This window comes from Rappaport israeli (assembly GCF_001888055.1).
GTDB lineage: Bacteria > Pseudomonadota > Gammaproteobacteria > Cardiobacteriales > Cardiobacteriaceae > Rappaport > Rappaport israeli.
In genome coordinates this window covers 1-57,671 of record NZ_LXHZ01000018.1, presented here as the reverse complement: position 1 = coordinate 57,671, position 57,671 = coordinate 1, and the positions used below count along the sequence as shown (strand labels likewise).

Here is a 57,671-nt window from a genome sequence, read left to right as displayed (position 1 = left end):
GCCCAATGCCCAATGCGCACCCGCACCAAGCGCAACGTTGGAAACCCCACTGCTGCCGTCATCCGTCGCACCTGACGATTGCGCCCCTCCGTAATCACCACCTCCAGCCAAGTCGTTGGCACAGACAAACGAAACCGCACAGGTGGAACCCTCTCCCACAAATTCGGCGCATCAAGTAAACGCACTTTTGCAGGTCGCGTTTGCCCATCTTTTAGCCTCACCCCATCGCGCAACCAAGCCAACGCCCTCTCATCGGGTATCCCCTCTACTTGCACCCAATAATATTTTTCTAATTTAAATCTTGGTTCGGCAATCCTTGCTTGCAAGCGCCCATCATCGGTAAGCAATAACAAGCCCTCACTATCGCGGTCCAAGCGCCCTGCTGGATACACCCCAGCCACATCAATAAAATCCTTTAGCGTTTCTCGCCCCTGAGCATCGCTAAACTGCGATAACACCCCATAAGGCTTATTAAACATAATCAACTTCTTTCCATCAGAAGGTCGCCAAATTTCAGCGCCATTTGCCATAAAACCACCTCAAAAACAAAACTCAATCTTAGCCCAAGTGTAAAAAGTTTTATAGCGCCCAATCCCAAAAAACGCAGATACATATAGGAATTCTTCTACTTGCACGCATTAGCATTAACAACCCCCACTAAAATCCCTACAATAGCCCCCACATTCACATCTAAAACCCATCATGCACACGCTTAACTTCACACATCTCCTACTAATTTTAAATAGCCTTTTTCTGATTGCCCTACTGCTAAAACGTCCGCAAAGCCCAAAAACCCTTGAAACTCAACTCCAACAAAATCACAGCCAACACCTCACCCACCTCCAACAACTCGCCCACCACCAACAGCAACAACTCCATCAACTACGCGAACACACCCAAACCGCCCTGCACACCCAACAAACTCATCTCAACACCCAAATCCGCAACGAACTCAGCCTACAACTCAACCACCAACGCCAACATTTAAGCCATGAACTCAAGCATCTTACCAGCACCACCGAAACCCACCTCCAACACATCAGCGCCCAAGTTGAACAACGCCTTAATCAAGGATTTCACAACACTCAAAGCATTTTTCAAGATGTCATCAGTCGCCTAAGTCGTATCGATGAAGCGCAAAAACGCATTCACCAACTCAGTAGCGACGTTACCTCCCTGCACGATCTTCTAAGCGACAAACGCAGTCGCGGCGCTTTTGGTGAAATCCAGCTTAAAAACCTCATCGACAACGTCCTCCCACCACAAAATATCCGCTACCAAGCCACCCTTTCCAACGGCAAACGCCTGATTGCCTTATTCTCCTACCTCAACCCAGCGGTAACATCGCCATAGACGCCAAATTCCCACTAGAAAGCTACCGCGCACTTCATCAAGACAACCAAACGCCCAGCCAAAAACAACATCACCGCCGCCAACTTCATCAAGACGTTAAAAAACACATCAAAGACATTGCCGAAAAATACATTCTCCCGCCCGAAACCGCCAACGGCGCGATTCTCTTTATTCCAGCCGAAGCCATTTTTGCCGAACTTCATGCCCACCACGCTGAACTCATCGAACAAGCCTACCAGCTAGGCGTTTGGCTCACCTCGCCTGCAACCCTAATGGCAGTACTCACCACCGCCAAAAGCGTTATTAAAGATGACGCCACGCGCCAACAAGCTCACCAACTGCGCCAACAGCTTTATCATCTCAATCATGATTTTCAAAAATTCCAACAAAAAATGGACGCGCTCGCCCGCCACATCGACCAAGCCAATAAAGACGTCGCGGACGTACAGCATTCTGCGCAAAAAATCACCACCCGCTTCCAACACATTGAAAACACCCCCAGCGACTTCCACCCTTCTAATAATGACTAAGCGGTAAGCACCAAAAAGCAAAAACTCACTACACTGTGCTATCTTCAAAACAATTTAAAGCGATAAAACGCAAAAACCTAATCCACAGCACCTTAGCAAACATATTTTTATCAACAGACTATTTAAGGAGTCATCAATGAGTAACGTTACCTTCAAAGGCAACCCTGTAACCCTAAACGGCACATTCCCACAAACAGGACAAAGCGCGCCAGAATTTACTTTAACCACCACCGAATTAAGCGATAAAAGCCTAAGCGACTATTCCACCCAACGCAAAATTCTTAATATATTCCCAAGCGTTGATACAGGCGTTTGCGCCAAGTCGGTGCGTGAATTTAATGAAAAAGCGGCAAAACTTGAAAATGCGGTGGTTTTATGTATCTCTGCAGACCTTCCTTTTGCGCAAAGTCGCTTTTGTGGCGCTGAAGGCATTGACAATGTAGAGATGCTTTCTTGCTTTAAAACCCCAGAATTTAAAACCCAATACGGCGTAGCGATTAGCGACGGCCCAATTGCAGGGTTATGCGCCCGTGCGGTTTTAGTCTTAGATGGTGATAACCGCATTCTTCATAGTGAGCTTGTTAGCGAAATTGGACAAGAGCCTAACTATCAAGCCGCCCTTGATGCGCTAAATTAACTGTAAAACTTTAAGACAGCAAAGCGCGACTTATTCTTTGTAAGTTGCGCTTTTTTAAACCCCATTTAAATCAACCGTGAAAAAAGCCGATATCCGCACTTTCTTTTCTCGCCTACAAGAGAATAACCCCAATCCCACCACCGAACTCCACTATCAAAGCACTTTTGAACTGCTTATTGCGGTTATGCTTTCCGCGCAAGCCACAGACCAAAGCGTTAACAAAGCCACCGCCAAACTCTTTCCTATTGCCAATACGCCTCAAGCGCTTTATGACCTTGGACTGGATAGACTAAAAACCTACATTAAAACTATCGGACTCTATAACAGCAAAGCCGAAAATATTCTCAAAACCTGCCGTATTCTATTAGATGAACACCAAGGACAAGTCCCTGATACACGCCAAGCGCTTGAAGCGCTCGCAGGGGTGGGGCGTAAAACCGCCAATGTTGTTCTTAATACCGCATTTAATCAACCTACCATCGCGGTTGATACCCATATTTTTAGAGTAAGCAACCGCACAGGACTCGCTACAGGCAAAACCGTTCGTGCGGTTGAAGACAAGCTCGAAAAAGTTATTCCCAAAGAATACCGCCATAATGCGCACCACTGGTTAATCCTTCATGGGCGTTATACTTGCATCGCACGCAAACCCCACTGCACCAGCTGTCTTGTGAGCGACCTTTGCGCCAATCCTCAAGAACTCTGATGCTGTATAGTCGGAGAAGTGAAAAAGTAGTACAAGGCGGCGAGCCGTAGACAGTACAAGAGCGTACGGCAAGGCGAGCCAACGCTGTAATACTTTTTCAATTCTTTGACTATATTGCCATGAGGCTTAGCTGGCGAAATGGTTATGATGGATAATTTTTGCTCGCCATAGCTCATTTAACGGCTTTAAATAGCATTAGATAATCAGAAAACGCTGATAGCACGCTAAACTCAAGCATTGGCAACAAACGCTTAAAAAAGCTCAATCCTCAATCCTCAATCCTCAATCCTCAATCCTCAATCCTCAATCCTCCAATCTCCAGTCCGCTATCCCTTTTGGTTTGGGCATTAAGGATTTTGATGCTCTTAGCGTTTGATAAGGGTTTGCAATTGTTGCGCTAATCCTGTTTGGCGTTGGGTGGGGGTGTTTAGCGCATGGATAAGCTGGCTGTCGTCGCTATAAAGGCTGAGGCTTTCTTTGGCGCGGGTGATGGCGGTGTAGAGGAGTTCGCGACTGATGAGGCGTTGCTGGGCTGTATCTAGGCAGATGGCAATATGGGTAAATTCTGAGCCTTGTGATTTATGAATGCTGAGCGCATAGGCATCGCTGAGGTGTTTGTTGTTGAGGTAGCTGGCGGCGATGGGGGTGCTGTGGTTGGGAAAATAGAGATTGGCTTCGCCGTGGGCGTTGATAAGGCACAATCCAATATCGCCATTATAAAGATTGAGTTGTGGGGTGTTGGTTTGGATGAGAATGGGTTGCCCATGATAATAAGGGATATTGGTAGATTGTGGCTGTTTGAGAGATTGTTGGTGATAATGGCGCATTTGTTGATTGATGGTGTGGGTGCCAAGGACGCCTGCATGCCCTGCACAGAGAATGCGATAATGGTCAAATTGTGCAAAGAGAGGCTGGATTTGGTCGTTATTGGGGGCGGTTGGCGTTTGATTGAGCGCGTTTAAATAGGGTTGATAAGGGTGAAAAAGTTGTTGGTAAAGGGATTGGATTTGGCTGATGTTGTGGGTTTTGGGGCGATGGTGGCTGTTGTGTTGCGCTAGAAGGTTAAGCAGAATCTGGGGTTGGTTGTTTAAGGTGGCGTCTGCCAGTTGTCCGATGAGGCTGTGTTTGTCAAAGCGGGTGCTTTGCGTGAGGGTGGCGATAAAGGGGTTTAGTTGGGGGGTTTGGCTAAGGTCATGCAGGATTGCGCCTGCCTCAACAGCAGCCAGTTGGTGCGCATCGCCTAGGAGGATAAGGGTGGTTTTGGGCGCCAGCGCGTTGAGCAGTTGTTGGGTGAGTTCTAAGGAGAGCATGGAGGCTTCGTCGATAATGAGCAGGTCAAGGTCAAGGGGGTTTTGCGCGTGGTAGCGTGGGCTTTTGTGTGTACGAATGCCAAGAAGGCGGTGAAGGGTTTGCGCAGGCGGAAGTTGTTCGGTAAGCGTTTGAGGGAGATTTTGCGTAAGAGTTTGCGTCATGCGGTTGGCGGCTTTTCCTGTGGGGGCGCTTAGTTGTAGGCGAGCTTGAGGATGTTGGTTGAGATAGGCCTGCACGATGCGTGCAACGGTGTAGGTTTTGCCTGTACCAGGCCCACCATTGATGAGGGTAAGCGGTTGGGTAAGCGCTTTTAGAACGGCTTGTTTTTGTTGGGGGTTGAGTGTGTTGAGGTAGGGTTTTATTTCTTCTTGATTAAGAGGTTGGGAGTGATGAGTTAAACGATGATAAAGCCATTGCGCTACTTGATGCTCACTTGCCCAAAGGCGATAAAGCCAGCTACAGCGTTCACCAAGGACGATGGGAGCCACTTCGCCTGCTTTGGCTTGTTCTTCGCTGATGGTGAGGCTTGGATATTGTGCGAGATTGGCGTGTAAGTCCTGAGAATGATGTAGGAGGGTGTGTCCTTGTTCGCGCTGTTCTAAAAGTGCGGCAAGATGGGCGCTAAAGGCTGTTTGTGCGCTATCGCTTAGGGCGTATTGTGTGGCAATGTAATCTCCAAGTGGATTACTGGCGGTTGGTGTGGGGGATTGGGCTGAACTCATAAGGCGCGCTCGCTAAAAAATTGGTCGATTTGAAGGATAAGACTAAGGGGAAGGTTGCAATCTAGTTGTGCGGTTTGAGGGTGTTCTGGGTGCATGCCACGGATAAATGCATAAACAACACTGCCTAGGTGGGTTTGAGGGTGGTAGTTGGGCAGGCGTTGTTGTAAAAAGCGGTGAAGGGCAACTTGGTAGATGGCAGCTTGAAGCCAGTATTGATGATGGTTCATGGTGGCTATGAGATGTTGGCGCTGGTAGTCTCTCCAATGATTACCTAGATGATTGCTTTTATAATCAATGATGTAATAGCGTTGCTCATGGCGGTAGACAAGGTCTATTTCTCCGCGGATAAATCGCAAGAAGCTGTGATTTTGACTGAGGCTAAGCGGGAGTTTGTAGTCGTTAAAAAGGGTGTTCAGTGTGTTGAGATTAAGGGGTTGGCGGTCTTCTAGGGCAAGGGAAAAGGGCATTTCATTGAGGCGGTCGCTTGCAGGCAGTTGCGCAAGGGTGGTTTGGCTTACGGCAAGCGGAGTTTGGCAAATGCCTTGGAGCCAGTGGTGCATTTGTTGGAGAAAATTGGGGATTTGTTGGGCGTCGCTGGGAAGGCGTTGATATTTATGCGCTAGGCGCTCGATGATGGGGGGATAATTTTGGAGATTAACGGGCTGGCGCTCAAGTAATTCATGCAGAAAGCTGCCTGTTTGCGCGCCTTTGGCAAGATTAAAGCGCCAATAATCGGGGTGTTCTTGGGTGTGAATGACGGTTGAATCTAAAGGGAGTTGAGGTTCTTGTTGGGCATCGGGTTGATAGACGAGTAGGCTATGCGCTTTGTCGCCGTAATAGCGCAATAAGGCGCTAAAACTGGTTTTACCCCAGCCTTTGTAGTCGGTTTTCTCCGCTGGCGGTTTGGCAATTGCAGGGGGGTCTGTTTGGCTTTTAGGGGCGAGATTATGGGGAGTTTGACTGGTGAGGTAGGGGGTGAGTTGGTCACTGGCAAGCATTTGGCTGTGAGCGCCAGTGGTATTAAATTGGGGATACAGCGCTAGAGCTTTTCCGCTTTTCTCTGGCAAGCCAACAAATAGGAGGTCTTCAGCGCGAGTGAGCCCAACATAAAACAGGCGTTTTTTTTCATCTAATTGGGTTTGTTTGGCTTGTTCTTCTTCGCTCTCTAGGCGACTAAAGGAGAGATACAGTTGGTTGTTGCAATCATGATAGCGGTAGGACATTTGTGGTTTGTTCTTGTCTTTTCCTATGCTGGAGACGATAACAATGGGAGCTTGCAATCCTTTTGCGCCATGTAGAGTGAGCAGTTTAACAGCATCTTGTGCGGGCAAGGGATGGGATTGTGCCCATTCATTTTGCGGGAGAAGATGCAGTTGTTGTTGCCACCATTGATTGAGTTTGTAGGCGCTTAGATGGCGTGATTGTTCGCTGATAATTTGTAGGCAGTGGCGCAAATCTAGAAGATAGCGATGGTTATCAGGGTTTGGGTAGCTGGCGATGCGTTGCCATAGGGTTTGTTTGCTCAAGTCTTTGGCTGTTAAAAGGGTTTGTAAAGCGCGTAGTGCACCTGATTGTTGCAAAATCTCGCTTGCCTGAATGAACTGTTGGCGCATATGGGTAATGCTGTGGTCAGCTTGTTCGCTTAAGGGCGCGTTGTCTAAAGGCAGAGGATAGCGCCAGAGTTTGCCTGTAAGCAGGCGAATGAGTTTGCCACGGTCAAAGGGGTCTAAAAGTAAATCCAGCATATACCCGACTTCTTGCGCGGTGCTGTGATTAAAAAGGCTGTCGTTATTGCTTAATACGGCATGGATGCCGTGCTCAAGTAGCTGTTGTTTAAGTTGTGCGAGGTATTTGCGCTGAGGCATGAGTACCATAATATCTTGGTAGGCGATGCGGTAGGCTTTGCCCTCAATTAGGCGGTGATAACGGCTTGTTGGTGCGGTTAGTGCTTGAATGATTTCAACGATGTGGTTGATTTCGTTGTCCCTATCGGTTTGATACCAAATCAGTGGTTGGCTTAAAGACGTCCCAGAAACGGTGATGCTTTTGTTGCGCTCGCCTGCGCTTTGCATGCTCTGATAGTAGATATTTTCCCCAAGTGTGCGCGCTTGGGGGGCATAGGATTGATTAAGCGCTTCTACTAATACAGGACTGGAGCGACGGTTTTCTTGTAGGGTTTTGATAGTGTCGCTGGGAAATTGTGCTTTTAAGCGGTTGTAGTTGGCTACATCCCCCCCACGAAAGCCATAAATGGCTTGTTTAGGGTCGCCCACTAGAAGAATAAAATGACGATGAGAGGTGGTTTCGTCTAAATAAAGTTTTTCTATTAGGCTGGCTTGTTCGTGGTTTAAATCTTGTGATTCATCTACAAGCAAAACGGGATATCGATGCGCAATGTGGCGGGCAAATTGTTTACCATTTTCGCTTTCTAGGATGCGGTTTAGGCGTTCAAGTTGTAGGCTGAAGGTGCTTTCACCCCGCGCTTCTAGTGCGGGTTCGAGTTTCTCTCGTAGGGTTAAGGCGAGTTTTTCGCTGATGAGGTTTTGATAGTAGTGTTTGTGTTGCTTGAGCGTTTCGTCTATCTGGGCGTATTGGCGCAGGGCTTGAATAAGCGGGAGGGAGTTGTAGCGTTGAGCGTGGGGTTCGCTGTTTTTTTTAAATCCTTTACTAGAATCTGAAATCGCAATAAGCAGGCTTTCTTGTTCTAAATTGAGGGGTTGCTTGTGGGTGAGCGCGCAAACAAGGCTTTTAAGATGGTTGGCTTTTTTTTTCAGGTTGGTGCTGGCGTTGAGGGTATTTTGTAGTTCCTGAGAATTAAAATAGGCTATATCGTCGTCGATGGTCTGTTTCTTTAGCTTTTTCAGCGCTTGTAGAGGGTCAGGCAGGGGTTGGCTGGGGTCAAGGATGGGGGTTAAGGGTTTGATGGGGGCGCGTCCGAAATTTTGCAGACTTTTTAGGGTGTTAACATAGTCATCAAGACGCAGAGGATTTTCAAGTAGGCTTTGTTCGGTGAGGGGGTTGGTGTGGGCATAATCATATTGTAGACGGCGCAACTGATGATGGAGAATTTGCGGGATGAGGTCGCTGTCTTCGTTAATATTGGTTTGGGCGTTGAGTCCTGTTTCGATTGAAAATTCACGCAACCATTTCTGGCAGAGGCTATCTAGTGTGCCGACAAAAATTTGGCTTAAATCCGCTAAGGCTAATTCACTTAGGCGGTAGGCGCGAATCAAGCCATCTAGTCCTGAATCGTGGATAAGATTATGCAGGAGATGTTGATTAACGCTATCTTGAAGATAGTGTTGATTGTTTTGATGGCTAAGATGTTGATGGATGCGCTCTAGCAGTTGGGGGTCGTCTTCTAAAAAATGAGGGTTTTGTTGTTGTGTGATAAATAGTTCGATGAGCAATTGGCGGAAGTCTTGCAGGCGCTCTTGGATGCGTTGGCGCATTTCGGCTGCCGCAGCGCGGGTGAAGGTGGTGGCGATAATTTCTTTTGCAGGATATTTTTTTTCAATGAGTAAGCGCAGGATGATGCCTGTGAGAGTCCATGTTTTGCCTGTGCCAGCGGAGGCTTCGATGAGAGCACGTCCTTGCAAAGGAAGTTGACTGGCAACGCTGGTTTGGATTTTAGAGTTAGTCATAGGCGCGCTCGGTGTGTTCTAAGATGGGGAGGATGAGTTTAGGCGTGTAATACTCAACTTGTTGGGCGATATGCTTTATTAGGAGGTTTTGCGGGTGATGATTAAAAAGATGTTGCCAAATATGGCGCGCATCAAGGCTGTAAATCTGGCTGTAGTCGTTGGGATATAGCCAATCATTGCAAAGGGTATGGAGTTTTTTCTCGCGCTCAGCGGTGTTTTTTTGGATGATTTCAGCATATTTAAATTGTAGTTCGATGGGGGCGAGCCATAGTTGTTGGGGGAGGTTTTGCCAAATGTTGAGCCATGCGCTGAGGTGGTGATGCGCTTGTTGTGCGTCTAAGGGGATGAAGGTGAGGCGTTGGTCGTAAAACTCAATGATTGTAGGCGCTGGGGGGTTGGTGGTGCGTTTGATTTGCCAAAGAAGATGTTCCAGCCAAGCTTTGAGCATGTGTTTATCACGCGCTTTGCTGGGATGTAGCGTAGCCATGGGTGGTTGTGCTCTGGGCTGGGTAAGGAGGTAATGAATGTAGCGCCTGTTGTCGCAATGCTTGTCGATTGGGTGGGGGTGAGTTGGGCGCTTTGTGTGCTTGTTAAGAGATGCTGAAGTTGTTGTTGATATTGTTGGTGTTGTTGCTTAAACCAAAGTGTTCCATATGCCCTGCTGGGAGTATGGGAAGACTTCGAAGGGTTTGGCTATCGGCTAAGCGGTTTTGATGGGTGTTTGCGATAAAGTAGTCCCAAAGTTGATAGCGGTTGAGTCCGTCACTTGAGAGGGGCTCAAGGGCTTGGGTGAGGTTTGCTTGATCTAAAAAGTTAAGCTGATGGGCTTGCGCGTAGAGGGTGGCTGGGTGGGTTAGTTGGTAGTGAAATTGCGTCAGCGCTAAGGTGTCATTGTGTTCTACTTTTCTGGGGTCTGTGGAGGGGTTGGTGAGGCTAATGAGTGGCGTTGGGCTTTTGGCTGGGTGTTGTAGGGCTTGGTGGATGTTATACCAAAGAGGCGCTTGCTGGCTGAGTGAATCAGCGTCAAAAGGATTTTGGCTGTGTTGGATAATGAAGGTTTTAATGGCTTGTTCTGGATTTTTACAATCGGCTGCTAGGTAGTCTAGGAGCTCTTGCAAAACGGTGCTGGGAAGCTGGGGGGTGGGGGGTCTGTTGGGGTGAGGTGGTTATAAAAAAACCAGCAGGCTTCTTTGGCATTTAATAGGCAATCTAAAAAGGCACCATAATCGTCGTCTTCTTTGAGTTGGTCGCCGCTTTGGCGTTGGTCGAGTTGGGTGAGGTCGTAGCGGTTGTCTTGGGTGTTGTTGGGAAAGTCGTCCAAATTGGCATTTAAAAAGACGATGAGTTTATAAGGGAGATGGCGTAAGGCGCTGAGGCGTCCAATGGTGATAACGCCTGAGGGTTCGGAGCTGACTTGGTTGTCGGCGAGTTTATCGCTTAGGTAGGTTAGAAAAAATTCAAGCGGTAAGGCGGTGCTTTGTTGGCTCAGTAGGGTATTTTGTGCGTGAAGCTGGTAGCGTAGGTCGTTCAGGCTGTGTTTAACAGCTAGCCATGCAGGTTGCTCAGACAGTGGGCTGTAGGTTTGGGTGAGTAAGGTTTCTATGCCGTTGAGCCAATCATCAGCGCTGTGGGAGTGTTGTTGCCAATGGTAGAGGTGTTCGATGGTTTGCGCAATTTGCGCGAGCGCTTGAATAATGGGGAGGTCGTCTAGGCTTAAATCAGGCATGGGCGCAATATCAGGATGGGCGGTGTTGGGTATGAGTAGTCCCGTCCAAAGGCGATTTAAAGCATAGCTATAGGTAAAACGAACATCTTTATCGTCGGGGTTTAGGGTTTGTTGTATATGGGCTGCATTAAAACCACGGTGATAACCTGCTTGTTGAAGGAGTTGGGCGGCGCGTTGCTGTTGTTCACTGGTTAGATGATAGGCATGTGCATTTTCTTCAAGCAATAGCCAGTCTATAACATCAGGGGCATAAAAACCGCTGTGTATTAGCGTGAGATGCCCTGTGAGTGCGCGCCATAGTTTTTGTGTATCGGCTTTGGTGAGTCCTGTGAGGCGCGCTGGGAGTATGTAGCCGTCGTAGTGTCCATCAGGTGGGAAAACGGCTTCGATGGTGCCTTGTAAATCGCCAATCTCAGGAAGAACAATAAGGATATCAGAGAGCTGGCGAGTGGGGTCGGCATTTAGCCATTGAATCAGCTCTCCACGTAAGACTTCAAGCTGGCGCAATAATCCATAGCAGGCATGAACACGTAGGCTATCGTCCTGTTTTTGCGTGGAATCTTCAATGAGCATTTTAAAATAACTACGACTTGGGGTGGTGTCATCTAGGTTGTGGAGGTCTTGTTGTAAATAGGTTAAAAGATTATGCCTGCCCTGCTGTGGTCAAGCTCTTCTTGAATGAGTTTTGAGGGTGGGATTTGTTGACTGAGTTGGGTTAAGAGTTTGGCTTGGTCGCGCGCTTGTTTGCCAAAGCGTGAAACGAGATGTTGCCCTGCATCAAAATGTTGTTGTTCGGTTTTTTGGGGGTTTTGGATTTGATAGCGTTGTAGCCATTTGGCATCAACTATATCATCGATATAATCTAAAGTGGGGGTGTGATGATAGAGGGTGGTTTCTATACATTCAGAAAGTTGCGCTAAAAATTGTAGGCTTTCTGGGGTGAGCGCATGAAGGATGAAAACAATCAGTTTTTTAGGTAATTGGGTATGTGTTTGTGGATGTGTTTGTAGTTGATGCCAAAATTGCGCTAGGCGTTGTTGGCGTGCTTGATAAGGTGAATCTAATATCTGTTGCCAAAGATAGCGCTGTGCATCCTGTAGCTGATGATAATGTTGTTTTAGCCATTGTGGCATTTGCCCTGCATATTCTTTTTGCGCAATGAGTTTTTCAATATCAAGCGACTGATTGTTATGCCAAGTCTCTAACCACTGCGGACGCAAGGCAATATAGCGCATAAAAATTCGGGCAAATTGCTCACTAAAAGTCCATAACCGCATGGCGTAACTTTTATTGTGTGTGAGTTGTATTTTGCCTTCAAATAAAACGCTTAAAAGCGGTTGGAGAGGATGAGTTGAATCACAAACAATGGCGGGTGTATGACTATAGAGCCAAGCGAAAAGTTGCCAATGCACACCCGACATTGAAAGAGGCGGTTTTGGATTAAAACTGTGCTTTTGGGTGATTTGTTCTATCCACTGCCATTGCAATTCACCTAGAAAATGCCTTGGCGCTTGTGCGCAAATGCCATTTTTTTTGGCAAGATAATTCTCTAGCCAATCGCCAAGTGCAAGGGAGCGTACAACGATTGGAGTGCTACTAAAAGGGTCTGACTGATAATTGATGTGCTTGGCTAAATCATCTGCCAGCGCTTGAATATCTTGACTTCTAACAATGCGCAACATGGTTATCCTTTGATTTGCAAGTTCAAGCGCTGTCTGATAATGCTTTAGGCGCTTAGTAAAATATTAAGCATACGCCGTAATGGCTCTGCAGCGCCCCATAGTAGTTGGTCGCCAACGGTAAAGGCGCTTAAATACTCTCCACCCATGGCTAATTTACGCAATCTGCCAACAGGAACATCCAGCGTACCAGAAACAGCCGCTGGCGTAAGATATTGACTACTTGCTTGTTTGTCGTTAGCAATAACTTTCACCCAATCATTATGCTGGGCTAAGGTTTGCTCAATTTCTTTAAGCGGGATATCTTTTTTGAGCTTGATGGTTAGTGCTTGGGCATGTGAGCGCATCGCGCCAATACGAACACACAACCCATCGATAAGAATCGGCTGACTACTACGCCCCATGATTTTATTGGCTTCTGCCTGCGCTTTCCATTCTTCGCGACTTTGCCCATTTTCTAATGCGCTATCAATCCAAGGGATTAAACTGCCTGCCAGTGGTACACCAAAATGAGTAGTATCCAGTTGAGTGCGCATGATATCGCTGACTTTTGCATCAATTTCTAAAATTTGACTGGCAGGATTGCTCAGCTCAGTTTTTACGCCTTCGGCAAGAGCGCCCATTTGGCTTAGTAATTCGCGCATATGTTGCGCCCCACCGCCTGAGGCGGCTTGATAAGTCATAGGCGTAATCCATTCAACCCAATCTTGCTCAAGAATACCGCCTAATGCCAACATCATCAACGACACCGTACAATTTCCGCCAATAAACTCTTTTTGTCCATTTTCTAGCGCGCGCATAATCACATCTTTATTCACAGGGTCTAGCACAATGACGCTCTCCTCTTGCATCCGCAAAGTAGACGCTGCATCAATCCAATAACCTTGCCATCCTGCCTTTCGCAAAGGCGCATGAATTTTTTCCGTATAACTTCCACCTTGGCAAGAAATAATAATATCCATCTCTGCTAATTCAGAGAGATTATTAGCATCTCGTAAAGTCTTATTTTTCCCTGCAAAATCAGGGGAAACCTCTCCTGCCTGCGAGGTAGAGAATAAAGTAGTTTCTACTTTAGAAAAATCATTTTCTGCAATCATGCGCTCGACTAAAACCGAGCCAACCATACCACGCCAGCCTACAATTCCTAATTTTTTCATATCTCACTCCTTTAGAGACGTTCAATTTTATGATATTGCGCGCTTAAAGCATCAAGCGCTTTATGGTCTGCTTGCAATTGCGCCTGTGTGTTTGCAACCAACTGCTCAGGGGCTTTGCGTACAAAGTTTTCATTTTGCAATTGCGCTTCTAGCTTAGCAATATTTTGTTGCAATTTTTGCATTTCCTTCGCTAGACGCGCCAACTCAGCGTCTTTATCAATAAGATCAGCCAGCGCCACTCTAACCTGCATATCCCCCACACTAAAAACTGCCGCCTCAACTAAATCCTCATCTACTAAAACAATCTCTTGCAAGCGCCCCAAACTGATTAAGCGTGCACGTTGAGCTTGTAAATAGGCTTGATCTTGGGCGCTTGCGTGCAGCAACTGAACTTGTAAGGCTTTAGCAGGAGCAATATTCATCTCTGCGCGAATTTTGCGCAATCCCAGTAGCACTGCCTGCACCCATGCCACCTCTGCCTGCACATCATCATCCCTTACGCCCATTTCTGGATAAGCGGTATTCATAATGCTTTTAGCGTTGAGTTTGAGTTGGGGGGCGATATTTTGCCAAATCTCTTCGCTAATAAATGGCATGATTGGATGCACTAAGCGCAAAATCTGCTCCAATACATCTAACAAATAAAAGCGGATATTGGCTTTTTGTGTCTCATCATTTTGATGTTTGGATAAATTAGGTTTAACCAATTCCAAATACCAATCACAATATTTATGCCAAATAAAATCATATAAAGCACTGGCTGCAAAATCAAAGCGGTATTGCTCAAATCCATTGCGTACTTTTTCAATGGTTTGAGTTAATTCATGATAAATCCATTTATCTACCGCTTGCATTTGTTTGAGCGCTTCTTCTTTAGTCGCAATAGGCTTATCCTCAACTTGCATCAGCACAAAACGCGCTGCATTCCATAATTTATTACAAAAATTGCGATAACCCTCCACGCGCGCGAGGTCAAAAACGATATCGCGCCCAGTTGTGGCCAATGCGCAAAAAGTAAACCGCAAAGCATCTGTCCCACAGGCTGGAATGCCTTCAGGAAAGGCTTGGCGAGTTTGTTGTGCAATTTTTTTAGCCAGCTGGGGTTGCATCATGTTTTCAGTGCGCTTAGCTACCAATGCCTCAAGCTCAATGCCATCAATTACATCTATCGGGTCAATCACATTGCCTTTAGATTTTGACATTTTTTGCCCTTCGCTATCGCGCACCAATCCATGGATATAAACCTCTTTAAACGGAACTTCCCCATCCATACAATAAAGTCCCATTAAGACCATGCGCGCAACCCAGAAAAAGATAATATCAAATCCCGTTACCAATACACTGCTAGGATAAAATTCTGCTAAATCTTGTGTTTTTTCAGGCCAACCCTGTGTAGCAAAAGGCCATAATGCCGAGCTAAACCATGTATCTAATACATCTGTATCTTGTGTAAGTGTTTTACCCTCAAGTGCATATTTTTCACGCACCGCCGCCTCATTTTCACCTACATAAATATTGCCCTCCTCGTCATACCATGCAGGAATGCGATGCCCCCACCAAAGCTGGCGAGAAATACACCAATCTTCTAAATTCTCCATCCAATTAAAATACGTGTTTTGCCAGTTTTTAGGCACAAATTGAATCCGCCCATCTCTAACGGCATTAAGCGCTGGTTCGGTTAAGCGTTGATAGCCCCCTGCCCGTCCATCTGCTTGAGTTTTTGTAGTTAAATCAACAAACCATTGGTCGGTTAAATAAGGCTCAATCACCTCCCCCGTACGATCTCCTCTAGGCGCATCAAAGTATGTGGCTCTACTTTAATCAAAAACCCCTGCGCCTTTAAATCCGCTATTATTTGCTCACGCGCTACAAAACGCTCTAGCCCTTGATACCGCTTAGGCGCATTTTCATTTAACACCGCCTCAGGCGTGAATAAATTAATCACTTCTATTGAATGGCGCTGCCCTACCGCATAATCATTAAAATCATGTGCTGGCGTAATTTTGACACACCCTGTGCCAAATTCAGAATCTACATATTCATCAGCAATAATAGGAATTGTGCGCTCTGTCATCGGCACATGAACCTGCTTGCCAATCAAATGCTGATAGCGTTCATCCTCTGGCGCAATGGCTAACGCACCATCTGCCAAAATGGTTTCTGGTCGCGTTGTAGCAATTTCCATCCATTGACCATCAAGCCCTTGACCTTTAACAAACGGATAGCGCACATAATACATAAACCCCTTTTCTTCACGATTTTCCACCTCAAGGTCAGAAATAGCCGTTTTTAATACAGGGTCCCAATTAACCAAACGCTTCCCGCGATAAATCAAACCTTCCTCATGCAAACGCACAAATAACGTCCGCACCGCCTTTGACATAGATTCATCCATAGTAAAACGTTCACGCGACCAATCCAACGACGCACCCAAACGCCGCAACTGTTGCATGATTTGCCCGCCTGATTGTTCCTTCCACTGCCACACACGCTCAGTGAATAATTCACGCCCTAAATCATGGCGCGTTTGCCCTTTGGCATTGAGCTGGCGCTCCACCACCATTTGTGTAGCAATCCCAGCATGGTCACTCCCAGCCTGCCATAAAGTCCGCTTGCCATTCATACGTTGATAACGAATCAACGCATCCATAATCGTATCTTGAAAAGCATGCCCCATATGCAACGTCCCCGTTACATTAGGCGGGGGAATCATAATGGCATAAGGCACCCCATCACCCTTGGGCATAAAATAACCCCTCTCTTCCCAAAGCTGATACCATTTTGACTCAATATCTACAGGCTGATAACGCGTCAGCATCGCTTGCTCACTCATGCACACCTCAACTAATTAACCGACAAACACAAAACGCGCCATCATATCACCACCTGCCCTATAAACCCAATCTTGTTATCCTTGCAACCCCACTTTTCTAAAAAACCAATCCATCTATCTTCGCCACAGCATAAACAGCATTTATTCTGTGCTTGCACGTAGCATATTTTCAATTAAAACTCGCCTTTATAAACTTTAGTGCCTTAATTTATTCTTAAAAAACAAATCAACCCTAAAGAATTAAAACGACATAAAAAAAGCGGTACTACCAAAGTAGCACCGCCCAGTGTCAAGTCTAAATAAGCGCCTATAACAAAATGCGACGCATATCTTGTAGCACATTGGATAACAACACAATCATGCGCGCACCATCTGCCCCATCAATCACACGATGATCATAAGAAAGCGACAACGGCAACATTAATCGTGGAGTAAATTCTTTTCCATTCCATACTGGTTGCATACTTGCACGCGATACCCCCAAAATAGCCACCTCAGGAGCATTTACAATCGGCGTAAAGTAATGCCCACCAATACCGCCTAAGCTAGAAATGGTCATAGAACCACCAGACATATCCTTAGGAGATAACTTCCCTTCACGTGCTTTTTTAGAAATTTCCATCAAATCAGAAGAAAGCTCATAAATCCCTTTTTGGTCAACCGATTTAATCACTGGCACAACCAAACCATTAGGCGTATCTACCGCAATACCAATATTATAGTATTTCTTCAAAATCAATGATTTGCCATCAGAAGATAAAGATGAATTAAAGCGTGGCAATTCCTTCATACCCACAACTAGAGCCTTCATTAAAAAGGCCAGCATGGTAACACGAACACCTTTTTTCTCCGCCTCAGCCTTCAAATCTTTACGGAACTGCTCTAATTGCGTTACATCTGCCAACTCATGTTGCGTAACATGTGGAATATTGAGCCAATTACGCGTCATCGCCTCACCAGTTAACACATTGATGCGCGATAATTTTTGCTCTTCTGTTTCTCCAAATTGTGAGAAATCCACCACTGGCATGCTTGGAATTCCACTGCCCCCTTGTACGCCAGATGAAGCTTTAGCACTCAACGCTTGTTTAACAAAGGCTTTTACATCTTCCTCAACAATCCGTCCCTTGCGTCCAGTTCCTTTAATTGAGCCTAAATCTGCACCCAATTCACGCGCAAATTTACGCACTGACGGACTGGCATGCGCTTTAGCAAAACTCTGTTCATCAAATTCAGCAGGTTGCGAACGTTGATTTTGCGCAGATTCATTTTGCGCACGGTCATTTTTAGAGTCCACATTGTCAGATTGTTCCGACTTGCTAGCAGATTGTTTAGGTGCTTTTTCTGCAGATTGAGCCTTATTCTCTGAAGATTGCGATTTAGAAGAACCTCCCTCCGCTACTTCAATTTGTCCAATCACATCACCACTTGCAACCTTATCTCCAGCAGATACAGTTAGTTTAACCACCTTGCCTTCATATTCAGATGGCACTTCCATAGATGCTTTATCTGATTCTAAGGTTACTAATGCCTGCTCTTTGCTTATGCTATCGCCTTCACTAACATTAACCTCAATAACATCAACAGCATCAAAATCACCAATATCTGGAATGACGATATCAACTGTTTTTCCTGCCCCATCTTCTACTTGAGCACTGCTATTATCTTTTTCCTCAGAGGACTGCTTAGATTGTTCTGAAGATTTTTCATCAGATTCTTCAGCTTTCTCTTGATTTTTACCTTCATTGTCATCTTGCTCATCAGAAACCTCAAGCTCAGCGATAACATCGCCTTTTTTCACTTGGTCGCCAGCTTTCACTAATACCTTAGTGACCACCCCAGCCTGCTCAGCAGGAACCTCCATCGATGCCTTATCAGATTCTAAAACCAATACCGATTGCTCTAGCGCAACCTCATCCCCCTCAGCAATCAACACCTCAATCACATCAACGGCGTCAAAATCACCAATATCGGGAACACGAATTTCAATACTCATAATTCTTTTTCCTTAAAATTTTTGCAATTGATTAATGCTTAGTTGGCATTTGTGCATCAAAATCAATTTGATACTTATCTACTGCTTCTTTAACCAATTTAAACTCAATTGTGCCCTCATCAGCCAATGCTTTGAGTGCTGCAATGACAACATGATAACGGTCTACCTCAAAGAAAGCGCGCAACGCTTCGCGTGTATCTGAACGCCCATAACCGTCTGTACCCAATACAATCATTTGCTTATCTTCAGGCAAATAAGCGCGAATTTGTTCAGGATAAGCACGCTGATAATCGGTTGACACCACGATTGGACCCTTAGCATCTTTAAGCTGAGTTTTTACATAAGCTTCTTTTGCTTTTTCTAAAGGATTCAAGCGATTATAACGTTCTACCTCCATGCCATCACGCGCAAGCAAGGTAAACGATGGCGCACTCCAAACATCTGAACCAATTCCCCAATCCTGAGCAAGTAATTTTGCAGCTTCAATGACTTCCATCAAGATTGAACCAGAACCCATCAATTGCACTTGTGCTTTTTGACCTTCATGCGATTGAATCTTATAAAGTCCTTTTAAAATACCTTCTTTTGAACCCTCAGGCATTGCAGGCTGCGCATAATTCTCATTAAGCAAAGTAATGTAGAAAAAGACATCTTCTTGCTCTTGATACATTCGGCGCAAACCATCTTGAATAATAACCGCCACTTCATAAGCAAATGTCGGATCGTAAGCCACACAGTTTGGAATTGTTCCTGCAAGCAAAAGACTATGCCCGTCTTGATGTTGCAAGCCCTCACCATTAAGCGTTGTACGACCTGCAGTGCCTCCTAATAAGAAACCGCGCGTTCTTTGGTCTCCTGCTGCCCAGATAAAATCACCCACGCGCTGGAAGCCAAACATTGAATAGTAAATATAAAATGGAATCATTGGAACGCCATGCACAGAATAAGACGTCCCAGCGGCAATCCAATCGCACAAACCGCCTGCCTCATTAATTCCTTCTTGCAAAATCTGTCCATCTTTTGATTCTTTATAAAACATCAACTGCTCTGCATCAGCAGGGGTGTATTGCTGACCAAGTGGATTCCAAATTCCATACTGGCGGAATAACCCTTCCATTCCAAAAGTGCGCGATTCATCTGGAACAATGGGAACAATATGTTTTCCAAGAGATTTATCTTTTAAAAGCGCCGATAAAATGCGCACAAATGCCATGGTTGTAGAAATCTCACGCCCTTCTTTAGTCGCCTGCAATACTGAATCAAATATAGATAGTTCAGGAATAGGCATTGAAGAGGAAGATACTTTACGTGCAGGCACATAACCTTCTAACGCCTTACGTCTTTCATGCAAATACTCTAATGCTTTTGAGCCTTCTTCTAGCTTGATAAAGTCGACATTTTCTACTTGTTCATCTGTTAAAGGCAGTTCAAAACGATCACGGAAAGCCTTTAATTGTTCAAAATCCATTTTTTTAGCTTGGTGGGCAATATTTTGCGCCTCAGCTGTACCCCCCATTGCATAGCCTTTAATTGTTTTGGCCAAAATAACTGTAGGCTTATCGCTTTCCATTGCTGCTTGATAGGCGGCGTAGATTTTGCAGGGTCATGCCCACCACGATTTAATTCCCAGATATCTTTATCTGATAAGTCTTTTACAAGTTCTTTTAATTCAGGTGAGTTAAAGAAATGCTCGCGCACATAAGCGCCATCTTTAGATTTATAAGTTTGGTAATCGCCATCAAGCACTTCCATCATGCGCTTGTGCAATAATCCCTTTTTATCCCGTGCCAAGATAGTCCCACTTATTCCCCCAAAGCAACTTAATAACATTCCAGCCTGAGCCTCTAAACTCCCCTTCTAGTTCTTGCACGATTTTACCGTTACCACGCACTGGACCATCTAAGCGCTGTAAATTACAGTTAATTACAAACACCAAATTATTTAAATTCTCACGTCCAGCCAATGCTAATGCACCGCGTGATTCAGGCTCATCCATCTCGCCATCCCCACAAAATGCCCATACTTTACGCCCAGTCTCTTTAATAAATCCTCGGCTTTCCATATAGCGCATAAAACGGGCTTGATAAATTGCCATAAATGGCCCCAATCCCATAGAGACCGTTGGAAATTGCCAAAACTCAGGCATTAACCATGGATGAGGATAAGAAGACAAACCATTGCCACCAACCTCTTGACGGAAATTGTCTAAATTCTCATCTGTTAAACGCCCTTCTAAATAAGCGCGCGCATAAAACCCAGGGGCACAATGTCCTTGGAAGAAAATCAAATCTCCCCCAGTCTCTCCTTCTTGACCACGCCAAAAATGATTTTGCCCTACCTCATACAAAGTCGCAGAAGAAGCGAAACTAGCGATATGCCCACCAACATTTGTTGTCTTGCCAGATCTTACCACCATCGCCAAAGCATTCCAACGAATATAAGAACGGATTTTATGCTCTAACACCCAATCACCAGGATAAGGGGGTTGCTTAGATAAAGGAATGGTATTGACATAAGGCGTATTCGCGCTATAGGGTAAATCCATACCATCTAAACTTGCACGCTCAATTAATGTTTCTAATAGATAATGCGCGCGCTCCACCCCATCTGTATTTAACACGCTCTCTAACGACGCTAACCATTCTTGGGTTTCTTTTGGATCGATATCTTTAGTTTCCTTCGCCATAGTACTCTCCTATAAAAATTACTACTAATGCCAGTCTAAACCAGCTTTAAAATCCTCGTGATTGTATCACGACTTCCTATAGATAACACGCCAAGCGCCAACACATCTTTTTGCAATAAAATCTTTATCTATAGATATTAATCCATCTTTTTGATTTAAAGACATTCTTTTATATTTTTTATTGATTAATGAAGATACTTTTTGATAAAAATTTAAGTATAAATTGATAATAAGTATCATTATTTAACACACCAGTTCTTATTAAAACAATACAAGCCAGCTTATCCCTTAAAAAATCGAAATCCGAAATATTTTTATGCCACCAACTCAATTACCAAACCATTCCTGCCATCAAAATATAAAAAAGCGGTAAGATTACTTACCGCATAGTCAATGATGCCAATTCAAGTCTTTGGGACAATTACTGCCCTAATTTCTCGCGCATCTCTTCAAGTTCCGCTAAATAGTCATCAGAAAGGGATTGTTTTTCCTCTTTATTTAGAATTTTACCTGCCATTTGGAAAAACTTATGCTCTTCCTCTTCTAAATGGTGGCGCACTTTGTGAGTTAACTCTTTAGCAGTAATCAACCATTGCGGCGCACTCTTATCCATTTCTTCTAATTTCTCAATCAACTCATCCATTTCATGATGTTCTGAAATTGCGTGTCGAGATAAATCCAATCCCGAATCACGCTCCATGCAAGGGATATAAAAATAACGTTCTTCAGCTGCTGCGTGAGCATGCAGTTCAGTTTTTAGATGATGAAAAACCTCTTGACGCTCTACGCTATCGCCCTGCGTATTTTCTAATTCATCACATAATTTCCTTTGTACGTCATGACTTTTTCTTAGTGCTGCAAAAATATCCATTGCCTTCTCCTTCATTATAATTTTCCAAAATTGGTGCACTCTTTGTACGCCAAACCATCAATAAGCTTTACTTTAGTAAGTCTCGCCTATTTTTTCCTTATGCTTATTTTCTTGTAACATTGTTAAAAACAACAATACACAAGCAAGCACGCCACCACCAATCATAATATAAAATCCCATATCCCAGCCATGAGATTCAACCATGCGCCCGATAATAGCACTTGCTGCTACCGAGCCTCCCAAATAACCAAACAAGCCTGTAAATCCTGCGGCGGTTCCTGCAGCTTTTTTAGGCGCTAATTCTAAAGCATGCAAACCAATGAGCATCACTGGTCCATAAACCAAAAAGCCTACCGCAATCATCATAAACATTGCCATATTTTGCGATTGCGCCTGCCAATATAGATAAACAGCAATCGTAACCAATACCATAAAGACCAAGCCAGTTAGTCCGCGCTTGCTTTTAAAAATTTTATCTGATGCCCAGCCGCAAAAAAGTGTTCCAGGAATAGCGGCAAACTCATAAAAAGCATAGGCATTTGAGCTTTTGCTAATATTAAAATGACGCACCTCATATAAATAAGTAGGCGCCCAATCTAAAATGCCGTAGCGGATTAAATACACAAAAGCATTGGCGCAGGCGATATACCATAGCAATTTATTTTTAAACACATACTCTACAAAAATTGCCTTTGTAGACAATTCTTGCTCTGCTGTTGTCTCGTCATAATCTTCAGGATAATCATTTTTATATTGTTCAATAGGAGGCAATCCACAAGATTGCGGGGTATCCTTCATTACAAAAAACACCACAACCGCTGCAATCATCGCTGCAATTCCAGGGTAATACAACGCTTGTTGCCATACATCGGCATTTTGTACCGCCTCTTTTTCAATGCCATGCGTTGAAGCGTATAAGCTCACCGCCAGCACAAGCAAATAAGCTGGCACTCCGCCTCCTAAATTATGAGCCGTATTCCAAACAGATACGATTGTGCCACGTTCTTTTTTTGACCACCAATGCACCATCGTCCGCCCACAAGGTGGCCAACCCATTCCCTGCACCCAGCCATTAATAAACAACAATACTGACATAATCGCCACACTACTTGTTGCCCATGGAAACCAACCCATACACACCATAATTGCGCCAGATAAAAACAATCCGAGGGATAAAAACACTTTAGCATTTGATTTATCAGAGACAGCGCCCATTAAAAATTTAGAGATTCCATAGGAAATTGAAATCATTGCCATCGCATCGCCTAATTCTTTTTTGCTATACAATCCAGCTTCCACCATCCCCGGCACAGCCAAAGAAAAATTCTTACGCACAAAATAATAGGCGGCATAGCCAAAAAATATGCCAAAAAACACCTGCCAACGTAGACGTTTATACGTTGGATCTATTTTACTGTCTTCCAGCAAAGGCTGGTGTGGCGCAGGTTTTAAAAAGCCAATCATCTATCTCTCCTTTTAGTGAATTAAAAATATTTATGCAAACAAAATATAACCATGCGCGAGCAACACCCCTGCCAAAACAGCGGAAAAGCTTAGCAATGTCAATAACCAATGAATCACCCCAGCGCGCGCAAACGCCTTTTCAGGGTGGCGTCTTGCAAAAGGCTCCAACACCCGTTTTCCAAAAATAGGCTCAATTACAAATAAAATCAGTGAAAAAATAACACTTACCAACATCATCAAATGAATTGGCCATAAATGAGACTCCCCCATGCGCTCCCAAAAGCCAATCATATGCGCTAAAAAAGCGCCACTCACAACCACCACAAGCAACGCCACCCGCGCTATCCAACTAAAGCGATGCTCTAATGTAGAAAATAATGGCAAGCGCTCCTGTGCGGGAAAACGTTTTAACGCTGGCAACAATACCGCCGTTACAAAAAACACCCCACCAATCCACACCACCACGCCCAGCACATGCAACGCCCGCGCCCAAGCATACACCGCCACATCAAAATTCATGATTACCTCCGCTCCTTAGCCTAATCCCGCGCCCCAAAGATTGCCCGCCCAAGACGCACAATCGTACTGCCCTCTTCAATGGCAATTTTCATATCCTTACTCATTCCCATGGACAGCGTTTTAAAATCGCCATAATCCCCATAGCGTTGCTGCGCCTTTTGCTGTAGCGTTTTAAGCAATTGAAAACAGCGTCGAATTTCCCTTTCATCCTCAGTATAGGTCGCAATGGTCATCAATCCACGAATGTTAATTCGCTCATAGTCGCGCAACTGCCCAATCAGCGCCAAAGCTTTATCAGGCGCAACGCCAAACTTACTCGCCTCTGCAGAAGTATTCACCTGCACCAACGCCTCAATTGTTTTATCTTCAAACTCCAAACGCTGTTGTAATTTATCCGCCAACTTGAGACGGTCAAGCGATTGAATACATTGGGCATAACCAATCACCTCCTTCACCTTATTGGTTTGCAAATGCCCAATTAGATGCGCTTCATAGCGTTGCCCCTCAAGCCTTGCCTGCTTATCTTGCAACTCCTGCACCTTATTTTCACCAATCAAGTGCTCACCACATTCCAACGCCTGAATAATTCTTTTTGCCTCAACTGTTTTGGTGACCAACATAAGCGAGACCGCCCCAACCTCACGCCCTGCCTGCTCAGTAGCCCTCTCAATTTGTGCACGCACTGTTGCAATGCGCTGAGCAATCTCATTTTCATTATATATCATTTCTTTTCTCACACTGTATACACACCCCATTAAATACCAAAGGAATTTCATCCAAAGCAAACCCTTGCCCTTTTGCATACTCCATCAAAGCTTGCACCTGCTCAGCGGCAGCATTCTCAACCACCTTCCCACAATGCGTACAACTTAAAATAATACTGCGATGATGTTGATGAAACTGCCGACAAAAAATAAACCCATTTAATAACTCCGCGCGGTGCAAAATCCCCATTTCCACCAAAAAATCTAACGCGCGATATACCGTAGGGGGCGCTGCATTTCCTTTAAGTTTTTGCAAATCACTTAAAATATCATAGGCTTTCACCACATCAGAATACTCCATCACCAACGACAAAACCTGTCGCCGCGAAGGCGTCAAACGCGCTCCCCGACGTTGACAATGGCGCTCAGCCTTATTGAGCAAACGCTCCTTATCCAAAACCAAATTATCCATAACCATTCCAAATACTCATGCAAACTTACATTAACCGCTAAAACTTTAGCGCCACCTTATATTAACCGCCCTATGGACAAGGATTAGAAATCTCAGCATGTACCGCATCAATCGCCTCAAGCGTCTGCTCACTTAGACGCACAGTTACGCTATCAATATTTTCCTTTAACTGCGCCATAGTCGTAGCGCCGATAATATTGCTACAAACAAAATCCCGTTGATTAACAAACGCCAACGCCAGAGTCGTCAAACTCAATCCCGCCTGCTGAGCAATCTCTGCGTAGCGCTCCACTGCTAAAAACGCCTGCTTATTCGTGTAGCGACTAAATCGAGAATACAGCGTTAACCGCCCCTCTTCAGGCCAAGGTTTTTTACGATATTTCCCAGTGAGCACACCAAATGCCAACGGCGAATACGCCAACAATCCCACCTTCTCACGCAACCCCACCTCAGAAAGCCCCACCTCATAACTACGATTGAGCAAACTATAAGGATTTTGCACCGACTGCACCCGCGCCATCCCCTTCTCACGCGCAAGCGCCAAGCAATGCATCACCCCCCAAGGCGTTTCATTGGACAACCCAAAATAGCGAATCTTACCCTGCTCCTGAAGCAACGACAGCGCTTGCACACTCTCCTCCAACGCCACACAATCCTCACGGTCAGCCAAAGCACTCATTCCCAAACGCCCAAAAAATTTACCGCGCGCTCTGGCCAATGCAACTGATACAAATCCAAATAATCTGTTTTTAGCCGCCGTAAACTCGCCTCACACGCCTCAATAATCTGCTTAGCGGACAACCGCGTCCCACCCCGAATATATTGCATCGACCCTGATTGGCGCTCAGGACCAGCAACTTTTGACGCCAATATCACCTCCTCTCTCTTACGCCCAACAAGCCATGCCCCAATAATTTCCTCCGTGCGCGCATAAGTCTGCGCCTTAGGCGGGACAGGATACATCTCCGCGGTATCAATAAAATTCACCCCACGCGAAAATGCATAATCCAACTGCTCATGCGCCTGTTCAAGCGTATTTTGCTCCCCCCAAGTCATCGACCCCAAACAAATCTTACTTACTTGAATATCGGTTTGTCCTAAACGTGAAAAATCCATAAAATAGCCCCCTTTTTTAGCGCGCTCAAAAACGCCATGCTACCACAAAACCAACCCCTGAAATCGCCATGCACACACTAAACCCCCAACAACATCAAGCCGTAACCTATCTAGATGGTCCCTTACTCGTCGTTGCAGGCGCAGGCTCAGGTAAGACAGGCGTGATTACGCAAAAAATTGCCTACCTTATCGAAAAAGCCCACCTAAACCCCAAAAACATCTACGCCGTTACCTTCACCAACAAAGCGGCAAAAGAAATGCAGACACGCGTTAAAAAGCGCCTTGGCAAACAAGCGCGCGGTCTACACATCTCCACCTTCCACCGCCTCGGACTTGATTTTCTTTTAAAAGAACACCAAAGCGCAGGACTACGCCCAAATTTCACCATTTTTGACAGCAAAGACAGCCAAAATCTCATCAAAAGCCTAAGCAAAAGCGAAGATGACGCCTACACCCAACAGCTACAAAACACCATCAGCGCCTATAAAAATGCCAACATTTCCCCTGAGCAAGCACTAGCGCTAGCCAAAGACCAACAGCAAATCCAAAGCGCCACCCTTTATCAGCACTACCAAACCCAACTAAGCGCCTACAACGCCGTTGATTTTGATGACCTCCTATTAAAACCCCTACAACTACTCTCCACCCATAGCGAAATCCGCAACCGCTGGCAGCAGCAAATTCGCTATCTGCTAATTGATGAATATCAAGACACCAACGCCTGCCAATACCAACTCATCCGCCTACTCACAGGACAAGCCGAAGCCTTTACCGCTGTAGGCGATGATGACCAATCCATCTATGCTTGGCGTGGCGCCCAACCTGAAAACATTCGCCACCTTCATCAAGATTACCCCCGCCTTAAAACCATCATGCTTGAGCAAAATTATCGTTGTGATATGCGCATCCTCACCGCTGCCAACCAACTAATAGCCAACAACCCGCATCTAGTGGATAAAAAACTCTGGTCAGACCTACACGACGGCGAAGGCGTAGTCGTCCTTAGCGCCAAAAACGACCACGCCGAAGCAGAGCAAATCGTCAGCGACCTCTATTCCACCAAACTACACAAAAACCTCCCAGCCAGCGCCTTTGCCATACTCTATCGTAGCAATTTTCAAGCACGCATCTTTGAAGAACACCTCCGCACCCTAAACATCCCCTACCGCCTCTCAGGCGGCACCAGCTTTTTTGCACATAGCGAAATCAGAGACCTCATCAGCTACCTACGCCTAATCAACAACCCCGAGGACGACACCGCCTTTTTGCGCATCTGCAATGTCCCCAAGCGCGAAATTGGCACCAGCACCGTCAGCAAACTTGGCGACTATGCCGCAAAACGCCAAATCCCCCTCTTGCAAGCCTGTAATGAATTTGGACTACAGCAACACCTAAACGCCAAAGCGCAAAAAAACCTACAACAGTTCGCCAATTGGATAACCAACCTGCAACAACTTGCCGAAGACGAACCCCCAGCCGAACTCCTCACCCGCATCATCGACGACATCGACTACAACGACCATCTCTTTGAACTACACAAACAACCCAAAAAAATCGAAAAACGCCAACAACGCCTTGCCCACCTAAAAAGCTGGTTTAAAAAGCTCGGCGAAGATGAACGTTATCAAAGCTTAAACCAAGTCATGCAACACCTCATGCTCTTAGATATCCTTGATAAACAAGAAGATAAAAGCGATGCCGTCGAACTCATGACCCTACACTCTGCTAAAGGGCTTGAATTCCCCTACGTCTACATTGCAGGCGTAGAAGAAGACCTCCTCCCCCACAGCAACAGTCTTTTAGATGCCCATGGCATAGAAGAAGAGCGCCGCCTGCTTTATGTTGGCATGACCCGCGCGAAAAATCGCGTAACCCTCTCCTATGCACGCAAACGCAAACGCGGCAGCGACTGGCAAGACAGCGAACCCAGCCGTTTTTAGAAGAACTCCCGCGCGAAGGCGTTGACTGGCAAGACGGCTCAGCGCCCAAAAGCGACACACAAACCATGCAAGAAGACCAAGATTTTTTCCAAAGCCTCTACGCCATACTCAACGAAGACCCATAAAAACTAACGCTCTTTTGTCTCTCTATCTTCTTGTTCAGCCATTTCAACCAACTGCTGATACAACACCTTCCCCACCGCTGATTTAGGCAACGCCTCAACAAACAAATAGTTTTTTGGGCGCTTATAGCTCGTTAATTGCGCCTTCGCCAACTCCTGCAAACGCGCTTTTGCTTGCGCTTGCGCCTCTTGTTCTTTTAACACCACAACCGCCACCACGCGCTCACCACTATCCTCATCTTCACACCCCACACACGCCACCTCGGCAACCTTCCCATCCTCTGCCAGCACCCGCTCCACCTCACTGGGATAAACATTAAACCCTGATACCACAATCAAGCGCTTTTTGCGGTCAACCAAGCGCACAAACCCCCGTCTCAGACATCACCCCCACATCTCCTGTTTTAAACCACCCATCAGCGCTAAAAGCGCGCTCATTTTCCTCTGCTTGTCGCCAATATCCTTTCATCACCTGAGGTCCTTTCACCCAAATTTCGCCCGCCTCACCATTTGCCACCACCTCACCCGCCTCATCGCGCAAACTCAATACCGTACTTGGCACAGGATAGCCAATGCCGTCAGTATAGTGTTCATTTTCTAGCAAATTAACCGTCAACAACGGCGCTGTTTCCGTTAACCCATATCCCTCAATAATGACATTCCCCGTAACCTCTTGCCAGCGATTTGCCACCTTAGGCGCAAGCGCCATCCCACCAGAGACAACAAAACGCAACGAAGAAAAATCCAACTTCTCAAATTCAGGCACCTGCAAAAGCCCTTTTAATAACGTATTAACCACCGTCATCACCGCAAACGGATAACGACGCAACGTCTTTACAAACCCACGCATATCGCGCGGATTAGCAATAAGTAGCGAATGCATCGCCCGATTAGGAAAACACAACAAATTCACACTACAACAAAACACATGATACAGTGGCAACGCCGTTACCAGCACTAAAGAAGGCTCTGTAATGCGCTGCCCAATCCATACATCAATCTGCGCAATATTGGCTAATAAATTGCGGTGTGTAAGCATCGCGCCTTTTGGCGTTCCAGTCGTCCCCCCTGTATATTGCAACATCGCCACATCCTCCAACGCCAAATCAGGCGCAACAAATTGCAACCTCCGTCCGCGCTTGAGCGCCTCCTTATAATCCACCGCGCCCTCAAGCGCCTTCCTATCTGCCGCCTTTTTTACATAACGCAACCACCAGTTAACCGCCAAACCCTTCACCCCGCCCAACTCATCACCAACACCCGTTAACACCACCTGCTGTAAATGTGGCAAGCGCTTTCGCACCTTCCCAAGCGTTTTAGAAAAATTTTCTGCAACCACAATAGCGTGCGCCTCACTATCTGCCAACTGTTGCTCTAATTCACTGGCGGTATAAAGCGGATTAACATTCACCACCTCAACCCCAGATAACAAGCAAGCATAAAACACCACAGGAAATTGCGCGATATTAGGCAACATAATCGCCAACCGCGCCCCCTTAGACATTCCCAAATCTTGTTGCAAATACGTTGCAAAAGCCCGCGCCCGCTCCCCTATCTCAGCAAAACTAAGCGTCTTCCCCATACTCGTAAAGGCGGGCAACTCTGCATAACGGGCAAATAAATCCTCTAAAAACACCGCCAAATTAGCGTATTTCAGCTCAATTTCTTCTGGCACATCTTCTGGATAACTGGCAAGCCACGGCTGTTGAATTGTCTTGCTCATCAAAAACTCCCCTATTGTTTTAACATCCCATTTAAATCATAAAAATTCAAATCATAAAAAAGAGCGTTTGCACCCAAAGATATAAACGCCCTCAAAATACCGTTATTGACACACCCTAAAGAGTTTTATCGCCAGCAAAGCTAAAGGCATAAAACTATTAGGGAAAATCTTAGAGCGCTTCAATCAATGCATTAAGCGTTTTACTCGGGCGCATCGCTTTGCGCGCTAACGACTCATCAGGCGCATAATAACCGCCTAAATCTACAGACTCCCCCGCTTTCTCGCTCAATTCTTGTACGATTTTTTGCTCATTATCCGCCAAATCCTGCGCTAATTGAGCAAAACTCTGTTGGAGCGCCGAATCTTTATTTTGCTCTGCCAACGCTTTTGCCCAGTGCAAAGCCAAATAAAAATGGCTACCCCGATTATCCAACTCGCCTGCTTTACGCTTAGGCGATTGATTGTTAAGCAATAACGCCTCAATAGCTTGGTCAAGCGCCTGCGCAAGAATTTCAGCTTTATCATTACCCGTCGTTTGCGCCAAATGCTCTAAAGACACCGTAAGCGCTAAAAACTCTCCCAAACTATCCCAACGCAGATGATTTTCCTCCACAAACTGCTGCACATGTTTTGGCGCAGAACCACCTGCTCCAGTTTCAAATAATCCCCCTCCGTTCATCAAAGGCACAATCGATAACATCTTCGCACTCGTCCCTAATTCCAAAATGGGGAATAAATCTGTTAAATAATCCCGAAGCACATTACCTGATACCGAAATCGTATCCTTACCAGCTTTCATCCGCTCAAGACTACGCAAACACGCCTGCTCAGGCGGTAAAATATCAATTTCTAACGCCTGCAAATCCAATTCACTCAAATAACGCCTAACCTTAGCAATCAGTTGCGCATCATGCGGACGTTTTTCATCTAACCAAAAAATTGCTGGCGTTGAACTTAAACGCGCACGCCGCACCGCCAGCTCCACCCAATCTTTCACAGGAGCATCTTTGGTTTGGCAAGCCCGCCAAATATCGCCTTTCTCCACCTCATGCGAAGTCAAAACCTTCCCATCTTCTGCAATAATTTCCATCTTACCTGCAAAAGGAATAGAGAACGTCTTATCATGCGAACCATACTCCTCCGCCTTTTTCGCCATCAATCCCACATTAGGCACCGACCCCATCGTTGCAGGGTCAAACGCCCCATGCTCACGGCAAAACTCAATCACCGCCTGATAAACTCCAGCATAACTACTATCAGGAATAACCGCTTTAGTATCCTGCGTTTTCCCTTCCTTATCCCACATCTGCCCAGAGTTACGAATCATCGCTGGCATAGAGGCATCGACAATCACATCACTTGGCACATGCAAATTCGTAATCCCTTTATCACTATCAACCATCGCCAAATCAGGACGTTGCACATATGTCTTCTCAATGGCTTGCTCAATTTGAGCCCGCGTATCCTCATCTAATTGCGCCAAAGCATTGAGCAACTGACCCAAACCATCATTGGCATTAATTCCAGCTTGGGCAAGTACATCACCATATTGCTCAAATACTGGGGCAAAAAATACCCGTACCGCATGTCCAAAAATAATCGGGTCAGAAACCTTCATCATCGTTGCCTTCAAATGTAGAGAAAACAACACATTTTGCGCTTTAGCGTCTTCAATCTGCGCCTTTAAAAAATCCACCAAAGCATTTTGACTTAAAAACGTGGCATCAATAATTTCCCCTTCCTCTAACTGCAAAGGCGCACGCAACTCCTGCGATTTCCCCGCATTATCTGTCAACACAAAACGAACCTTAGTCGGCTTATCCAGCGTCAAAGATTGCTCATTATGGAAAAAATCCCCTGATTGCATCGTTGCCACATGCGAACGACTGTCTTTTGTCCACTCCCCCATACTGTGAGGATATTTTTTAGCAAAATTCTTCACCGCCTTTGGCGCACGTCTATCCGAATTCCCCTCACGCAACACAGGATTAACCGCACTCCCTTTAACGCGGTCATAAAGCGCCTTGATCTCTTGTTCTGCCTCAGATTGAGGATTTTCAGGATAATCTGGTAGCGCGTAGCCCTTCTTTTGCAACTCAGCAATAGTCGCTTTTAGCTGGGGCATAGACGCGCTAATATTAGGCAACTTAATAATATTAGCTTCAGGTGCATTAACCCACTCCCCCAATCGCACCAAATCATCTTCAATTTTTTGATTTTCTTCTAAAAATTTTGAAAAAGTTGCCAGAACCCGTCCAGCTAAAGAAATATCTGCAATCTTAAAATCCACATTTGCTTGACTAACAAATGCACGCGCAATCGGTAAAAAAGAACGCGTCGCCAACGCAGGCGCTTCATCTGTATGGGTATAAACAATGGTCTGCTTGCTCATAAAGCCTCCTTAAATTAATGGACTCAGCATTATGGCATATTTTCTAAAAGTGGGCATTGCAGACATCTGGATAAAAAAAACCGCCCTAGCGAGCGGTTAACGTAGGAAAAAGTAACAAAAACTTATTTTTTATACTGTGCCAAATAGGTTAGTAAATCAAATTTTCTTTGCAAATCACCGCCATTCTCAACTTGATATTGCCCATTAACAACAAACACAGGCACGCCAGTTAACCGCGCCTGTGCAAATAAATCTTCCGCGCGCTTTAATTTTTGCTGAACTGCAAACGAATTCCATGCCTTAGTAAAATCTTCTGAACTGACACTAAATTTTTTATCCAAAAACTGCGCCATCGCTTTTTCATTAAACACTAAAGCATTGTTATTATTTTTATGAATGGCATCAAAAATTTCTTTATCGGCATCTAATCCCAACTGCTCAGCGGTATAAAACAATTGCGCAGCTGGTTTCCAACGATCACTTGGAATTGCAGGCACTTTTTCTACTTCAATGCTTTCAGGTTTATCAGATTCAATCCACTGGTCAAATGGCTCAGACACCGTGTAACAATGTGGACAACCATACCAAAAAAACTCGATAACTTTTGGGGATTTAGCTTCATCAATCGATGTTTCTAATATAGTGTAATCAACACCTTCTTGATATTTTAACTGAGCTTGTGCCACCACTGGCAACAAACACGCCAACACAGCAGACAATAAACCAACACGACGCAACATAAATACTCCTTTGGATTTTCCATTTTTCAATCAAAAACCCGCGCATTATAAGACCATTTTTCATCATGATTTTTTCTTATCGGTAATCCTTACTCAGCGCCTAGGTAATCCCCGCCTGCCATGCTAGAATTCGCGCTCTTTCTTTTTTGGAGAAAACCATGTTCATCCCCTCTTCTGCCGCCTTTCCCGCTACTCGCAAACGTCGCTTACGCCAAAGCGATTTTGCCCGCAGATTAACCCAAGAATATCCATTAAGCGCCAGCGATTTTATTCTCCCAATCTTTATCACCGATGGGGAGAATAGAAAACAACCCATCGCCTCTATGCCTAATGTTTATCGTCTAAGCATTGACCAAGTCCTGCAAGAAGCGCCTTATTGGCTAGAATTAGGCATTGCGGGCATTGCTCCTTTCCCAGTAATTGACAATGCCCACAAAGACCAAACCGCCACCGCTGCCTATGATGACAATGGACTCATGCCACGCGCTATCCGTGCACTGAAAAAACACTTTCCGCAACTAGGCATTTTTACCGATATTGCTCTTGATCCCTACACCAGCCACGGACAAGACGGCATCCTAGATGAAAAAGGGCAAATCCTAAACGACCGCACCACTGAAATCCTCATCAAACAAGCTCTTTGCCATGCACAGGCAGGCGCAGATTTTGTTTGTCCCTCAGATATGATGGATGGACGCATTGGCGCTATTCGTCAAGCGCTAGAAAGCAATCATTATCCTGACGTTGGCATCATGGCGTATTCTGCCAAATATGCCAGCAGTTTTTACGGGCCTTTTAGAGACGCCGTCGGCTCTGCTGCCAACCTCGGCAAAGCAGATAAGCGCACCTACCAAATGAATCCAGCAAATAGCGATGAAGCCTTGCACGAAGTCCTACTGGATATCAACGAAGGCGCAGACATCGTGATGGTCAAACCAGGCATGGCTTATTTAGACGTGCTTTATCGTGTTAAACAAACCTTCGCCATGCCCACCGCTGTTTATCAAGTCAGCGGTGAATATGCCATGTTGCATGCTGCGGCAGAGAAAGGCTGGCTTAATCTTGAAGCCACCATGATGGAAAGTTTATTGGCTTTTAAACGCGCAGGCGCCACCATCATTTTGAGCTATTTTGCTATCCGCGCCGCGGAGCTACTGCGCCAATGAAAACTTATCGTTGCGCCGTTATTGGAAATCCCATCGCGCACAGCCAATCTCCTGCTCTTCATGAACAATTTGCGCGTGAGGCAGGCATTTCTCTGATCTATGACAAAATCCTCTCACCGCTAGAAGATTTTGAAACAATCGTGCGTGATTTTTTTGCCAAATCCCCTGACACCCGCCCCATTCATTGCGGACTCAATATTACCCTGCCCTTTAAAGTCCGCGCCTACCAACTCGCTGAGCAACACACCGACCACGCCCAGCACGCAGGCGCAGTCAACACTTTTTATCTCAATGCAAAACATCAACTTGTTGGGGATAACACCGATGGCATTGGACTGTGTCGCGCACTCATGCAACACGGATATTCTCTTAAAAACAAGCGCGTGTTACTCCTTGGCGCAGGGGGCGCAGCGCGTGGTGCCTTATATCCACTCCTGCAAGCAGGCGTGCGCGAACTAAGCCTAAGCAATCGCACCCTCTCAAAAGCACAGCAACTTATAAAACCCTATCAATCCCAATTCCCCATAACCCTACTCACCCCCGAAGACTTTAGCACTTCAGCCCCTTTTGATTTCATCATCAACGCCACCTCAGCAGGACTTCACGACGAAACCTTTACCCTCCCCACTCCCCTCATCCACCGCCAAACCTATTGCTATGATATGATTTATGGCAAACCTACCGCCTTTTTGCACTGGGCAGCGCAACACCACCTCCCACATCACGATGGCTATTCCATGCTTGTAGCGCAAGCACGAGAAAGCTTTGCGCGCTGGTTTGGTTCTTCATCGTTCTAATTCGGGATAAATTTCTTCATCGTTCTAATTCGGGATAAATTATGACCTTACACCAATGCATCCAACAATTTTTTGACCCTCAGCTTGAGCGCTACCCCTTTGCCGAAGTCTCTCAAATCAAAGAAAAAGAAAAGCGCCTTACTCTTCATCTTAACTATCGCCTAGATAGTGAACATGCGCGCTGGCAGAACCTCTTAAACGCGCATCTTCATCAACACGGCTTTGCAACTATCGCATTGAATTTAACAGCAGCGTTGCCATTCATCGCGTCCAAACTGGGTTGCGCCCCTTAAAAAACGTCAAAAACATCATCGCCATTGCTTCAGGCAAAGGAGGCGTTGGCAAATCCACCGTTGCCACCAACCTCGCCTGCGCCCTCCAACAACAAGGCGCAAACGTTGGATTACTAGATGCCGATATTTACGGGCCCAGCCAAGCGCGCATGCTAGGAGGCGCACAATATCCACAATCGCTAGATGGTAAAACCATGCAACCCATTGTCCGCCATGGTCTACAAACACTCTCCATGGCAGATTTAGTCGATGAAAATACCGCCATGATTTGGCGTGGACCTATGGTCACTCAAACCCTGCTGCAACTATTGCGTGAATGCCACTGGCAAGATCTTGATTATCTGATTTTCGACCTCCCCCCTGGCACAGGCGATATCCAACTCACCCTCTCACAACAAATCCCCGTTAGTGCGCAATCCTAGTGAGCACTCCGCAAGATATCGCCTTAATCGATGCACGCAAAGCCAAAACCCTATTTGACAAAGTCGCCATCAACGTCCTTGGCATTATTGAAAACATGAGCAGTTATCGTTGTAGCCACTGCGGACATGAAGAAGCCATTTTTGGCACACAAGGCGCCCAAGCGCTTGCCCAAGAATACAACCTTGCCCTACTTGGCACCTTAGCGCTAGACAAACGCATTCGCGAACAAGCCGACCTTGGCACACCAATCGTTCTCTCCCATCCTGATAGCGATATTGCCACACACTACCGCCATATTGCCGCCCGCCTAACCCTAGACCTTGCCAAACAACAGCAAAACCCCAAATCTATCTTCCCAAAAATCGTCATCGAACATTAACCTAATCTAAAGAACAGAAGGATCTTACATGAGCATCAAAAACGACTTATGGATTAGCCAAATGGCACAGCAACACCGCATGATAGAGCCATTTGAACCCAAACTTATCAGCCAAAATTCACACGGTGAGAAAATCATCTCCTATGGCACCTCAAGCTACGGCTATGATGTTCGTTGCGCGCCTGAATTTAAATTATTCACCAACATCAACTCCGCCATTGTTGACCCCAAAAATTTTGACCCGCAAAGCTTTGTCGACGTTAACGCTGACGTGTGCATTATTCCGCCCAACTCCTTCGCACTCGCCCGCACCGTTGAATACTTTCGCATTCCACGCGACGTCTTAACCATCTGCCTAGGCAAATCCACCTACGCCCGCTGTGGCATTATCGTCAACGTAACCCCGCTTGAACCCGAATGGGAAGGACACGTTACCCTAGAATTTTCCAACACCACCACCCTCCCTGCTAAAATCTACGCCCATGAAGGCGTCGCACAAATGCTTTTTTTACAGTCTGACCAAGCCTGTGCCACCTCCTATAAAGACCGTGGCGGAAAATATCAAGGACAAACAGGCGTTACCCTGCCTAAAACCTAATCCCCAGCGACCCCGAAACCACCAACAAAGGAGCATTCATGAGCGAATTGCAAAGCCAACAACTCGAACAAACCCTCAATCACATCCACGAACTAATCGCCCAATACCACGAAGAAGAACCTCATAACGATACCGCGCCCGCCACCCCGCGTACCCAAGAACTCGCCCACTACCTCAACACCTTACATGGCGCAGATATTGCCGATCTTTTGGAATTTCTCTCTTTAGAAGACCGCCTGCTTCTTTGGTCGTTACTCCCCAGTGAGGTTGCCGCCTACGTCCTTATTGAAATCACGCCAACCCTACGCCCAGCGCTTATTGATGCGCTCACACGCCAAGAACTCATCGACATTGTCAATCATCTTGATAGCGAAGAACTCGTTGACATCACCCCCCATATTGAAGACACCGTCTTAAATGAAATTCTAACCACCCTTGATGAACAAGAGCGCCAAGAATTTGACCAAGCGCGCCTTTTTGATGACACCCAAGTCGGCTCACTCATGGACTTTGACCAAATCAAAGTCAGAAACGACGTAACCTGTAGCGTTGTCTTGCGCTATCTTCGCCGTTTTGACACCCTTCCGCCTAAAACCGACCAAATTTTTATCGTCGATGACAGCGACCATCTTGTAGGAACAATTGCCCTACGCACCCTCATCGTCAACGACCCCAGCACCCCCGTTATCGACGTAATGAACACCGATATCCACACCTTCACACCTGATGAAGACGTCGAAGATGCCGCCAACGCCTTCGAGCGCTACGACCTCACCACCGCCGCAGTTGTGGATGAAAACAGACGACTAATTGGACGCCTCACCATCGGCGAAATGGTTGACGTTCTGCGCGCCGTACACGAAGAAGACATGTTCAACATGGCAGGTTTTAGTAGCGTGCAAAACATCTTCTCACCAGTAATTGATGCTTTTAAATCGCGCTGGATGTGGCTTGTTATCAACCTTATCACCGCCTTTGCAGCTTCGCGCATCATCGGATTATTTGAAGGCTCTATTGAAAAAATCGTCGCCCTCGCCTCCCTCATGCCCATTGTGGCAGGATTAGGCGGTAATGCAGGCAACCAAACCATCACCATGATTGTTCGCGCCATGGCACAAAAAACCTTCACTTGGGCGCAAATCAAAACCATGTTGCTCAATGAATTTCTCATCGCCATCTTAAACGGCATTGTTTGGGGCGGTGTATTAGGACTCATCACATGGTGGCTTTATGATTTTGCCAAACTTGGTTTTGTTATGATGCTTGCCATGACCCTAAACCTCATCCTAGCCGCCGCCATGGGCGTATTAATTCCTTACATCATGCAACGCATTGGACGCGACCCCGCGCTTGGCTCTAGCGTTTTAATCACCGCCTGCACCGATTCTGGGGGCTTCTTTATCTTCTTAGGACTAGCCAATATCCTCTTACTCTAACCAATTGGGATTTATCCATAAAAATCCCCTAATACAAGCGCGCATAAAAAAGTTGGCTCACCACATCAAATGAAGCAACTTTTTCTCTTGCCTATCTAACCCATGCCAGCTTATATAACCGCCCTAATGCTGTCCTAACTGTTGAAATAGCGGCTGCAAATCGTCCTCACATCTTTTGCGCTCTAATCGCGCACTGGACAAAATAGCCAAAAGCGCCTGAGTAGCGGTATCAAAATCATCATTTACAATCACATAATCAAACTCTTTATAATGACTAATTTGCTCTTTTGCCTGCGCCATTCTTCGTTCTACCACCGCCAAATCATCCTGCCCCCGCTTAGTCAAACGCACCCGCAACGCCTCTAAAGACGGGGGCAATAAAAACACCGTCCGCGTATCAGGACGACGCGCGCAAATCTGCTGAGCGCCCTGCCAATCAATATTTAAAATCACATCCAAACCGCTCTCTAAAAGCGCATCCACCGTTTTGCCTGACGTTCCATAAGCATAATCAAATACAGTTGCCCACTCCAAAAAATCCCCTTTTTCCACCATCTCAGCAAACACCTGCGCCGCCACAAAATGATAATGCGTGCCATCAATCTCCCCTGCGCGCGGTGGGCGTGTTGTATGCGAAACCGACTCCACCACATAATCCAAACGCTCCACAGCTTGGGCAATCAAAGAAGTTTTCCCCCCACCAGAAGGCGCTGCCACAATCCATAATTGACCCCTCATTCTTCCTCCTTCATTGCAATTAAAAACTGATACACCACCTTTTTTTCACCCCACAATATTCACTCACCAAATTTGATACCGCCTTAGCACCCACCCCAACCGCCTGCAAATCCAGCGCCATCTTCTGCCAATGGTGCGCCTTTGCCTGCACCTGACTCACCCCTCCAGCAATAATACAAACTCCCCCCTCTCTCGATAATCACTGCCTTGCAACCATTGCAACGCCTCCCCAACCGTCAAACGCACAATCTCCTCAAATTGCTTAGTCAACTCCCTTGCCACCACCAACACCCTATCACCATCCAATACCGCCTGCATTGCCGCAAACGTCGCCTGCACACGATGAGGCGCTTCAAAAAACACACAAGTACAACTCAACTGAGAAAAATCGCGCAAAAACGCCAACCGCTCCCCCGATTTTGCTGGAATAAAGCCTGCAAACATAAATTGATTTGCAGACAATCCACTGGCTGATAAAGCCGCCATCACACTACTTGCCCCTGGAATAGGGACAACCCGCACCCCTGATTCATGCGCCAACCCCACCAAAATCGCCCCAGGGTCGCTCACCAAAGGCGTTCCCGCATCGCTTACCAACGCCACCGACTCACCAGCCAACAAACGCACCAACAACAGCTCACTAGCACCGCGCTCATTATGCTGATGCAAAGCCAATAATGGCGTCTCAATGCCATAATGTTGCAACAAACGCCGCGAATGTCGCGTATCTTCACACGCAATACAATCCACCTCTTGTAAAATAACGCGCGCGCGCACCGACACATCATCTAAATGTCCAATCGGCGTCGCCACAATATATAAAACACCACTCATAGGAACCCATCCAGCATGTTTAAAAAAATCGCCCCTCATCTTCAAAAAGGACAACACGGAGAACAACTCGCCCACCGCTACCTAAAACAACAAGGGCTGACTATTGTAGCCAAGAACGTTCGCAACCGATACGGCGAAATTGACCTCATCGCCCAAGATAACCAATCCCTCGTCTTTATTGAAGTTCGCCTACGCCAACATAACGCCCTTGTCAGCGCCTGCCAATCCATAGACCCACGCAAACAACAAAAATGGCAAAAAGCCGCACAGCATTATCTGCAAACCCACTACCGCCAACCGCCTGATTGTCGCTTTGATGCCATCTGCATCACAGAACATCCCAAACAAGCCCCGCAAATTGACTGGCTCAAAGGCATTTTTTTATAAACTCAATAACCGCCTATTTTCTAAAAATTCTCAATGTATTACACTATCCCCCTCAATCTACAGACAAAGACACACCATGAATCTTCAACATCCCAACCTTCTACGCCAACAAGCCTACCTCAACGGACAATGGGTGAGCGCCAAAAGCCAACAAACCCTAGCCGTAACCAACCCCGCTACTGGCGAAACACTAGCGCACGTCCCCAATCTTTCGGCTGAAGAAGCCCAGCAAGCCGTTCATGAAGCGCACCAAGCCCAACATCACTGGGCAAAATTATCCGCCCAAACGCGTTGCGACCACCTTTTAAATTGGTATAACCTCATCCTCAAGCATAAAGACGACCTCGCCCAAATCCTCTCCGCCGAACAAGGCAAACCGCTTAAAGAATCCCAAAGCGAAATTGAATACGGCGCAAACTACATCCGCTTTTATGCCGAACAAGCCAAACGCATCTATGGAGAAACCCTCCCTGCTGCCAACAGCGACCAGCGCATTCTAGTGATTAAACAACCCATCGGCGTTGCCGCTGCCATCACCCCTTGGAACTTCCCCAATGCCATGATTGCCCGCAAAGTTGCGCCAGCGCTTGCAGCAGGCTGTAGTTTTATCGTACGCCCAGCCTCACAAACCCCCTTATCCGCCCTCGCGCTCGCTTATCTAAGTGAGCAAGCACAATTCCCAAAAGGTCTTTTTAATGTCCTTACAGGAGAATCGCAACCACTTGGCGAAGTCCTAACCCAACATCCACTAATCCGCAAATTTAGCTTCACAGGCTCAACCAGCGTAGGGCAAAAACTCTACGCCCAAGCCAGCAAAAACATCACCAAAGTCTCTTTAGAACTTGGTGGCAATGCACCTTTTATCGTCTTTGCAGATGCCGACCTTGACAGCGCCATTGAAGGCGCAATTGCCGCCAAATACCGCAACAGCGGACAAACCTGCGTTTGCGCGAACCGCTTTTATGTCCATAGCAGTATTTATGATGCTTTTATTGAGCGCCTTACCAAAGCCAGCGAAAAACTTCGCCTAGGCAATGCATTTACTGGTAGCCCCGACCTTGGGCCGCTCATTGATTCAAAAGCCGTTGAGCACGCCAACGCCTTGCTTAAAGATGCGCTTACCAAGGGCGCAAGCCTCACCACTGGCGGAAAAATTGACCCCGAACTTGGCGGAACCTATTTCCAAGCCACCGTCCTCAAAGATGCCAACCACAACATGGACTTAGCCCATGAAGAACTCTTCGCTCCCATTGCCGCCATCTATCCTTTTGACGAGGAAGAAGAAGTGATTAGATATGCCAACGACACCCCCTACGGACTCTCCGCCTATTTCTACAGTCGCGACATCGGGCGCATTACCCGCGTTTACGAACAACTGCAATATGGCATTGTCGGCGTCAATACAGGACTGATTTCCAACCCTGAAGCGCCTTTTGGCGGCGTTAAACAATCTGGCATCGGACGTGAAGGCTCACATCACGGCATTGAAGACTACCTCGAACTCAAATACATTCTTCTAGCAGGTATCAACGCTTAACACCATGAGCCAGATAGAATATTTCGCCATCGATAGCCCCTGCCAGCAGCTTTGCCGTTTTAATCGACAGCACATCTGCCGCATTTGCTATCGTAGCCGCGAAGAAAAAAAATATTGGGAGCGCTACACCGACCCAGAAAAACGCCAAGTTCTAAGAAAATGCTACTACCGCAAACGCGCCTACTTAAGCGCTGAATACAGACTTCATCAAACCTCTACACCGCCTACTCCCAACCAACAACTCCAACTTTTTGCCAACAAACCCACCCCTACGCGTAAAGCCAAAATAACCTATCATGACGGACAACTATTCGACGAATCCCCCCAACTTCCCCTATTTGGCAATTTTCCTCAAGAAAACTAACCCACGCCCAACGCCAAAAACATTGAGCCAAACCAGCCAACCCCTTATAATAGCGCGCTTTTACGCCACTAAGAGCCAAGCATGAGCATCATTCGCCCCCTACTTTTAACGCTTCTTTTCCCTCTAACCGCCCACACTCAAACCAACCCCACAGAACCCCCAACACCGAATCAACCGCCACTCCTGAACTCACGCTCACCTCCCTAGAAGCACTCTTACAAAAACCTGATAACGACAATATCCCCTTTGATTCTTTAAAAACATTCGTCGACGTCTTCGATACCATCAAAAAATACTACGTCAACGAAGTCAGCAACCAAGAACTCATTGACAACGCCATACAAGGCATGCTCGCTCGCTTAGACCCCCATTCTGCTTATTTAAGCGAAGCGCAATATCATGATTTTAATCTCACCAGCGACGGTGAATATGCTGGCATTGGCGTTGTTCTTGATTTAAAAGCAGGTTCAATGCAAATCGTCTCCGCCATTGAAGGCTCACCAGCTGATAAAGCAGGGCTTAAAAGTGGCGACATCATCTCACAAGTAGATGGGCAAAACGTCATTGACCTCACGCTAAGCGAAACCGCCAAACTCATGAGCGGCGAAGTAGGCAGCAATGTTAAACTCACTATCTTGCGCGATAATCTCATTCAAGAATTCCAATTTACTCGCGAACTTATCGCCACCAACAGCGTCTCCTCTCGCATGATAGACAACGACCACGCCATCATCCGCCTCACCCAATTTCAAGAAGACACCGCCCAAGCCCTAGAAAAAGAAATCGAATCACTAAGCATCAAATACACCCTAAAAGGTATTATTTTAGACCTGCGCAATAACCCTGGTGGTCTTCTTAATCCCGCCATAGACAGTAGCGACCTCTTTTTAAATGAAGGACTTATCCTCACCATCCGCGGACGCGACAACAGCCAAAGCGAATATTTCCACGCCCAACAAGGCGACCTCTTAAACGGACGCCCCATTGTCGTACTCGTCAATCAAGGCAGCGCCTCAGGCGCAGAAATCATGGCAGGCGCATTACGCGACAACCACCGCGCCATTATTGTTGGACAAACCACCTTCGGCAAAGGCTCTGTACAAAGCATTACCCCCCTCTTTCACGGAGGCGCAGTTAAAATGACCACAGCGCGCTACTACACCCCTTCGGGAGAATCGATTCAAGCACAAGGCATCATTCCACAAGTTGCCCTCACCCCTTTAAACGTTATCGAAGACAAAAAAGAAACGCTTGAAAACCAACGCGAAACCGCTCTACCCAATCATCTACAAAGTCCTAATGCAGGCGCACTCTACACCCAACAACCCCTAAGCGACAAAGAACTGGCACAAACCGACTTCACACTCTATGAAGCACTGAACATCCTAAAAACGCTCACACTTTACAAACCAACCCCACCTCTGCCAACCTCAGCGCACAACCCAGCGCTGAAGCACCTAATGCCAATCCCTCTTCTTCCCAAGCACCTGAAAGCGAATCCGCCAATCCCAGCGAATCATTCGAAAGCGCACTTTCTGATATTAGCTAAGCGTCTAATCCGCCAATTTCTAGCGACGAAACAACGCCCTAATCTTCTAAATCCACCCCTGCCAACTCAGCGCGCATCTGATTAATCACCGCTTGATAATCAGGTGCTTGGAAAATGGCTGACCCCGCTACAAACATATCTGCCCCTGCTTGTGCAATACGCGCAATATTCTCCACCTTCACCCCACCATCAACCTGCAAGCGCACCGCCCGCCCACTGGCGTCAATCCGCTTGCGCACCAAACGCACCTTCTCTACCACGCCCTCAATAAACCGCTGTCCCCCAAATCCGGGATTAACCGACATCAACAACACCAAATCCAATTCATCCAACGTAAAATCCAAATAAGACAACGGCGTTGCAGGATTAAGCACCAATCCAGCCTTCACACCTAAATCCTTAATCAAACGCAGTGAGCGGTCAACATGCGCGCTTGCCTCAGGGTGAAATGAAATATAATCCGCCCCAGCTCGCGCAAACTGCTCAATCAACTCATCCACAGGCGTTACCATCAAATGCACATCAATTGGCGCCGTAATGCCATAATCGCGCAACGCCTGACAAAACATCGCCCCCATCGTCAAATTTGGCACATAATGATTATCCATCACATCAAAATGAATCGTATCCGCGCCAGCAGCCAACACCTTCTCCACCTCTTCCCCCAAACGCGCAAAATCAGCTGATAAAATTGACGGACAAATCCAATACGCTTGCTTAGACATTTTGTATTCCCCTTAACATCACGTAAAATGCGCATTCTAACAATTTTTTTAATCTAACCCACAAACTTTCACCGTGAATATCCCAACCCCTTGGCAACACTTTTTTAAAAGCGCTACTACCAATTTGCGCGCCTAGACTCCACACAACGCTACCTCCGCGAACATGTCAAAACCGCTCATCCTGTTTTTTGCTTAGCCCACCAACAACACCAAGGCGAAGGACAACAAGGCCGTCCATGGCATAGCTCAGCCAGCGCGCTCACCTTCTCCTTTCGCCTGACCTTAGAAGGAAATCCATCTCTTTACCAAGACTCACCCAAGCCATCGCCCTCACCCTCGCCACCACCTTAGACCCCGAAGCCCAACACCTACGCCTCAAATGGCCAAACGACCTCTACTATCAACAAAAAAAACTCGCAGGCATTCTCATTGACAGCCAAAGCAATCAAACCCACACCACCCTCATTATCGGCATTGGGCTAAACCTTGCCGACCCAAACCCAAACCCCCGATACGCCTATTGGCAACATCTAAACCCCCAAGACACCAAAGACACCCTACTCCAACGCCTCATGCCCCCCCTTATTCAATGCCTTCTTAGCTGGCAAAACACCCCCTACCTCCCCATTAACCACCGCTGGAACGACTACAGCCCACCCCAACCACACCCCCCAAACCCTCGCCCACCAACCACACCCCATGTTTATTCTAGGCATTGACCAAAAAGGGCGCCTTATCGCCAAATCCCCCCAACAACCTTTGCAATACCTTACCCAAACCCCGAATTCTTCCCACCTTAACCGACTAACCCCCATGCATCTACTCATCGACATTGGCAACTCTCGTCTCAAATGGCTTTATGGCAAAAGCGTTCCAGGTATCGTTGAAGCCACCTCCTATAAAGATAACTGGCAACAACGGCTTTGGCGTGCATGGCATCTTCTCCCCGAACCCAACACCATCGCACTATCTAACGTCAAAGACCCTAGCTTAAGCGAACAAATCCAACAACTGGTGGATAGTCTTTGGCACAAACCCGTACACTGTTTTATCGCACAAAAACACACCAACCACACCCTCACCGTTGCTTACGAACACCCCGAAACCCTAGGCACAGACCGCTATCTTGCTATGCTAGGCGCTCGTGCACTCACCCAAAGCCCCTTATGTGTTGTCGGATGTGGCACCGCCATCACCTTAGACGTCATTGATGCCAGCGGACTACATCTTGGCGGACTCATCATGCCTGGTATCCGTCTTGCTGAAAATGCCCTACTAAACAACACCCACCGCTTAAAACCCATGCGCTGGAGCCCACAACTCCTTGGCACCGACACCGCCACCTGCATCGGTAGTGGTATTCACCACGCCATCCCAGCAGGTATTGACGCCCTTTTAGACCAACTCGAACAACAACACGGACACTATTTTAAACGCTACGCTTTTGGAGGCGACGCGCAAATCCTATTTGGCAACCTCCCCACCTACTGCATCGAACCCGACCTAATCTTTCGTGGTATGCTAAATCACCTCCATCCTAACCAAGAGAGCTAACATGCGCTGGAAAAACGCCCGTCGTAGTCAAAACATTCAACATCGTAGTAGCCTAAAAGGCGGTAGTATCGGCATTGCTGGACTCGCCATCCTACTGATTGGCTGGTTTTTTGGCATCGATCCACAAACCCTCTTACAAGTTGTTGAAAGCGGCAACCTCTCTTCACAAAATACCAACCAAAGACAAACACCTAACGCTCAATATAGAGAACTTGCTGACTTCACCAGCGTTATCTTAGCCTCTAGTGAAGATATCTGGCAGCCTATTTTTGCCCAACATAATCTGCAATATCGCCCCACCACTCTCATCACCTACGACCACCGCGTCCAATCCGCCTGTGGCATCAACACCAGCGCCACAGGCCCTTTCTACTGCCCCAGTGATGAAAATATCTACCTCGATTTAAGCTTTATTCATCAAATGCAACGCATGGGCGCACAAGGCGATTTTGCCTTTGCATACGTCATAGCCCACGAAGTCGGGCATCATGTTCAAAAACTCCTAGGCACGCTTGGACAAGCGCATAAAGCCATGCAAAGCCTACCCAAAACCCAAGCCAACCAAATCTCCGTTCGAATCGAATTACAAGCCGACTGCTATGCTGGCATCTGGCGCACAACATTGCCAGCAATCGCATTGCCAATCTAAGCCTAGACGCAAACGACCTTATCGAAGGCATGAACGCTGCCCAAGCTATTGGCGATGATCGCCTTCTAGAAGCCGCAGGAGCGCGTATTCACCCTGAGAACTTTACCCATGGCAGCGCCAAGCAACGCCAACATTGGCTCAGTCAAGGCATACAACATGGCAGCTTAAGCCACTGCAACACCTTCAAACACCCACTCTAACCCCAAACCTACCATGCCCAGCTACCGCCACCACTATCACGCAGGCAACCATGCCGATATCCTCAAACACCTCTGCCTCTACCAAGTATTGCAATATTACCTACAAAAACCCAAACCCTTTGTCTACATCGACACCCACGCCGGCATCGGACAATATGACCTAACCGCCCCCCCAGCCACCCTCAACCAAGAATATCAAAGTGGCATTGCGCGCCTAAGCGCATTAAACAACCATCCCGACCCCATCTTTAACGCCTTCCACACACACATAACCCAACACTACCGCCAAAACCTCTACCAAGGCTCATCAAGCCTTGCAGCCCATCTTCTTAGAAAAATCGACCAACTCCGCCTCTTTGAACGCCACCCACAAGATTTTCAACACCTCAAACACAACATCACCCAACAGCGCCCCAAAACCAAAGCCCTTATCCAATGCCAAGATGGATTAGAAGGACTCATCGCAAGCCTCCCGCCTCATAGCCGTCGCGCGGTTTGCTTAATCGACCCCTCCTACGAAGTCAAACAAGACTACCACAGCGTTATTGACACCCTAACCCAAGCGCTTAAACGCTTTTCTCAAGGATGCTATCTGCTTTGGTATCCCCACATCAGCCAACCGCACGCACAAAACCTACCCACCCAACTCAAACGCTTTAGCCACCACAACCACCTACACGCCAGCCTCAATATCACCAAACCCCACACACAAGGACTCTACGGCAGCAGCATGTTCATCTTAAACCCACCCTACACCCTCCCCCCATTCCTTGAAAACCTCCTCCCCCAGCTTAGCCAAACGCTCGCTCAAGACTCACACGCCAACTATCAACTCACCTACCACATCGATTAATCCCCATGAAACAACAACACATCGCCATCATCCTACACAACCCCACCGGCAGCGCTGGTACAATCAGCCAAATACTCCAGCAACGCGGTTATCAACTTGAGCGCTTCTGCCCACTAGATGGCGACCCCCTCCCAAACCCAGACCACTACCATGCAGCCATCGTTATGGGCGGCAAAATGAGCGCAAACGACAAAGAAAAACTCCCCGAACTCCTACAAGAAATCTTATGGATACAAAGCTTTATTAAAAGAAAAAAACCCTTTCTAGGCATCTGCTTAGGCGCACAATTACTCGCCATAGTACTCGGGGCAAACATCACACACCACCCAAAACGCATCGTTGAAATCGGCTACTACCCCATCTATCCCACCCTAGAAGGACACAACAGCATCTTTAAAAACGCCCCCAGTCGCTTTTTTCAATGGCATAACGAAGGCTTCAGCCTACCTGCCAACACCGTCAAACTTGCCGAAAGCGACCTCTATCCCAACCAAGCCTTTCGCTACCAACAACATGCCTATGGCTTTCAATTTCACCCCGAAGCCACCCGCGAACAAATTGAGCATTGGCACCAACGCGACCCAGAAGAACTCACCCACCCTGGTGCACAAACCATCAACACCCAACTAAACTACTGCGCAGACCTCTCTTTTGAAATCCGTACTTGGTTAGAAGAATTTCTCACACAGTGGCTTAATCCCAACTATGATTAATCCCCATCCGAACCCATCTTTGCACGAACAAAAGCCTGCAAATGAATTACAATCAATATCGCATTAGGCACCACAATCGGCCATAGCGGGCCTAGCAACCAACCATAGACCACAAAACACACACAACCCGCCAAATTAACCCACCGCACCAGCGCCAAATTATTTAACAAAAAACTCCCCACCACCAAAGCAGAAGCCAAATACCCCACCCAGTCAACCCAAGCAAATCCACCCATAAAACCTCCTAACTTGCACTTAAAAAAAACCGCGCTAGATTAGCACAAACATTTCTCCACTAGAATAAAGGTCATGAATTGTAGACCAAATAGCCAATCATCCATAAAATACCCCCTCTTGCCACACCCCTGACCAAACACATTACAAAACCACACCATAAAATGCCCAACTCAAAAAACACCCTTTCCCACAAAACCCACCACCCCAACCCCCTTTCCCCCAGCGCAATATGCTCAACCTAACGGACTACTCACCACAGGAGGCGAACTCACCCCCGAACGCGTTTTCTTAGCGCACAGTCAAGGCATTTTCCCTTGGTATGAACAAGATGAGCATCCCCTTTGGTGGTCGCCACCCACACGCGCGCTATTTGCCTGCAAGCAAATGCATTGTAGCCGTAGCCTTAAAAAACGCATCCGCACATTAAACTTTACCATCAGTTGCGATCATGATTTTTCTGCCGTGATTGACGCCTGCCAACACAGCCATGGCGACAGCTGGATAACCCCACTCATGCGCCAAACCTACCAACACCTCCACCATCAAGGACGCGCCCATAGTTATGAACTCTGGGTTAATCATCAATTAGTTGGCGGACTTTATGGCGTAGCGCTCAATCGCGTTTTTTGCGCCGAATCCATGTATAGCCACATAACAGATGCCTCAAAAATTCTTTTAATTGCACTAGCGCACCATCTAACCACGCTTGGCTATGATTACATTGATTGCCAATATCTCACCGTCCATCTTGCCAGCATGGGCGCCTTTGAAATCCCACGGCACCATTATTTACACCTTCTCCACGGCAACCCTGACCGCCTCACCCGCACTTGGCATCAAAATCCCCTTTATACCAACCAACAACTCTATCAAATTATCGCCAGCGCCTAGCTAAGCCCACAACCATCCAAACCCTCAAGCGCAAACTAACGTGGCAACTATGCAACGCCAGCAACTACTAAAACTGCTTCCGCACTTCTAATAATTGCATTAGACACTTTGCATCCTTATGCAATAAAGTAATATAAAAATAAGCAAGTAAATTATAGATAAATGCCTAAAAAATTTTTAGACAATTTGATGATTTATGAGCATTAATCGTTTTATAAGCAAAGGCAGTATAAATAATAATTCCAAAAAATATAAAAACAGTGAGAACCTTTTTATTTAATTATTTTTTCATATCAGTTTTAAATGGATAAAAGCAAAATAATTCCCGAAGCATCAATACTGCAATAATAGAATAACCCCACCAACACTTGTATCAGATGGCAATAAATTATTTAGAATCGTAGTCCAAACATCCTTGGTTTCTTTGTGTATATTGTTATTTTGATTCTCTTGCGTGGTCATGAACTACTCCTTTGTATTCTTGATATTTTAAATCTATGTTAAATTGCTTGTATTTTAAATTTCTTTGTTTTTTTGTACCTAACAAACCCATCATATAGAAAATTATAAAATAATTTACCTGCCAAAATGCTATATAGGAAATAAACACGCTGTAATAAAATTGATCTTCAGTTTGCAACCAACATAAAGAATACATGCCACATCTACCACTACTATGAGGGAGCATCGGTGAAACATAGGCAACTATAATACAAGCAATCATCGAAAATAGCATGAACAACCTTACGCTAAGGCGCTTAAGAAAGCCCCAAAACCCTGCATATCTAATTTCAAGAGTATTTAAAAACAAAAGATTTGCCTCTTTTGCTTTTTTGAAATAAAGATAAGCCCAAATCAAATTAAATATAAATCCAGAAATATAATTAAGATTCCAGCCCGTTGCTCTATACATCGGAATATAAACAGCGGTGAGCGCATTATAAATCGCTTGATTTACTGCCTGCACATCGTCAAAAAGAAAAATTAAAGCGCAAATCATGCAATGCGGTATGAAAAGAATCAACCACACTATGGGTGATTTTTCAAAAACTTCCTCAGTTTTGTTGCGTATTGCTTCAAAAAGAAGTTCATTTTTTTGACGAATTTCCTCACGTCGTTCATCGGCTTTTTGATATTGTTCATAGAGCTTAGTGAGCTGCTCTTCGCTGAGGTTGTGCATAGCAATCCAGACAAGTATTAAATATTTATCCTCTAGTATAACACTTTATTAATCTTAGTAAGAGTATTTATAGCCAACAAAATCAACATACTAAAATAATTCTTGTGAAAAAAATGAGGCAATTAAAACTGCTTTCATTTTTCTATATCTGCTTTATAAATTATTCACAAACCGCCAAACTGCTCAAAAGACTATTGCAAAAATCATTAACGAGCTTATACCGTTGTTTTATCCAGATAATTAGGTGTAATGTCTCCTAAAGTTTGGACTTGCATTGCATGAAGCTCATGGTGGGTGCTGCCATTTGAAAAACTTGCCATCGCTTGGATTAAAGAGTCTGTTTGATGGCGTAATTGCTCATCGTGTTTTGTATCTGGCAATCCTCTTTCTTGATATTGCTGAACGGCTTGTTCAAAACGATTAGTGCTATAAGGTTTTTCATCAATCACAATGGATTCCATGCGACCTTGCGCTGCAAGCGCATAGCGATTCTTAATCACTATGTTATCCTCTGTAGTGCTAAAGCTTAGAATTTGGTCATTACCTTGTCGTTGTAAGCGTATTTCTTCAAGTGTATAACCGTTTAAGACGAGACGGTCGCCTAAACCGCCTTGGTCATCGATAATATCTTTTCCATCTCCTTTATTAAATTGATAAATATCACTGCCTAATCCCCCTTGTAGGAGGTCGTTGCCTTTGCCTCCAATGAGGGTATCGTTTCCGATTAAACCAATGAGCGTATCATCGCCTTTGCCACCTATTAGGGTATCGTTAAACCAGCTACCGCGTAGGGTGTCATCGCCACTTTCGCCTTTAATTGTGCCGCCATTCCAAGGGGTTTGTCGTTTAAGGTTTTGATGGGTGATGTGGATATTTAAGGGGGTTTGCTGACTTAGTCCTTGTGGGTCGGTTGCTTGGATTGTTAGGTTGATATCTTCTTGCCCAATAGGGATGTTGCCTTGTAGTTGCTGTGTGGATGGGCTGTAGTGCAACCAGTTTGGTAGGGCTGTGCCGTCTGCTTGGCTTAGGCTGTAGGTGAGGGTTTCGCCTTCAGGGTCTATAAAAGAATTTGTGGGGAGTTGATAGTGTAAAGGTTGTCCTTCTGCGGCTTCTATCTTAGCGAGAGTGCCTTGGCTTTGAGGGGGGCGGTTGATATTTAAATGGAGAGGGGTGTGGGTTTGATAACCTGCTGGGTCTTGAGCGGTTAGAGTTAAGGTTAATGCTGGGCTATCTAGGGGCGCTGTAGCGCTAAGTTCGCCTGTATGGGCATTAAATTGTAGCCAGTCGGGGAGTTTGCTGTTATCCGCTTGGCTTAGGCTGTAGGTGAGGGCTTCGCCTTCAGGGTCTATAAAATGCTGTAGGTTAAGGGTTGTTGTAAATCTTTGTCCTTCGTTGATTTTTAGTGCTTCGTAGGGTTGGATTAGTTTTGGGGCTTGATTTGCAGCAATTTGCAGGCTGAAGGTTTGCTGGTTGCTTAATCCTGCTGCATCTGTAGCGATAAGTTGCAGGGAGAGTTTCTGTATCCCTGCTGGGGCGTTTCCTGTGAGGGTTTGGGTGTTTTGGTCAAAGTGTAGCCAACTGGGTAGCGCGTTGCCGTCTTTAGTTTGTAGTTCATAGCTTAATGGATGCCCTTCTGGGTCTCTGAATAGATTGTGGCTAAAGGGTTGATGAAAACTTATGGCTTCTGTAATAAAAATATCTTCAATGGCTTGTTGTGGCTCTGGGGGCTGATTCTTTGCAATCATAAGCGTTAATGTTGTTTGCGCTTGTATTCCAGAATTTTCTTGTGCTTTTACAACTAACTGGAGTTCTGGCGTCCCTATTGGAGGCACGCCCTGAATTTTACCAGTATGGCTATCAATCTGTAACCAATCAGGGATTGGCTGACCCTCTATCGTTTCTACGCTAAAAGTGAGCTGATCATTTTCTTTATCTTGAAAATAATCATTGAGATTTGCTTGGATGGCTTCTTTTTCAATAACTGCTAAATGATTGTCTAAAAGTGCCGTTGGCGGTGTGCTGTGATGTCCTCCATGGACTAAATAGTCAATATATTGTTTATCCCATTGCCGAGCAGTTTGCTTAAATACAATATTTGCCTGATGGTTTGCTTTGCCTGACGAATCAATAAGGAAATAATTTTTAAGCGTTATGCTATCTTGTGCATTAAAGCGCAATAACAAATCATTCTCCTGTTGAGTTACTTCACTTTGCATATCGTCTATATCAGAAATAATTAAAGTGTCGCTTTCGCCATTTTCATCAAAGAAATCAATAATATCTTCCCCACCCCCTAGCGCATAATGCACAACATCATAACCAGCAAGCGGCTTAACGATATTATTTTCTTGGTTAAGCGTAATAGTATTATCTAGCGCGTTACCATAGGCAGAAATAGCTCCTCCTGCCAAAATAAGATTTTCAACGTTATCCTCTAAGGTGACATAATCTTTACTTTGCTGGAGGTTACCTTGGCTGTCTTGTGTGATGATAAAGGGGTCAACACTGCGCTCAATTGTATCTATTCCAGCATTATTCATTTCAATAACTTGGTCTCCTAGCTGTAGATGGTTATTAATAACGCGATTGTATTGGTCAATCACATAATAATCATCTCCTGCGCCACCTTGCATGCTATCTGCGCCACCACGACCATCTAAGTAGTTATTACCGCTATTTCCTATTAGACGATTATCTGCCTCATTCCCTAAAGCCTGTGTGTGTTTTTCTCCTAATAAGGTAATTCCTTCTAGCGCGGTATGTTCAAGATTATAATCCCCTTGTGTTTCTACCGTATCAAAGCCATTACCAATTGTTTCAATAATGCTATCTTTTTCATCAATGCGATACGTATCATTTCCTGCACCGCCTATGAGGGTATCTGCGCCTTGTCCACCAACCAACAAATCATCCCCAAGTCCACCAATTAGCGTATTATTTCCTTGATGAGCAAATAATTGATCATCCCCTGCACCACCATCAATCGTTTCTTGACCTTCCCAGCTATGAATAATGTTATTTTCTGCACCAAATTGACTATGAATATTAATCTTTTTCAGGTCTTCTATAGTAATTTCACTCCCATCTGCAAAATGCAAATGTTCAATCCGATGTTGTGCCCCAACAAACCAATCCTGCAACGTCATAATTGACTGCTCGGCAACATTAATAAGCAAATGATTGTCTTGCCGTCTAAATTGTACGGCATCACGTTCAATGCCCTTGCCAAAATAAATATAATCTTCCCCAGAGCGTTCAATCAGCGTATCGTGTCCATCTCCTAATTCATAATAATAAACATCATCACCATTTCCGCCTTTGAGAATATCATTGCCTTGATGCCCCGTAATATGGTCATTGCCATTTTTACCATCAATCACATCATCATATGCACTACCATTTAAAACATCGTCGCCCTCTGTTTCATTTAGCGTTAGGCGTTGAATCTCTTTATCATCCCAAACTTGAGCATTATCAAAAACAATCTGATCAATACCGCGTTTTTCTACCCCATCAACAAAATACTGTTCAACGCGCACGCTGTCTTGGGATTCATTCAATTGAATAAGCAAATCTCCCTGTTCATTTTTAAGACGAACCTTTTCTGCAAGGACGCCTTCTAAGCGCAACGTATTGATTTCATAGCTAGGCAATGATTGCGCAGCAATCGTGTCATGCCATCCCCAATACGGAAATGATAGGTATCATTACCGCTACCTCCACGCAAAATATCATCCCCCCTTCCCCCAAATAGAGCATCATCCCCTTTATCGCCCTCAAGCACATCATTACCTTCCCCACCCTCTAAAACATCTGCGCCTTGACCGCCCTTTAAAATATCTTCTCCAGCGCCACCATAAAGAAAATCATCCCCTTCATCACCCTTTAAATAATCATCCCCTTCATAGCCATAAAGCCTATCATTGCCCTCACCGCCACTAAGCGCATCCGCTCCCTGATAGCCATAAAGCACCTCATCTTGTGGCGTGTGCTGTTGAACAAGTTGCTTAACAGCAGCAATATCCCAACCACTTCCATCTGCAAAACGTATCATTTTAATAGCAGAATCTTCAGCGCCTGCGCGGTTAAAATACTGTTGTACAGTAATGGTTTGATTATTATTTAAATGAAGCAATAAATTATTATCCACGCGGCGTGCTTGAACTTCGTTTGGCGTTATATCATTTAATACAAGCACATCCTCATCCTCTACGCGACCACCCGTATTATCAATACGATCGTTGCCATCTCCTAAGAAATAATCATAACGGTCATTACCCGCGCCCCCAACTAAAACATCCTCTCCTTTTCCACCACTAAGCCAATCATCCCCACTGCCACCATAAAGCCTGTCATTACCCAAACCACCCATCAAATTATCATCACCAGCATAACCATAAAGAACATCATCCCCAGCTTGTCCATCTAATCTATCCACGCCTTGATAGCCATAAAGAGAATCTCCCTGTTCTGTAGAACGCTGCACCAGTGCTTTAACCGTTTCAATTCCCCATACGGTTGCATCTGCAAAACGAATTTCAGCCAACGCATCTGCCGAACCAGTCTCATTAAAATAATTGTCTACCGTAATCTTTTCACCACTAGAAAGAATCAGAATCAAAGCATTTTGTAAACGCGTCGCGCGGATATCTTTAGGATTAATTTGGTGTAGCTCAAGAACATCTGCACCCCCTCCAGTATAAATACGGTCATTGCCATCGCCTTTGTAGTAATGATAGGTATCTTCTCCAGCACCCCCAATAACGTATCATCATCCTTACCACCAGAAAGCGTATCATTGCCCTCACCACCAGAAAGAAAATCCGCCCCCGCGCCACCTTCTAAAACATCATCTCCACCATAAGCCACTATTTTGTCATTGCCTCCCAACCCTTGCAGATATTCTCCTTGGTCATAACCATAAAGATTATCATCTTGCTCTGTCGCTTGTTGCACCAGCGCTTTGACTTGCTCTATCGACCACGTCCCATCGCTAAACTCAATCTTTTCAATGGCATTATGGCTAACATCACTTTCAGCAAAATAATCTTCAATTTGAATCTGCGCACCATCAGCAAGCATTAAAAATAAAGCATGATTCTCACGATAGGCGCGCACCTCTTGCTGAGCGATATCTAGCAATTGCAAAACATCTTGACCCTCGCCCATCCCATCAGCATTCACAATACGGTCATTACCATCCCCCAAGCGGTAAACATAACGATCATTGCCTACCCCACCAATTAAACTATCCGCGCCTTGCCCTCCTTCCAGCCAATCATCTCCTGCACCCCCTTCTAAATAATCCGCTCCAGCTTCACCACGCAAAACATCATCCCCCTCCCCGCCATAAAGCGCATCATCCCCCTCAGCGCCTCTTAATACATCAGCACCTTGATAACCATATAAAACATCATCTTGTGCGCTAGGCTGCTGAACCAAGCGCTTAACCGTCGCAATATCATATACTTGCCCATCTGCAAAACGAATACGCTCTAATTTATACTGACCAGCTGCCTCTTGTTCAAAATAGCGTTGCACAGTAATCCTATCGCTACTATTTTTATGCGCAATCAACAAATCATCATTCTGACGCTTAAAATAAAAATCCTGCGCGTTTAATCCATAGTCAACCGCCTCAGCCTCTTTCCCTTCTTTTGCTACAAAAACAATCTCATCATAGCTATCTAGCGTCTCATTAAAATTAACAACCACATCTTGCCCAAAACCAGGATTAAATCGATATTGATCATTGCCCAAGCCGCCAATTAATTCATCATTACCAACCCCTCCATTAAGAACATCATCCCCATCCCCACTATAAATAAAGTCATCCCCTGCCCCACCATCGATAGAATCATCTCCATCATCCCCATAAAGCGCATCATCATCCGCCCCACCTTGAATCACATCCGCACCAGCCCCACCATGAATCTCATCTCTCCCCACCCCACCAATCAACACATCATCACTGCTATAACCCACAATCTTATCGTCTGCATCACTGCCTTGTATCACTAGCGCTTTAATCTCTGCATGGCTAATCACTGTCCCATCTGCAAAATGCACCGCTTCAATTTGATAACCTGCTGTGGCATCGTCTAGAAAAAAGTTTTTAACCGTTACGCTACCATGTGTTTGAACGCTTAATAATAAATCATTGTCTTTGCGGCTAAATACTGTCTGTTGGGCATCTATGCCTTCTGCAAAAATAAGTCTATCGTGCTTTTTAGCTGTGGGGTCTAGGTCTTCTATAACATCATGACCAAAGTTTGTTGCAAATAGGTAGCTATCGTTGCCTATGCCGCCTTTTAATTGGTCATCGCCAATACCACCAATTAATTGGTCATCTCCTCTGCCACCATCTAGTTGGTCGTTGCCTATGCCTCCAATGAGGGTGTCGTTGCCGTCTTGTCCAGATAATATATCCATGCCATCAGATAGAGCGTCGCGTCCTATGAGTTGGTCGTCGCCGTTGCTGCCTTCTTGGTGGACTAGGGGGAGGGTGTGAATGACTTCGTCGCTTAATTGTGAAGACCATTGTCTTAGGCTGTCTCGGCGCTGTCCTTCATTGGCAAAGGTGAGTAGTAGGTCTTGACCTGTGCTCCAGTGTTCTTTGCCGCCAAAGGCTAAAAACTCTGCCAAATCTACGAAGCCTTTTTTGGGGTCGGCTGCAAAGACTTGGCGGAATTTTTCCTCTACGGCGGTATGATCTAAGCTTAATTGTCCATCTTCTGTTGGCTGGAGTGTTATGGCGTCAAGGTATTGTTTGAGTCGGCTTTGGCTGGAGAGTGCCTGATAGACGCTGTTTAATAAATTATCATAGGCGCGGTCGATGGTTTGGGTGGCTTTTTCTGCTTCTGCTTTGTTTGCAAAAGCTAGTGTGTGGGTATGAATGCCGCTAAATTGGTCTAATATGCCTATTTTATGGGCGTTATCTAGGTAGTAACGCTGCATGTGTTGGTCGATGCTTTCACGAATTTCTGCAATTTTATGACGGTCGCGTGCTGGGATGCCGATGCCTTCTTGTTCTGTGAGTATCCATTGTGCTGCTTTAAACTCAGTGAGTAACTCTGCTGTGCCAAATTCTCCTGTAAGTGCCCATTCTTTTACTAATAGGGGTAA

General features: G+C 45.9%; 48 protein-coding genes and 6 pseudogenes (1 of these 54 running past the window's edge). 22 read left to right on the top strand and 32 right to left on the bottom strand.

Annotated elements, in window-relative coordinates; translation table 11 throughout:
• A protein-coding gene (locus tag A5N84_RS04635; RefSeq protein WP_072281441.1) for a pseudouridine synthase crosses the window boundary here: on the bottom strand, positions 1 to 530 show its 5' portion. The gene continues 43 nt to the left of window position 1, outside the view; 530 of the gene's 573 nt are visible here — the first part of the coding sequence; its start codon is at positions 528 to 530; its stop codon lies beyond the left edge, outside the window.
• A gap of 172 nt (positions 531 to 702) precedes the next feature.
• Between A5N84_RS04635 and rmuC (A5N84_RS12630) the strand changes: the two genes are divergently transcribed.
• The 4 genes from rmuC (A5N84_RS12630) to nth all read left to right on the top strand — a co-directional run bounded on the left by rmuC (A5N84_RS12630) (position 703) and on the right by nth (position 3,226).
• Positions 703 to 1,353, top strand: a complete 651-nt coding sequence (gene rmuC / locus A5N84_RS12630) for a DNA recombination protein RmuC (RefSeq protein WP_143324828.1) — start codon at positions 703 to 705, stop codon at positions 1,351 to 1,353.
• Positions 1,317 to 1,883: a DNA recombination protein RmuC gene (rmuC, locus tag A5N84_RS12625; RefSeq protein WP_143324827.1), complete on the top strand. Its 567-nt coding sequence runs from the start codon at positions 1,317 to 1,319 to the stop codon at positions 1,881 to 1,883. Before rmuC (A5N84_RS12630) ends, rmuC (A5N84_RS12625) begins: the two co-directional genes overlap by 37 nt.
• Positions 1,884 to 2,019: 136 nt before the next feature.
• A complete protein-coding gene (gene tpx / locus A5N84_RS04625; RefSeq protein WP_072281440.1) occupies positions 2,020 to 2,520 on the top strand; it encodes a thiol peroxidase in 501 nt (166 codons plus the stop codon).
• 76 nt (positions 2,521 to 2,596) lie between these two features.
• The gene (gene nth / locus A5N84_RS04620) at positions 2,597 to 3,226 is read left to right on the top strand and encodes an endonuclease III (protein WP_072281439.1); all 630 of its coding nucleotides are present in this window, start codon (positions 2,597 to 2,599) and stop codon (positions 3,224 to 3,226) included.
• Positions 3,227 to 3,591: 365 nt separating this feature from the next.
• Here nth and recD read toward each other — a convergent pair whose 3' ends face one another.
• The 16 genes and pseudogenes from recD to A5N84_RS13380 all read right to left on the bottom strand — a co-directional run bounded on the left by recD (position 3,592) and on the right by A5N84_RS13380 (position 26,126).
• Positions 3,592 to 5,259 carry an exodeoxyribonuclease V subunit alpha gene (gene recD / locus A5N84_RS04615; RefSeq protein ID WP_072281438.1) on the bottom strand — a complete coding sequence of 556 codons (1,668 nt, stop codon included), beginning with the start codon at positions 5,257 to 5,259 and terminating at the stop codon, positions 3,592 to 3,594.
• Positions 5,256 to 8,903: a UvrD-helicase domain-containing protein gene (locus tag A5N84_RS04610; protein ID WP_072281437.1), complete on the bottom strand. Its 3,648-nt coding sequence runs from the start codon at positions 8,901 to 8,903 to the stop codon at positions 5,256 to 5,258. Before A5N84_RS04610 ends, recD begins: the two co-directional genes overlap by 4 nt.
• Complete coding sequence (locus A5N84_RS12620; RefSeq protein WP_158008645.1) at positions 8,896 to 9,522, bottom strand: hypothetical protein; 627 nt, start codon at positions 9,520 to 9,522, stop codon at positions 8,896 to 8,898. Before A5N84_RS12620 ends, A5N84_RS04610 begins: the two co-directional genes overlap by 8 nt.
• Positions 9,494 to 10,021, bottom strand: a complete 528-nt coding sequence (locus tag A5N84_RS12615) for a hypothetical protein (RefSeq protein WP_072281435.1) — start codon at positions 10,019 to 10,021, stop codon at positions 9,494 to 9,496. The genes A5N84_RS12620 and A5N84_RS12615 overlap by 29 nt, the downstream gene beginning before the upstream one ends.
• Entirely contained in the window at positions 10,006 to 11,202 is a 1,197-nt protein-coding gene (locus tag A5N84_RS12610) for an exodeoxyribonuclease V subunit gamma (RefSeq protein ID WP_072281434.1), read from the bottom strand. The genes A5N84_RS12615 and A5N84_RS12610 overlap by 16 nt, the downstream gene beginning before the upstream one ends.
• A gap of 62 nt (positions 11,203 to 11,264) precedes the next feature.
• Positions 11,265 to 12,311 carry an exodeoxyribonuclease V subunit gamma gene (locus tag A5N84_RS12605; protein WP_072281433.1) on the bottom strand — a complete coding sequence of 349 codons (1,047 nt, stop codon included), beginning with the start codon at positions 12,309 to 12,311 and terminating at the stop codon, positions 11,265 to 11,267.
• Positions 12,312 to 12,355: 44 nt separating this feature from the next.
• Positions 12,356 to 13,465 (bottom strand): aspartate-semialdehyde dehydrogenase, encoded by a 1,110-nt coding sequence (gene asd / locus A5N84_RS04585; RefSeq protein ID WP_072281432.1) that lies wholly within the window; start codon positions 13,463 to 13,465, stop codon positions 12,356 to 12,358.
• Positions 13,466 to 13,476: 11 nt separating this feature from the next.
• Positions 13,477 to 16,283: pseudogene (locus A5N84_RS13385) on the bottom strand (valine--tRNA ligase).
• 322 nt (positions 16,284 to 16,605) lie between these two features.
• Positions 16,606 to 18,294: a dihydrolipoyllysine-residue acetyltransferase gene (gene aceF / locus A5N84_RS04575; protein ID WP_072281431.1), complete on the bottom strand. Its 1,689-nt coding sequence runs from the start codon at positions 18,292 to 18,294 to the stop codon at positions 16,606 to 16,608.
• A gap of 31 nt (positions 18,295 to 18,325) precedes the next feature.
• Positions 18,326 to 20,980: pseudogene (aceE, locus tag A5N84_RS04570) on the bottom strand (pyruvate dehydrogenase (acetyl-transferring), homodimeric type).
• A gap of 421 nt (positions 20,981 to 21,401) precedes the next feature.
• Entirely contained in the window at positions 21,402 to 21,851 is a 450-nt protein-coding gene (locus A5N84_RS04565) for a hemerythrin domain-containing protein (protein WP_072281430.1), read from the bottom strand.
• 72 nt (positions 21,852 to 21,923) lie between these two features.
• Positions 21,924 to 23,315, bottom strand: a complete 1,392-nt coding sequence (glpT, locus tag A5N84_RS04560; RefSeq protein WP_072281429.1) for a glycerol-3-phosphate transporter — start codon at positions 23,313 to 23,315, stop codon at positions 21,924 to 21,926.
• A 30-nt stretch (positions 23,316 to 23,345) separates the two neighbouring features.
• Complete coding sequence (locus A5N84_RS04555; RefSeq protein ID WP_072281428.1) at positions 23,346 to 23,834, bottom strand: hypothetical protein; 489 nt, start codon at positions 23,832 to 23,834, stop codon at positions 23,346 to 23,348.
• 20 nt (positions 23,835 to 23,854) lie between these two features.
• Entirely contained in the window at positions 23,855 to 24,559 is a 705-nt protein-coding gene (locus A5N84_RS04550; RefSeq protein ID WP_072281427.1) for a YggS family pyridoxal phosphate-dependent enzyme, read from the bottom strand.
• On the bottom strand, positions 24,549 to 25,010 hold the full coding sequence (locus A5N84_RS04545; RefSeq protein WP_143324826.1) for a transcriptional repressor: 462 nt from the start codon (positions 25,008 to 25,010) through the stop codon (positions 24,549 to 24,551). The genes A5N84_RS04550 and A5N84_RS04545 overlap by 11 nt, the downstream gene beginning before the upstream one ends.
• 70 nt (positions 25,011 to 25,080) lie before the next feature.
• Positions 25,081 to 26,126: pseudogene (locus tag A5N84_RS13380) on the bottom strand (aldo/keto reductase).
• A 68-nt stretch (positions 26,127 to 26,194) separates the two neighbouring features.
• Here A5N84_RS13380 and A5N84_RS04535 point away from each other — a divergent pair.
• Complete coding sequence (locus A5N84_RS04535; protein WP_233119947.1) at positions 26,195 to 28,066, top strand: UvrD-helicase domain-containing protein; 1,872 nt, start codon at positions 26,195 to 26,197, stop codon at positions 28,064 to 28,066.
• Positions 28,067 to 28,194: 128 nt separating this feature from the next.
• Here A5N84_RS04535 and A5N84_RS11670 read toward each other — a convergent pair whose 3' ends face one another.
• The 4 genes from A5N84_RS11670 to A5N84_RS04520 all read right to left on the bottom strand — a co-directional run bounded on the left by A5N84_RS11670 (position 28,195) and on the right by A5N84_RS04520 (position 33,043).
• Positions 28,195 to 28,554, bottom strand: coding sequence for an AMP-binding enzyme (locus A5N84_RS11670; RefSeq protein WP_233119946.1), 360 nt, complete (start codon positions 28,552 to 28,554; stop codon positions 28,195 to 28,197).
• The gene (locus A5N84_RS04530; protein WP_233119945.1) at positions 28,541 to 29,911 is read right to left on the bottom strand and encodes an AMP-binding protein; all 1,371 of its coding nucleotides are present in this window, start codon (positions 29,909 to 29,911) and stop codon (positions 28,541 to 28,543) included. Before A5N84_RS04530 ends, A5N84_RS11670 begins: the two co-directional genes overlap by 14 nt.
• A 169-nt stretch (positions 29,912 to 30,080) precedes the next feature.
• The gene (locus tag A5N84_RS04525; protein WP_072281426.1) at positions 30,081 to 32,303 is read right to left on the bottom strand and encodes an NADP-dependent isocitrate dehydrogenase; all 2,223 of its coding nucleotides are present in this window, start codon (positions 32,301 to 32,303) and stop codon (positions 30,081 to 30,083) included.
• A 122-nt stretch (positions 32,304 to 32,425) separates the two neighbouring features.
• A complete protein-coding gene (locus A5N84_RS04520) occupies positions 32,426 to 33,043 on the bottom strand; it encodes a thiol:disulfide interchange protein DsbA/DsbL (RefSeq protein ID WP_072281425.1) in 618 nt (205 codons plus the stop codon).
• 158 nt (positions 33,044 to 33,201) lie between these two features.
• Between A5N84_RS04520 and hemB the strand changes: the two genes are divergently transcribed.
• The 5 genes and pseudogenes from hemB (at position 33,202) to mgtE (ending at position 38,135) form a co-directional block, all read left to right on the top strand.
• A complete protein-coding gene (hemB, locus tag A5N84_RS04515) occupies positions 33,202 to 34,209 on the top strand; it encodes a porphobilinogen synthase (protein ID WP_143324825.1) in 1,008 nt (335 codons plus the stop codon).
• Complete coding sequence (gene aroE, locus A5N84_RS04510) at positions 34,206 to 35,006, top strand: shikimate dehydrogenase (protein WP_072281423.1); 801 nt, start codon at positions 34,206 to 34,208, stop codon at positions 35,004 to 35,006. The genes hemB and aroE overlap by 4 nt, the downstream gene beginning before the upstream one ends.
• A 41-nt stretch (positions 35,007 to 35,047) precedes the next feature.
• Positions 35,048 to 36,101, top strand: a pseudogene (gene apbC, locus A5N84_RS13375) (iron-sulfur cluster carrier protein ApbC).
• Positions 36,102 to 36,129: 28 nt separating this feature from the next.
• A complete protein-coding gene (gene dcd / locus A5N84_RS04490; protein WP_072281419.1) occupies positions 36,130 to 36,699 on the top strand; it encodes a dCTP deaminase in 570 nt (189 codons plus the stop codon).
• Between the two features lie 38 nt (positions 36,700 to 36,737).
• Positions 36,738 to 38,135, top strand: coding sequence for a magnesium transporter (mgtE, locus tag A5N84_RS04485; protein ID WP_072281418.1), 1,398 nt, complete (start codon positions 36,738 to 36,740; stop codon positions 38,133 to 38,135).
• Between the two features lie 123 nt (positions 38,136 to 38,258).
• Here the strand turns inward: mgtE and gmk are convergent, their stop codons facing one another.
• From gmk to rsmI, 3 genes are read right to left on the bottom strand one after another with little or no spacing between them, the layout of a single operon-like run.
• Positions 38,259 to 38,873: a guanylate kinase gene (gene gmk, locus A5N84_RS04480; protein ID WP_072281417.1), complete on the bottom strand. Its 615-nt coding sequence runs from the start codon at positions 38,871 to 38,873 to the stop codon at positions 38,259 to 38,261.
• Between the two features lie 19 nt (positions 38,874 to 38,892).
• Entirely contained in the window at positions 38,893 to 39,033 is a 141-nt protein-coding gene (locus tag A5N84_RS11660) for a hypothetical protein (RefSeq protein ID WP_233119944.1), read from the bottom strand.
• A complete protein-coding gene (gene rsmI, locus A5N84_RS04475) occupies positions 39,030 to 39,707 on the bottom strand; it encodes a 16S rRNA (cytidine(1402)-2'-O)-methyltransferase (RefSeq protein ID WP_233119943.1) in 678 nt (225 codons plus the stop codon). The genes A5N84_RS11660 and rsmI overlap by 4 nt, the downstream gene beginning before the upstream one ends.
• A 15-nt stretch (positions 39,708 to 39,722) precedes the next feature.
• Between rsmI and A5N84_RS04470 the strand changes: the two genes are divergently transcribed.
• The 3 genes from A5N84_RS04470 (at position 39,723) to A5N84_RS04460 (ending at position 41,995) form a co-directional block, all read left to right on the top strand.
• A complete protein-coding gene (locus A5N84_RS04470) occupies positions 39,723 to 40,094 on the top strand; it encodes a YraN family protein (protein WP_072281415.1) in 372 nt (123 codons plus the stop codon).
• Positions 40,095 to 40,170: 76 nt separating this feature from the next.
• Positions 40,171 to 41,631, top strand: coding sequence for an NAD-dependent succinate-semialdehyde dehydrogenase (locus A5N84_RS04465; protein WP_072281414.1), 1,461 nt, complete (start codon positions 40,171 to 40,173; stop codon positions 41,629 to 41,631).
• Positions 41,632 to 41,635: 4 nt separating this feature from the next.
• The gene (locus A5N84_RS04460; protein ID WP_072281413.1) at positions 41,636 to 41,995 is read left to right on the top strand and encodes a DUF1289 domain-containing protein; all 360 of its coding nucleotides are present in this window, start codon (positions 41,636 to 41,638) and stop codon (positions 41,993 to 41,995) included.
• A gap of 88 nt (positions 41,996 to 42,083) precedes the next feature.
• Here A5N84_RS04460 and A5N84_RS09890 read toward each other — a convergent pair whose 3' ends face one another.
• Positions 42,084 to 42,284 carry a hypothetical protein gene (locus A5N84_RS09890; RefSeq protein ID WP_143324824.1) on the bottom strand — a complete coding sequence of 67 codons (201 nt, stop codon included), beginning with the start codon at positions 42,282 to 42,284 and terminating at the stop codon, positions 42,084 to 42,086.
• Between A5N84_RS09890 and A5N84_RS04455 the strand changes: the two genes are divergently transcribed.
• Positions 42,235 to 43,629: a S41 family peptidase gene (locus A5N84_RS04455; RefSeq protein WP_078055572.1), complete on the top strand. Its 1,395-nt coding sequence runs from the start codon at positions 42,235 to 42,237 to the stop codon at positions 43,627 to 43,629. The two genes, A5N84_RS09890 and A5N84_RS04455, sit on opposite strands and share 50 nt — an antisense overlap.
• Here A5N84_RS04455 and rpe read toward each other — a convergent pair.
• On the bottom strand, positions 43,583 to 44,269 hold the full coding sequence (rpe, locus tag A5N84_RS04450; protein WP_072281411.1) for a ribulose-phosphate 3-epimerase: 687 nt from the start codon (positions 44,267 to 44,269) through the stop codon (positions 43,583 to 43,585). The two genes, A5N84_RS04455 and rpe, sit on opposite strands and share 47 nt — an antisense overlap.
• 135 nt (positions 44,270 to 44,404) lie before the next feature.
• Between rpe and A5N84_RS13370 the strand changes: the two are divergent.
• A pseudogene (locus tag A5N84_RS13370) lies at positions 44,405 to 44,620 on the top strand (hypothetical protein); the annotation flags it as partial.
• Positions 44,566 to 44,742, top strand: a pseudogene (locus A5N84_RS13365) (biotin--[acetyl-CoA-carboxylase] ligase); the annotation flags it as partial. The pseudogenes A5N84_RS13370 and A5N84_RS13365, both read left to right, overlap by 55 nt.
• A gap of 84 nt (positions 44,743 to 44,826) precedes the next feature.
• Here the strand turns inward: A5N84_RS13365 and A5N84_RS11655 are convergent.
• Positions 44,827 to 44,970: a hypothetical protein gene (locus tag A5N84_RS11655; protein ID WP_233119942.1), complete on the bottom strand. Its 144-nt coding sequence runs from the start codon at positions 44,968 to 44,970 to the stop codon at positions 44,827 to 44,829.
• Between A5N84_RS11655 and A5N84_RS04440 the strand changes: the two genes are divergently transcribed.
• From A5N84_RS04440 to A5N84_RS04425, 5 genes are read left to right on the top strand one after another with little or no spacing between them, the layout of a single operon-like run.
• On the top strand, positions 44,969 to 45,823 hold the full coding sequence (locus tag A5N84_RS04440; protein ID WP_233119941.1) for a type III pantothenate kinase: 855 nt from the start codon (positions 44,969 to 44,971) through the stop codon (positions 45,821 to 45,823). The genes A5N84_RS11655 and A5N84_RS04440 overlap by 2 nt on opposite strands.
• Position 45,824: 1 nt before the next feature.
• A complete protein-coding gene (locus A5N84_RS04435; RefSeq protein ID WP_269844285.1) occupies positions 45,825 to 46,472 on the top strand; it encodes a neutral zinc metallopeptidase in 648 nt (215 codons plus the stop codon).
• A gap of 29 nt (positions 46,473 to 46,501) precedes the next feature.
• On the top strand, positions 46,502 to 46,672 hold the full coding sequence (locus tag A5N84_RS12570; RefSeq protein WP_269844284.1) for a neutral zinc metallopeptidase: 171 nt from the start codon (positions 46,502 to 46,504) through the stop codon (positions 46,670 to 46,672).
• 13 nt (positions 46,673 to 46,685) lie between these two features.
• On the top strand, positions 46,686 to 47,525 hold the full coding sequence (locus tag A5N84_RS04430) for a 23S rRNA (adenine(2030)-N(6))-methyltransferase RlmJ (RefSeq protein ID WP_072281410.1): 840 nt from the start codon (positions 46,686 to 46,688) through the stop codon (positions 47,523 to 47,525).
• Between the two features lie 5 nt (positions 47,526 to 47,530).
• Entirely contained in the window at positions 47,531 to 48,238 is a 708-nt protein-coding gene (locus A5N84_RS04425) for a glutamine amidotransferase-related protein (RefSeq protein ID WP_072281409.1), read from the top strand.
• Here A5N84_RS04425 and A5N84_RS04420 read toward each other — a convergent pair.
• The gene (locus tag A5N84_RS04420) at positions 48,235 to 48,474 is read right to left on the bottom strand and encodes a hypothetical protein (RefSeq protein ID WP_072281408.1); all 240 of its coding nucleotides are present in this window, start codon (positions 48,472 to 48,474) and stop codon (positions 48,235 to 48,237) included. The genes A5N84_RS04425 and A5N84_RS04420 overlap by 4 nt on opposite strands.
• A gap of 157 nt (positions 48,475 to 48,631) precedes the next feature.
• Here A5N84_RS04420 and aat point away from each other — a divergent pair, with 157 nt between their 5' ends.
• Positions 48,632 to 49,366, top strand: coding sequence for a leucyl/phenylalanyl-tRNA--protein transferase (aat, locus tag A5N84_RS04415; RefSeq protein WP_078055571.1), 735 nt, complete (start codon positions 48,632 to 48,634; stop codon positions 49,364 to 49,366).
• A 436-nt stretch (positions 49,367 to 49,802) separates the two neighbouring features.
• Here the strand turns inward: aat and A5N84_RS04410 are convergent, their stop codons facing one another.
• From A5N84_RS04410 to A5N84_RS04375, 4 genes are all read right to left on the bottom strand, one after another.
• The gene (locus tag A5N84_RS04410) at positions 49,803 to 50,546 is read right to left on the bottom strand and encodes a hypothetical protein (RefSeq protein ID WP_072281406.1); all 744 of its coding nucleotides are present in this window, start codon (positions 50,544 to 50,546) and stop codon (positions 49,803 to 49,805) included.
• Positions 50,547 to 50,761: 215 nt separating this feature from the next.
• Positions 50,762 to 54,199 (bottom strand): putative Ig domain-containing protein, encoded by a 3,438-nt coding sequence (locus tag A5N84_RS09490; RefSeq protein ID WP_078055570.1) that lies wholly within the window; start codon positions 54,197 to 54,199, stop codon positions 50,762 to 50,764.
• Positions 54,166 to 55,251 (bottom strand): calcium-binding protein, encoded by a 1,086-nt coding sequence (locus A5N84_RS04380; protein WP_408633838.1) that lies wholly within the window; start codon positions 55,249 to 55,251, stop codon positions 54,166 to 54,168. Before A5N84_RS04380 ends, A5N84_RS09490 begins: the two co-directional genes overlap by 34 nt.
• Positions 55,164 to 57,671, bottom strand: a 2,508-nt coding sequence (locus A5N84_RS04375; protein WP_332882139.1) for a calcium-binding protein, incomplete at its 5' end; no start/stop codon positions are given. The genes A5N84_RS04380 and A5N84_RS04375, both read right to left, overlap by 88 nt.

Bases quoted from the DNA above. Each gene is read 5' to 3' on its own strand.
- A5N84_RS04525 (WP_072281426.1), bottom strand. From the start codon at position 32,303: ATGAGCAAGCAGACCATTGTTTATACCCATACAGATGAAGCGCCTGCG.
- A5N84_RS04435 (WP_269844285.1), top strand. From the start codon at position 45,825: ATGCGCTGGAAAAACGCCCGTCGTAGTCAAAACATTCAACATCGTAGT.
- A5N84_RS04425 (WP_072281409.1), top strand. From the start codon at position 47,531: ATGAAACAACAACACATCGCCATCATCCTACACAACCCCACCGGCAGC.
- A5N84_RS12605 (WP_072281433.1), bottom strand. From the start codon at position 12,311: ATGTTGCGCATTGTTAGAAGTCAAGATATTCAAGCGCTGGCAGATGAT.
- rmuC (WP_143324828.1), top strand. From the start codon at position 703: ATGCACACGCTTAACTTCACACATCTCCTACTAATTTTAAATAGCCTT.
- rsmI (WP_233119943.1), bottom strand. From the start codon at position 39,707: ATGAGTGGTGTTTTATATATTGTGGCGACGCCGATTGGACATTTAGAT.
- mgtE (WP_072281418.1), top strand. From the start codon at position 36,738: ATGAGCGAATTGCAAAGCCAACAACTCGAACAAACCCTCAATCACATC.
- A5N84_RS11655 (WP_233119942.1), bottom strand. From the start codon at position 44,970: ATGGGGTGTGGTTGGTGGGCGAGGGTTTGGGGGGTGTGGTTGGGGTGG.
- A5N84_RS04535 (WP_233119947.1), top strand. From the start codon at position 26,195: ATGCACACACTAAACCCCCAACAACATCAAGCCGTAACCTATCTAGAT.
- asd (WP_072281432.1), bottom strand. From the start codon at position 13,465: ATGAAAAAATTAGGAATTGTAGGCTGGCGTGGTATGGTTGGCTCGGTT.
- aceF (WP_072281431.1), bottom strand. From the start codon at position 18,294: ATGAGTATTGAAATTCGTGTTCCCGATATTGGTGATTTTGACGCCGTT.
- A5N84_RS04430 (WP_072281410.1), top strand. From the start codon at position 46,686: ATGCCCAGCTACCGCCACCACTATCACGCAGGCAACCATGCCGATATC.
- A5N84_RS04460 (WP_072281413.1), top strand. From the start codon at position 41,636: ATGAGCCAGATAGAATATTTCGCCATCGATAGCCCCTGCCAGCAGCTT.
- gmk (WP_072281417.1), bottom strand. From the start codon at position 38,873: ATGAGGGGTCAATTATGGATTGTGGCAGCGCCTTCTGGTGGGGGGAAA.
- A5N84_RS04440 (WP_233119941.1), top strand. From the start codon at position 44,969: ATGTTTATTCTAGGCATTGACCAAAAAGGGCGCCTTATCGCCAAATCC.
- tpx (WP_072281440.1), top strand. From the start codon at position 2,020: ATGAGTAACGTTACCTTCAAAGGCAACCCTGTAACCCTAAACGGCACA.
- A5N84_RS04410 (WP_072281406.1), bottom strand. From the start codon at position 50,546: ATGCACAACCTCAGCGAAGAGCAGCTCACTAAGCTCTATGAACAATAT.
- dcd (WP_072281419.1), top strand. From the start codon at position 36,130: ATGAGCATCAAAAACGACTTATGGATTAGCCAAATGGCACAGCAACAC.
- recD (WP_072281438.1), bottom strand. From the start codon at position 5,259: ATGAGTTCAGCCCAATCCCCCACACCAACCGCCAGTAATCCACTTGGA.
- rpe (WP_072281411.1), bottom strand. From the start codon at position 44,269: ATGTCTAAGCAAGCGTATTGGATTTGTCCGTCAATTTTATCAGCTGAT.
- A5N84_RS04550 (WP_072281427.1), bottom strand. From the start codon at position 24,559: ATGATATATAATGAAAATGAGATTGCTCAGCGCATTGCAACAGTGCGT.
- A5N84_RS04465 (WP_072281414.1), top strand. From the start codon at position 40,171: ATGAATCTTCAACATCCCAACCTTCTACGCCAACAAGCCTACCTCAAC.
- A5N84_RS04545 (WP_143324826.1), bottom strand. From the start codon at position 25,010: ATGGATAATTTGGTTTTGGATAAGGAGCGTTTGCTCAATAAGGCTGAG.
- A5N84_RS04470 (WP_072281415.1), top strand. From the start codon at position 39,723: ATGTTTAAAAAAATCGCCCCTCATCTTCAAAAAGGACAACACGGAGAA.
- A5N84_RS12570 (WP_269844284.1), top strand. From the start codon at position 46,502: ATGAACGCTGCCCAAGCTATTGGCGATGATCGCCTTCTAGAAGCCGCA.
- A5N84_RS04520 (WP_072281425.1), bottom strand. From the start codon at position 33,043: ATGTTGCGTCGTGTTGGTTTATTGTCTGCTGTGTTGGCGTGTTTGTTG.
- aroE (WP_072281423.1), top strand. From the start codon at position 34,206: ATGAAAACTTATCGTTGCGCCGTTATTGGAAATCCCATCGCGCACAGC.
- A5N84_RS04565 (WP_072281430.1), bottom strand. From the start codon at position 21,851: ATGGATATTTTTGCAGCACTAAGAAAAAGTCATGACGTACAAAGGAAA.
- A5N84_RS04530 (WP_233119945.1), bottom strand. From the start codon at position 29,911: ATGAGCAAGACAATTCAACAGCCGTGGCTTGCCAGTTATCCAGAAGAT.
- glpT (WP_072281429.1), bottom strand. From the start codon at position 23,315: ATGATTGGCTTTTTAAAACCTGCGCCACACCAGCCTTTGCTGGAAGAC.
- hemB (WP_143324825.1), top strand. From the start codon at position 33,202: ATGTTCATCCCCTCTTCTGCCGCCTTTCCCGCTACTCGCAAACGTCGC.
- A5N84_RS04610 (WP_072281437.1), bottom strand. From the start codon at position 8,903: ATGACTAACTCTAAAATCCAAACCAGCGTTGCCAGTCAACTTCCTTTG.
- A5N84_RS04555 (WP_072281428.1), bottom strand. From the start codon at position 23,834: ATGAATTTTGATGTGGCGGTGTATGCTTGGGCGCGGGCGTTGCATGTG.
- A5N84_RS12610 (WP_072281434.1), bottom strand. From the start codon at position 11,202: ATGCTCATTGAAGATTCCACGCAAAAACAGGACGATAGCCTACGTGTT.
- A5N84_RS04420 (WP_072281408.1), bottom strand. From the start codon at position 48,474: ATGGGTGGATTTGCTTGGGTTGACTGGGTGGGGTATTTGGCTTCTGCT.